The sequence below is a fragment of the Cnuella takakiae genome (assembly GCF_001953305.1).
Taxonomy (GTDB): domain Bacteria; phylum Bacteroidota; class Bacteroidia; order Chitinophagales; family Chitinophagaceae; genus Flavisolibacter; species Flavisolibacter takakiae.
The window spans coordinates 724,359-770,381 of record NZ_MTFE01000010.1; the positions used below are offsets into that span (position 1 = coordinate 724,359).

The following is a 46,023-nucleotide window of genomic DNA, read 5'->3' on the forward strand; positions in this document are numbered from 1 at the left end:
GTTTTCCAAAACCATGCAACTGCAAACCGATGCCCATTACTGCCCGCTTCATATAAAATCATACAAATCATTTCCAATCCTACAAATCTGCGGTTCTTGTGCAACTTTCCGCATCCTTCCTTGTTGTTTGCTTCACCAACCTCTGTGTATGCGTTTGATCCTTAACCTGATTTTGCTTTTTCCCTTTTGTGTTTTTGCCCAAAACAATGGCGTGCTGCGTGGTACGGTGATCAACAGGAATACGTTGCGACCCGTTGCTGCGGCATCCGTGGAGGTGGGCGGCACCGGTGCGGTTACGGATAGTGCCGGCGCCTTTCTGGTGTCGCTGCCGGTGGGTAGCTATGGGCTGAAAGTAACAGCGGTTGGCTATAAGGATCAGCAGCTCTTCAACCTGGTACTTACTTCGGGCAACGAAACCAGCATCAATATTGAACTGGAACCAACTGCCACCGAGCTGGCGGGCGTAACGGTGCGCAGCAACCGCCGCACGGCACGTGCCGCTACCCTCGAAAGCCCGCTGAGTGTGCAACGCCTCACCACCGAGGAGATCCGCAGCAACCCCGGCGGCAACTTCGACATCAGCCGGGTGATCCAAACCTTGCCGGGTGTGGGCGGTACTTCGGGATCGGTAGGAGCTTTTCGCAATGATATCATCATCCGCGGCGGAGCGCCCAACGAAAACGTATTTTACCTCGACGGCATCGAAATTCCCACCATCAACCATTTTGCTACCCAGGGCAGTGGCGGCGGACCTACCGGCATCCTCAACGTATCCTTTATCGAAGATGTGAAACTGAGCTCCTCGGCTTTTGATGCCCGCTACGACAATGCGCTTTCTTCCGTGTTCCAGTTTCGGCAAAAGAACGGCAATCCCCGCCAGGTGCAGGGCAACTTGCGGCTGAGCGCCACCGAGTTTGCTGCCACCTTCGAAGGACCCATTCAAAAAGACCGCACAACCTTCCTGGCATCGGTTCGGCGCAGCTATTTGCAGTTTTTGTTCAAGGCCATCGACCTGCCCATCCGGCCCAACTACTGGGATTTCCAGTTTAAGATAACGCACCGCATCAATCCCAAACTGACGCTTACGGCTTTGGGTGTGGGTGCCATCGACGAATTTTCGTTTGCCCAACCCCGCGAAGCCACACCTGAAAAGCTGTACATCATCAACAGCAACCCGCTGATTGAACAAAACAGCTATACCCTGGGTGTATCGCTGCGCAAACAAATTGCAAACGGGTACTGGAACCTGGCCCTCAGCCGTAATAGCCTGGATAATTCGCTCGACCAGTTTGAAGACAACGAGCAGCCCACGGAAGCGGAACGCAACCTGCGGGTGCGGTCTACTGAAGCAGAGAACAAGTTGCGTTTTGATGTCAATAAAAGTATAGGCGCATGGAGGTATGCCTGGGGTGGGGTGGCCCAGGTAGCCGATTTTTCCAACACCACGTTTAACCGGATCCGAAAGGCGTTGTTTGACGAAAGCGGCAACCTGCTGCAACCTTCCGTAACCGTGAATTTTACCTCGCCTATCAAGCCTTTTCTTCGGTATGGCTTTTTTGCACAGGCGGGCCGCCGCTTTTGGGACAACCGCTTAGGGCTCAACTTTGGTATCCGCGCCGATGGCAACACGTTTACTGAGGGCGGCGCCAATTTGGGCCGCACCCTGTCGCTGCGTATTTCCGCCAGCTATGTGCTTGCCGACAAATGGACCTGGAACGGTTCCATCGGCCGCTACTACCGCCTGCCCTCTTATCCCATACTGGGTTTTGCCAACAACGAAGGCGTGCTGGTAAATAAAGACGCCCGCTATACCCGCAGTGATCATTATGTGACCGGTATCGAGTTCCTGCCTTCGGATGCTACCCGTTTTACGCTGGAAGGATTTTACAAGCGCTACGCAAATGTGGCGGTATCGGAAAGGGATGGCATTTCGCTGGCCAACCTGGGTGGCGACTTCGGCGTGCTGGGCAACGAACCCGTTACTACCGATGGCAAAGGCAATAGCTATGGCATCGAGTTCTTTGCGCAGCAAAAACTGACCAGGCAGTTCTTTGGCGTGTTCAGCTATACCTGGTTTCACAGCCGCTTTAGCGGCCGCGATGGCAGGCTGGTGGCCAGCGCCTGGGACAACCGGCACCTGCTGAGCGCCACGCTGGGTTATAAGCTGCCCCGCAACTGGGAATTAGGTTTGCGTTTCCGCTACCAGGGCGGCGCACCCTTTACGCCCTTTGATGCAGCGGCTTCCCGGCTCAATTACCTGTCGCGTGGTACCGGTGTGCTCGACTATGCCCGCATCAATACCCTGCGGTTGCGAAACTTCAACGCTGCCGATATCCGTGTTGACAAGAAGTTCAACTACCGCAAATGGACCCTTGACCTCTTTATTGATATCAGCAATTTTTATGGTGCTACGCAACCAGCTTATCCCCAGTATACCTTCAGGCGCAACGAGGACAATACCGCTTTTTTATCCACAAACGGCCAGCCGGTAAAAGCCGATGGCAGCAATGCCATACCGTTGATATTGGATAATGAAGACGGAACCCTGACGCCAACCTTTGGGTTTATTGTAGAGTTTTAAAGAAAAAGTTGGGGTATAAATTGCGCTTTCACTGAAGAGCTTTTAAAAACTGCCGTGTTAGCCTATTGAAATATAAGTGGTTAGTTTTTGGCACATCCTTTTTCTAAGCTATTTACAACCTGCTCTGCTATGACCAAGAGTACTATTGTTTACGCCGATGATGATTTGGATGACCTGTTTATTGTTGAGCAGGCCTTTGCTCCTTTTGCCGACCAGATCAACCTGGTACATGTACCGGATGGTCATGTTGCATTGAAAACCCTCAAAAAGCTTTGTGCCGATGGCGATGAGCCCTGCCTGGTGCTTTTGGATATGAACATGCCTGTAATGGATGGCCGCCAAACCCTGATGGAAATGCGCCGCTTGGAACAGTTGTGCAACATACCCGTGGCCATTTTTACCACCTCATCCAGTATTTCAGATCAAAGATTTGCGCAGGAGTGGAATGCCCGCTACTTCACTAAACCCCTGGCATATGAAGAGTTGCAGCAACTGGCCCGCACCTTTGTACGTATTTGTGCCGACGAGGTAGAGAAGTGAGCATCAGGGATAAGTGATCAGGAATCAGTGATTGGGTATCAGGTTTGCAGGCTTTCTTCCCAAACCGAACACCTTTTAACCAATACCCTTTTAATTTCGCCCATGCTCATCCACATACATCCCCAGAACCCGCAGCCCCGTTTGATTCGCCAGGTAGCCGATGTGCTGCGCAAGGGTGGGGTGATCATTTATCCTACTGATACTATTTATGGCCTGGGTTGCGATATTCAGCATCAGAAAGCCGTGGAGCAAATCTGCCGCATCAAGGGTGTTGATCCGCAGAAGGCGCAGCTTTCCTTTGTGTGCCACGACCTGAGCCAACTGAGTGAATACGCCAAACAGCTGGCAACACCCGTGTACCGCACTTTGAAACAGTACCTGCCCGGGCCTTATACCTTTATTTTGGGTGCCAGCAAAAATGTACCTCGCCTGCTCAAAACCAAAAAAGACACCGTAGGTATCCGCGTACCCGATAATGCCATTGCCCGCTGTATTGTTGAGGAGTTGGGTAATCCCATTCTAAGTGCATCACTGCCGGGCGAATTTGTAGAAGAGTACACCGATCCGGAAACCATCCACGACCGCTTTCATAAGCTGGTGGATATGGTGATTGATGGTGGCAATGGGGGCACCGTTCCATCCACCATTATTGATTTTACCGACGATGAGCCGGTACTGGTAAGGCAGGGGCTGGGTGAGTGGGACCAGTAACCGCAGATTTGTGTGAGTACAAATGATTTGTATGAACGTACCTACAACACTTCCTTTTTGATCATAGAAAGCGAAGTTTTTGTTTGCTGAAAAATATTGTATCTGAATTGGTAAATGTTGAGGATGTGCGCTTAGTGAGGTACAATTGATAGATAAATAGCGAATGCCCTGCAGCACTGCAGGGCATTCGCTATTTAGAAAGTAGTCTTACAAATCGTTTTCAATCACACAAATCTGCGGTTCATAGAAACGCCACCCGGAAACGAGCGGCGTTTGTTAACCTTCAACCATTCTTTTACGGCAGATCATTTTCGAAATGCAGCTATAGGTTAGACAATCAGGAAGCTTCATTTCGCTGCTTGTTTTTCAAAATAGTTATCACAGCTGGTTATAAACTCTGCCGTTTAGCGATAATCAAGCCGGAAGGAAGTACGGTGGTATGCCGATGGGCCGTGCTGGTTCAGCGCCTGCTGGTGGTCTTTGGTGGCGTAGCCTTTGTTTTTTGCCCAGTTGTATTGCGGCAGTTCTACATGCAGGGTATGCATGTAATCGTCGCGGTAGGTTTTTGCCAAAATAGAAGCCGCTGCAATGGATGCGTATTTACCGTCGCCCTGTACAATGCACTGGTGCGGGATAAAAGGATAAGGCGTAAAACGGTTGCCGTCGATAAGCAGCAAACCCGGTTTGGTGCTGAGCTTTTCTATCGCCAGGTGCATGGATTGGAAAGAAGCCTTCAGGATATTGATGCGATCAATTTCCTGGTTGCATAATGAGGCAACCGCCCAAGCCACCGCTTCTTTTTCGATGATGGGCCGCAGCAGTTCCCGGTCGCGCTCCGACAGCTTTTTGGAATCGTTAAGCAGGGGGTGGTAAAAGTCTTGCGGCAGGATCACCGCGGCAGCAAACACCGGCCCGGCCAAACATCCGCGGCCAGCCTCGTCGCAGCCGGCTTCCAGTAGCTCGGCTTGAAAATAGGGTTGGAGCATGGGGCAAAGGTAACAGAAGCCTTGAGCTATTAGCTGCTGGCTTTTGGCTAATAACCAATAGCCAGCAGCCTTTAATGGCATTTGAAATAATCAAAAGCTTCCCTGCAATCTGTACAGCGGTAAAGTGCCTTGCAGGCTGTGGAGCCAAACTGCGAAATAAGCTCGGTATGCCAGCTGTTGCAGTGCGGGCACTGGATGGCTTCTGTAGCAAAAAGTTCCTGGTGGCAAACCTGCTGTTTGGGATTGGGTGGTGCAATGCCGTATGCCCGGAGCTTTTTCTTGCCCCCTTCCGTCATCCAGTCGGTAGTCCAGGCGGGCGATAATTGTTGTATGATCTGTACCTCACGAATGCCGTATTCCATCAGTTTCAAACGAATATCCATGCTGATGGTGTCCATTGCCGGGCAGCCGGAATAGGTGGGGGTGATGGTAATGGTGAGTTTGCCACTTGCATCAAGTTGTACCCCACGCAGCACACCCAAGTCGATGATGGACAGTACCGGCACTTCGGGGTCTTTTACCTTTTCCAGTATGGACCAAACTTCCTGTTCGGTAATGCGGCTGGTATCTGTTGTTTTACTTACCACTGCTGGTTGGGATAGGTTCTTTGGAGGTACTGCATTTCGGCAAGCAGGTGGCCCATGTGTTCGGTATGGATGCCTGCTTTTCCACCCTTCTGAAAAGGTTTATTGGTGGGCACTGTTAAGCCAGCTTCGCCAAACACCCGGTGGATGTGGTTTTGCCAGCTTACCTGCACCTCCTCCAAGCGGATGGGGATGCCGGAAGCGGCTGCATCCAATTCTATTTGGCTTGGTTCAAATAATTCTGCGGTATAAGGCCATAGTTCCGTAAGCGCCTTGTTGATGCGGCGGTTGCTCTCCTCCGTACCATCGCCCAGTCTGATCACCCATTCGGCACTCCAGCGCAGGTGATAGGTAACTTCCTTGATACCCTTTGCTGCAATGGCAGCCAGCTGTTGGTCGCTGCCCTGTGCCAACTGCTGAAACAGCGGCAATTGGTAAGCACTGAACAGGTACTGCCGTAAAATGGTAAAAGCCCAATCGCCCTTTGGTAGTTCACAAAGCAGCAGGTTCAGGTACTGCCTTTCGTCGCGTAAAAATGCAAGGTCGTCTTCCTGCAACTCGCGGTTGAAGGCTATCCAGGGCCGGGGCAATAAATTATTAAAGGATGCTTTGCCTGCATCTTTGCTTTCGTTGTAAGCCTGTGCAGCATAAGCAAAAAAGTTGCGTGCCTGCCCAATCAGGTCCAGTGCGATATTGGTGATGGCAATGTCCTGTTCCAGTACCGGTCCATGGGCGGTCCATTCGGCATTGCGCTGACCAAGGACAAGGGCACTATCGGCCAGATGAAGGATAAAACCCCCTGTCCCCCTAAAGGGGGAACTTAGGCCGGAGTTCCCTGTATCCTTTGTAATTGTTTGCAGCATGAAGTGTTATTGCTCTTGAAAATGAATGTTTATATCTGAACTGGCAGGTTAGTCGACCTAAGTTCCCCCTTCAGGGGGACAGGGGGTATCACATGTGTCCCACTTCGTCCGGCAGATCGTAAAATGTAGGATGGCGGTACACCTTGTCGTTGGCAGGTTCGTAAAAGCTTTCAGCATCATCGGGGTTGGAAGCATGTATGTATTTGCTTTCCACCACCCAGATGCTCACGCCTTCCTGCCGGCGTGTATATACGTCGCGGGCATTTTCAATGGCCATCTGTGCATCGGCGGCATGGAGCGAGCCTACGTGTTTGTGGTCGAGTCCTTGTTTGGAGCGGATGAAAACTTCCCATAAAGGCCAGGCAGCCCCTCCCCGGCCCTCCCCGGTGGGAAGGGAGTTGGGAGTGCCGTTCGATTCAGTTTGGCCGCCACCTTTGATGGCGTCGTAATCGCCGTAGTATTGTTTGTACGAAGGAAAGGTCATCGTTGATGTTTGATAAAGGTGATAACCGGAAAGATGCGTTTACAAAAGTTCTTTGTGCAACTTCCTGTCTTTGTGTCTTAGTGGTTCAAAAAAGCTATGCAGCAACAGCCGCTTTTCGCGCAGCCCTTTTCTCCGCATGCGCCACTGCAGCTTCCCTTACCCAGGCACCATCTTCCCAGGCTTTTTTACGGGCATCGAGACGTTCTTTATTGCAGGGGCCGTTGCCGCCTACCACCTGCCAGAACTCTTCCCAGTTGATCTTGCCGAAATCGTAATGGCCTCGTTCCTCGTTCCATTTGAGGTCGGGGTCGGGGAGGGTGAGACCCAGCACTTTTGCCTGCTCGGCGATCATGTCTACAAAGCGCTGGCGCAGCTCGTCGTTCGAAAAGCGCTTGATCTTCCATTGCATGCTGGCCTCGCTGTTGGTGCTGTCGCTATCATGGGGACCAAACATCATCAGGCTGGGCCACCACCAGCGGTTGAGGGCATCCTGTGCCATGGCCTTTTGCTCGGCACTGCCCTGGCAGAGCACGAGCAGGCTTTCAAAACCCTGCCGCTGGTGAAAGCTTTCTTCCTTGCACACCCGTATCATGGCGCGGCTGTATGGGCCGTAGCTGGTACGGCATAACGGCACCTGGTTCATGATGGCGGCGCCATCCACCAGCCAGCCGATGGCACCCATGTCGGCCCAGGTGAGCGTGGGATAGTTGAAGATGGAAGAATATTTAGCCTTGCCGCTATGCAGCTGGGCAATCATTTCATCGCGACTAATGCCTAAAGTTTCGGCAGCGCTGTACAGGTACAGGCCATGGCCGGCTTCGTCCTGAACTTTGGCCAGCAGAATTTGTTTGCGTTTGAGCGAGGGGGCGCGGCTGATCCAGGCGCCTTCGGGCAGCATGCCTACTATTTCGCTATGGGCATGCTGCGAAATCTGGCGGATCAGGGTTTGCCGGTATTTGTCGGGCATCCAGTCCTTGGGCTCAATGCGGGTTTCCGCATCGATCTTTTGCTGGAATGTGTTTTCCAAATAGTGAACAAGCATGTGCAATCGTTTAAAACTAAAGGTACAAAAACGGTACCCACCCGGTTGATAAGAAAGCGCCAAGATTTGGGTACGGCACTTGCTGCTGCAAAACAAGCTTTTGGCCGTTGGCTGTTAGCTTTTAGCCACTGGCTGCTTGCTGTTATTGCTTCTTTTAAACACTGCATCATTCAACTGTATCTTTCAAGCCACCTTTTTGCCATGAACGCCAAGAATTACCTGTCTTTTTTTGCTGCCCTGTTGCTGCTGGCCTGCTCCAAACAGATCACCCCGGTGCGCACGCCTACCACCTCGGCCGAGGCATACGTCAATCAATACCTTACCCGGCCCGACCGCAGTGCGCTGTTTGCCCGGCAGCCTGCACTTTCTTTTTCGCAAAATGGGTTGGGCGTATTGCCCCTCATTGATATCCGGCAAGACAGCGTTTACCAAACCATAGATGGTTTTGGGTATACCCTTTCCGGAGGCAGTGCCGGCCACCTGTTGCAGATGACGCCTGCGGCACGTGCCACGCTCTTGCGCGAGTTGTTTGACACCACGGGCAATAGCATCGGTATTTCTTACCTGCGCCTGAGCATCGGTGCTTCCGACCTCAATGCAAAAGTATTTTCCTACAACGACCTGCCGGCAGGCGAAACCGACCCGCAGATGCAGCGCTTTGACCTGGGCCCCGACCGGCAGGATATGATCCCTGTACTGAAGGAAATACTGGCCATCAATCCGGGTATCAAGCTGATGGCATCGCCCTGGTCGCCACCGGCCTGGATGAAAACCAATGGCGATACGCGTGGCGGCAGCCTCAAACCCGAGTGGTACGATGCCTATGCCCGCTACCTGGTGCGTTATGTACAGGAAATGCAGAAGGAAGGCATCCGCATCGATGCCATTACGGTACAAAATGAGCCGCTTCACCCGGGTAACAATCCCAGCCTGCTGATGCCGGCTTCCGAGCAGGCCGCATTCATCAAGCAAAGCCTGGGGCCACAGTTCCGGGCAGCGGGTTTGAATACCAGGATCATCATCTACGATCACAATGCCGACCGGCCCGATTATCCTATTTCCATCCTTAACGATCCGGCGGCAAAACAGTATATCGACGGGTCGGCTTTTCACCTGTATGCGGGCCCTATCAGCGCACTGAGTGAAGTAAAGGCCGCGCACCCCGACAAGCACCTCTATTTCACCGAACAGTGGACCGGTGCGCCGGGTAAGTTTGCCGAAGACCTGCAGTGGCATGTGGCTACCCTTACCATCGGCGCCACCCGCAACTGGGCCCGCTGTGTGCTGGAGTGGAACCTCACTTCCAACCCGCAGCTCACGCCTTTTACGGATAGGGGCGGCTGCAGTTCCTGCCTGGGTGGCATCACCATCGATGGCGACCGCGTAATGCGCAATTCAGGATATTACGTGGTGGCGCATGCCTCGCGCTATGTGCGTCCGGGCTCGGTGCGGGTAGGAAGCAATACCATACAGGATGTACCCAACGTGGCATTCCGCACACCTGCGGGCAAGCTGGTTTTGATAGCCGTTAATACCGGTGCCGCTGCCAAACAGTTTGCGGTAAGAAGCGGAAGCAAAAGTTTTGTGGCCAGCCTCGATCCTGGTAGCGTAGGCACTTTTGTGTGGGAGTAATTTTTGAACCACAAAGACAGGAAGGACACAAAGGTTCACGAAGGTTTGTTTTGTCTGTTTTCCATTTGCAGCAGATCGTTGCAAATCTTAAGGCAATCCCTTTGTGCTTCTTTGTCCCTTTGTGTCTTTGTGGTTCAAATACTGGCTCGGCGCAAAGGTCTTTTCTGTCTTTCCCGTCTCCTCCTACTTCCCATCAAAATCCACCACCACCGTTTCCGAAACAGGATGGCTTTGACAGGTAAGGATAAAACCTGCATCAATCTCTTCCTGCTCCAGTCCCCAGTGAGCATCCATTTGCACCTGGCCTTCCACGAGGAGGGCCTTGCAGGTGCAGCACACTCCGCCCTTGCAGGCAAAGGGCAGGTCGGCGCCCTGTGCAAGGGCGGCATCCAGTATGCTTTGTCCGCTATGTGCTAAGGAAAACCGGAAACTGCGGCCATCGAGTTTAACCTGTATCTGCGACTGGGCACTGTTGGTGATTTCGGATGTGGGATTTTGGATTTCGGAAGGCTTGCGCTGGCCGGGTGTGGTGAAAAGCTCGAAGTGGATCTGTTTGGGTGCAACGCCTTTTTCCAGCAGCGCATCCCGCACGGTAAAAATCATTTCCTCAGGGCCGCACAAAAAAAACTCGTGGCTGCTGGTTACGTCAATCAGTTTTTCTAGTAAAAACAAAGTCTTTTCCCGGTTGATGCGGCCATTGTTCAAAGGGCTGTCCATCGCCTCGCGGCTGAGGATATGGTAGATACGGAAGCGGTGCAGGTAGCGGTCCTTGATGGCTTCCAGCTCCTCGCGGAAGATGATGCTGGTAATGCTGCGGTTGCCATAAACTAAGGTGAAGGTGCTTTGGGGCTCCGTGTCAAGGGTGGATTTAATCAGGGAAAGAACAGGGGTGATACCACTGCCTGCGGCAAAGGCTACATAGTTCTTTGCCTGTGCAGGATTTAGCGGGGTGTTGAACTTACCAACCGGTGGCATCACTTCCAGCACATCGCCGGGCTTTAATGCTTCATTTACCCAGGTGGAAAACAGTCCGCCCGCAACCTTTTTTACAGCCACCCTGAGTACGCCTTCCTGCGGGCTGCTGCAAATAGAATAGTTGCGGCGCAGCTCCTGCCCATTCAGTGTCGTTCTGATGGTGAGGCTTTGGCCGGGTGTAAAAGCAAATACTTCCTTTAAGTGTTCCGGGATGGAAAAAGCGATGGATACGCAATCGTCGGTTTCGCGGCGTACGGAGGCTACGGTGAGCGGGTGAAAATGGATCATAAGGCAATCGTTGGTGCTAATTTAGGCCAGTTGCTGTAAGGCTGGAGCAAAGCTGCAAGTGGTTAGCTACAAGCCATGAGCTGCAAGCTGCAAGTAAGCCTGGGCAAAGCTTTAAAATGATGTTTGAAACATACCTTTTGTTAAGGATAAAGTAGCGAATCTGATAAAGCCTATAGGGCTTCAAGCTGAATAGCCGCCGGTGCAGCCGGCGGATGGGCGTATCGTAGCATTTTCTTGCCCAACCCTGTAAGGGTTGAACCTTGCACCGGCTTATTGTTCAACCCTTACAGGGTTGGTTGTTTTACACATGTAGCCTGTTTGTTACCGCCGGTTGCACCGGCGGCTATTCCTATTTGAGCCCTACGGGCTCAATCTGCACCGCGCTTTTCACAGCTTGTATGCACCACATAAGTTGGGTAAATGAAAAGGATTGATAAAAAACCTGTTATCAATATTCTTACAAAGAGAAATACCTGCCCGGAAACAGGCAGGTATCAAAGTGGGGTTATATGCTATCAACAAAGTAATGTAACTAGCTGCCAGAAAACCGGCTTGCAGCTTGTAGCTAAAAGCTTGCAGCTATTCCTTCGTGATATTGAAATTATACTTCCGCTGCAGTTTGCGGGCAACACCAGCACTGTTGACAACAGGCGTCAGCTTTGGAGCTTCCGCGTCGATGCGTTCCTTAATCTGCTTTTTCAATACATCGTTTTCGGGCGTCAGCAAAATATCGGTCACTGTTACGCCGCCATCAGTTTCAATGGTATACGACAAGGTACCGTAGTACGTGCCTTTCTTGATCTTCTTATTGGTCAGCCCTTCGCCTTTAACGGTAGCCAGCACCGAAGCCATATAGTCCTTCATCAGGGCATTGTTGTCCTTAGGCTTTTCAGGGGCCGGAGCTGGTGCAGGTGCAGCAGCTGTTTCCGTTGTGGTGTTTTCGGTAGCGGTTGTTTCCGTAGTTTGCGCGGTTTCGCCGGCTGTGGTGCCGGTAGCAGCGGTGCCCGTGTTATTGGCGGCTGCTGCAGGCCTTGTGGTAGTGCCAGCAGTGGCCGAAGTAGTGGTTGTTGCCGGTACACCGGGAGCGGTAGGCGCTACGGCCACTGCCGGGGCGGGTGCCTTGGCGCTGGTATCGATAAACTTGGAGAGGTCGTCGCCCTTGCGGATCACCACACCGGGCATGCTTTTGAGCTTGCCGCTGTACAGTAGGTCTTTGAGCGACTGTGCCTGGGCCATGCCCGAAACGGCGAGCAGTAGAAACAATATGCTTTTTTTCATCTGTGCTTGCTTCATTGGGTGAAAGGTAAATGCTTATCCTGTTAGCTATGTGCTAAATAACGTGCCTGGTCCCGTTGCATTGTGCAAGAGGGCTACTACAAGTTAGGTATTCAGTTCTTAATATTTGCCCCATTGGCTAAGGGTAAGTGCTGATAGGCCCGCCAGTAACGGTTCCTGGTTTGGGCGCACCCCTAAAATGCACTAGGTTTGCACCCCGTAAACAGAGTGCGGAGTGATTCGTACGCAGTACGGAGTCTATACTTCGCACCCGGCGTACTTTCTTCGTACTTCCACCTTCGTACTTCTAACTTATCCTTATGTCTTTGATTGTAGTGGGTACCATGGCTTTCGACGCTATCGAAACCCCCTTTGGCAAGAGCGACCGTATCATCGGCGGCTCCGCAACTTATGTGGCTTATGCAGCTGCCAACTTTGTGCAGCCCGTGCAGCAGATCTCCATTGTAGGGAACGATTTCCCCGAAGCCGAGATGGCCGAACTCCGCAGCCGCGGTGTCCAGCTGGACGGCGTGGAAGTAGTGGCCGACAAGCCTTCTTTCTTTTGGTCGGGGCGTTACCACATGGACATGAACACCCGCGACACCCTGGTGACCGACCTCAACGTACTGGCTGATTTCAACCCCCAGGTGCCGGATGCCTTCCAGGGCGCCGAGTTCCTGATGCTGGGCAACCTCATGCCCAAGCTCCAGAAACAGGTGATTGAACAGCTGAAAGAGCGTCCCCGCCTGATTGTGATGGACACCATGAACTTTTGGATGGACATTGCCATGGACGACCTGAAAGAGGTGCTGGGTATGGTGGATGTGCTGCTGGTAAACGACGGCGAAGCCCGCCAGCTGAGCGGCGAGTTTTCGCTGGTAAAGGCTGCCCGCAAAATTATGGCCATGGGCCCGCAGTACCTGATCATCAAAAAAGGCGAACACGGCGCGCTGCTTTTCCACAAAGACCAGGTGTTCTTTGCACCCGCCCTGCCCCTGGAAGATGTATTTGACCCCACCGGCGCTGGCGACACTTTTGCCGGAGGCTTTATCGGTCATATTGCCCGCACCAAGGACATCTCTTTCGACAACATGAAGACCGCCATCATCGTAGGTTCGGCAATGGCTTCTTACTGCGTGGAGAAATTTGGTCCCGAGCGCCTGAAGGAAATCACCAAGGAAGATATCGAGCGCCGCCTCCAGCAGTTCCAGGAGCTGGTGAACTTTGATATTGAACTGGTGTAAGTACCATTTTACCTGATTGTACCAAGAGCAGCCAATGGCTGCTCTTTTTTTATGGCTGCCCTGATGAAACCCTTTGTCAAAAGCTGTTTGACAGATTTTGGCACAACCATTTTGTTTATTCGCAATGCAACCAAAACTAACTTTATCAAAACAAAATCCGCACAACGGCAAAGCCTTGCCGCAATCCTGTTGACATTCCAGTTCACCCGATTGTTTATTATTTAACTCTTATTCACCCGATGAAACCTGAGCTTCAACACGCTTCCAGCCCTTCGTATACCCCTGCCGAACCCGCTCCCTACGCCCGCTTTGTTTTATTCTTTCCTTTTCAGGAACAAAATCTTTGTGCTGAAGTGGCAGCTATTGCCATGGACAACTGGGTGTTGTACGAATGCTTTTTGCAGCCTTCCAATATGATGTATTATATCAGTTGGGACAATGGCGCCCCGGCACCTGAATGGGTGGAAATGGAACTGGGCAAGGTGCCCGCATTTGCCAATGAACTCCTGAAGGCCCTGGAACGGTACCAAAATACCGATGCCATTCTATAGGTCACCAGCTTTTAATGTGGACGGTTTATAGTGCCGGAGCCGCGCTGCGGCTTCGGCTTTTTTAATACATTTTGTTGGCCTCCTGTTCATCAATGGGCAGGTCCTGTTCGTGCAGGTCTACCATTCTTTGTGCTTTTTCCACCAGCATGTCTTTCAACAACTGCGGCCGGTGCACCTTGATCTTGTCCAGGCCATAACCAAGGAAGCCCACCAGCTCGCGGCCGATGCTGCATTGCAGGTGCAACATATAATTCCCGTTCTCCAGCTGGCGCCATTGCTGCGAGTGATGCCAGAAATAGCGCATCCACGACTCGCCGTAAGCCTTGGTGTATTCTATTTCGATGTCATAAACCTGGTCGTCAATGGGGTCGGAAATGCCAAAGAGCAAGCCCATTTTTTCATGAAAGCTATCCGTGAGGTTCTTCCGGTTGAACTTGGTATTGGTAAGGTGAAAGCGGGTGTTTCTGTCAATGGGAAAGATGATCAGTTTTTCCATGTTGTTGAAGCCCGCCATATAGGTGCGGCCCCGGTGAAATACCAGTTGCATGGGTTGCAGCGCCAGTGGAAAATCGGACTCGGTAACATGCATATTTGCCGAGTTGATACCCACCGATTCAATAACGATCATCCGGTTGTTGTGCAGCGCCCAGATGTAATCTTCAATCAACTGGTGTTCGGCCTCGTCGTATAGCTGCGCAAAAAAGTTGGTGCGGTGCAGGTATAGCTCGTTGGCCTGTATGAACTGCTGGTACTTGCTTTTGGAAAAGGCTTTGTAGATGATCTGTTCAAACTTGTTGATAGAAGCCCGGCGTTGCTGTACAATGGTGGCCGGTGCAAAGTTCTTCAGCAGGAAGAAGGAATTGATATCATACTGCGAAATGTTTTCCAGCCCGTCTTCGTATTCCAGCTTCCAGGTTTTGCGGTTCTTTTCATCCACAAACTCTACTACGTTTTCGCCTTCGGCAATTTGCAGGCTTTGCAAGGTGATGAGATCGCGGTACAACTGGCGGCTGCTTACCTCGATGCCTACGCTGTCGGTCCAGTGCTTGATGATTTCAATGGTGACCGGCCCCCTGCGCAGGCGGTTGTATATGCGGATAAGGCGCTCCATTCGTGCAGACATAGTAAGGGTGTGCTTCGAAAGCTTTGGTGTTTCGTTGGTCAATAAGGTGTCGAATTTCCGGAAAATACAGCTATCTGCACCTGCTATTTTCGGACCAGCGCTATGGCTTGCTTGAACTGCTGCTTTTTTCCCTGCAGATTGAAGAGCTCCACCAGCAGGATATAACTGCCTTGGGGCAAAAGGCTGTTGTTGTCGCCCAGCCCATCCCAGCGCCAGTTGCCGCTTTGTGCCAGGGTCTGGTTTTGTACCAGGTAGCGCACCCTGCGGCCGCCGATGTCAAAAAGGGTCACATTGGCTACATAGTTGGGCGCATCCAAAGCGTAATTGATGGTACAGAAATCATCAAAGCCATCGCCGTCAGGCGAAACCAATTTGGGTGCAATGCTGATGGCAGCATTACTGATTCCTGTTTGTTGGTACTGCGTGTTGCGATAAGTGGGTGTGCCAAAACCTGCACTTGCAGCCGCTGATGTCCAGTTGTATTGCGCCTGTGTGGGTTTTTCCGGATCGATGCGCTCCAATGCCACGCCGGCATCATCGCTGAGGAGGGCAAAATGCCAGTTTTTATTGTAAGCTAGTTCATCTATGGTACCACTTTGTGCAGTCAATAAGGCGGTACTTCCTTTGTCGTCGGGCAGGGAGGGGAGTTCATTTATTTGCAACAGCGCACCAGGCTCTTTTACTAAATACTGCCGCAGTATGGCATTGCGGTCTTCTGTCAACACCAGGTAATTGCCGGGAAAAAGATAGCGCGGTGTGGTACTGATTTGCTGCAAATTGCTGAAGCCGCTACCGTTGCGGTTGGCCAGCCATAAGCCGGAACAGTCGATGATCTTTTTGCTCCGGTTGTACAACTCCACGTAATCGCTGCCATCATCTTTTGGATTGAACAAAATTTCGTTGACAATGATATCGCCTTTTTCTGCTGCAAGGGGCAAACCTGCAGGTGCAGTATTGTCACTTGTGATTCTATTGCCTGCACAATCGGTAAGGTTGGAAACAGCCACGGTGTACTGCTGTCCCCGTTGCAGCGGGCTGTTTAACTGTAGTAAAATCGAATGGAATAATGGCGCTTGTGGTATTGCCTGGCGGATGGCAATTGCAGGTGTAAGCTGGTAGGTAGCACGAACAACAGCAAGGCTATCCAGGCTTTCACTAAACCGAAGCAACAGCTTTGTGGAATCGGGTGCAGTGATTTCGGTAAGTGCTGGCGGGGTATGATCGGGATTGAGCGCTTTTACCGAATTGGCGCTGCCGGGTGTGCCGCCAGTTGCATCTACAGCTGCTTTCCAGTTGGTACTGCCACCACAAGCGTTGGCAGCATCCATCATTTCAAGACTCCAGCCCCCTTCGGCTTTTACCGGGTTTTGGTACCAGCTTTTATCGTATTCCAGCACATGAATGGTATGTCCTGCAGCATTGCGCAACAGCAGGGTGGTGCCTTCGTTGGGTAATGCCGGAAAGGAGGTGAGGCCAATGGTATTGGAGGCAAACAGGGCTGCATTGGTGCGGCTGGTAACAATTACCAGGCTATCGGGCTGAAGGAGGTAGGAAGGGAAGGCGCTGCTGGTGGTTGAAGCGGTTTGCAGGCGCCAGCCCTGCAGGTTGATGGCGCTGCTGCTGGTATTGCGCAATTCAATGTATTCCGCATCGGGCAGGCCAACGGCAGGAGTGGGATCGGCAAAGATTTCGTGTATTAAAACGATATGCCGTTGAGCAGGAACAAGTAAAAATGCGGCAAGTAAAAAAAGCAGGCAGCAAGTTTTGGCAAACATGCAACTTAAGTTAGCACAGAGATTCCATCTCTTCAAGAGATGGAATCTCTAACTCTTTTAACCCCTGCAAACCTGCATTCATCTAAATTTTACCCTCTTTTCTTGCATTTTTTGGAACAGGAACCATTTTGCAATACATTCGCTACCGCAATGACGATCCAGAAACACATTAAGCGTACTAAGAAACACAACTCCACTGGGGAAGGTGCCTAACGCTGCATGTGTACAAACATAGTAACGAGCCTTCCCCCAACAGGGAAGGCTTTTTTTATCGCCAAACAAAAAAGAACCAAACAAAAATGAAAGTTGCTGTTGTGGGCGCAACCGGCCTGGTGGGCACCAAAATGCTTCAGGTACTGGAAGAGCGCAATTTCCCGGTAAGCGAACTGCTGCCCGTAGCCTCAGAACGCTCGGTAGGTAAAGAAGTATTGTACAAAGGCAAGCCTTACAAGGTGGTGAGCATGGAAGATGCCATTGCTGCCAAGCCCGCACTGGCGCTGTTTTCGGCCGGCGGCTCCACTTCGCTGGAGTGGGCGCCCAAGTTTGCCGAAGCCGGTATCACCGTAGTAGACAACTCCTCGGCATGGCGTATGGACCCCACCAAACCCCTGGTGGTACCCGAAGTGAATGCCGACGCACTCACTGCCACCGATAAGATCATTGCCAACCCCAACTGCTCTACCATCCAGATGGTGGTGGCCCTCAACCCCCTGCATAAAAAATACGGCATCAAGCGCATCGTGGTAAGCACCTACCAGAGCGTTACCGGTACCGGTAAAAAAGCGGTTGACCAGCTGATGGGCGAACGTGCCAAGGCAGTTGCCGGCGCACAGGACGAGTATCCCATGGCCTACAAATATCCCATCGACCTGAATGTAATTCCCCAGATCGACGTGTTCCTCGACAACGGCTACACCAAGGAGGAAATGAAGATGGTGAACGAGACCAAGAAAATTATGCGCGACGAGTCCATTCGCGTTACTTCTACCACCGTTCGTATCCCTGTAATGGGTGGCCACAGCGAAAGCATCAATATTGAGTTTGAAAAGGACTTCGACCTCGCTGAAGTAAAAGAACTGCTGCGCACCTCGCCCGGTGTAACCCTGGTGGATGATCCTGCCAACGGAGGTTACCCTATGCCCATGGATGCCCACGAAAAAGACGATGTATTCGTAGGCCGCCTGCGCCGCGACGAAAGCAATCCCAATACCCTCAACCTGTGGTGTGTGAGCGACAACCTGCGCAAGGGCGCCGCTACCAATGCCGTGCAGATAGCGGAGTACCTGGCAGCGCAGGGATTGTTGGGATAGAGAGCGTTGGAAGTCCGGAAAGACAGTAAAGTCCGGAAAGACGGAAAAGACAGAAAAGACGAGAGAGACAGAAAAGAGTAAATACAAAAATGCCGGAGTGTTTTACTCCGGCATTTTGATTTTGCAATTTATTGCTGCGTTGCTGTTTAGAAGGAAAAGTTCAAATAAAAACCTCGTCTTTCCGGACTTTACTGACTTTTCCGTCTTTACTCTCTCTCCCGTCTTTCCTGTCTTCCAACTACTGGTACATCACACTCAACGCCACCTGCTCATTGGCATCCAAATCGGCCTGTACGGCACGCAGCTTGGCTTTGATGGCATCGAGGGAATGTTTGCCCAGGGGCAAGCGCAGGGTTTTGCCTTCGCCGTGTACAAAATCAACGATGGCATGGGCACCTTTTACCGGGTCGCCTTCCTGGCGGCCGTCGATGCGGCTGATATAGTGGTACATCTGCGCTACAGGCGTGGTCTTGTATTCGTCCATGCGGGTTCCTGCCAGCTTCACCGAGCTGCCTGCAAACTGGGTGCGGAAGGGACCAGGCTGCACAATGGTAACTTTAATGCCGAAGGGACTTACTTCCTGCGCCAGGGCTTCATTAAATCCTTCGAGGGCAAACTTACTGGCATTGTATATACCAAAACCACCGGTTGCTTTAAACCCAGCAGCGGAAGAAATAGCCAGGATATGCCCGGACTTCTGCTCCCGCATCAGGGGCAGCACCGCCTTGGTAAGGGCTACGGCGCCAAAGAAATTGGTTTCAAACTGGTCGCGGACTTCCTGCATCGAAAACTCTTCCACAGCCCCGATGGTGCCATAACCTGCATTGTTCACCAGCACGTCGATGCGGCCAAACTGCTGCAGGGCACGCTGCACGGCGGCTTCGATTTGTGCGGGCTGGGTTACATCCAGCAGTACGCCGAGGCCTTTACCCTGGTGGGCTATGGTAAAATCGCTAGCCTGTGCCGCCTTGCGGAAGGTGGCAACTACCTGGTCGCCACGATCAATGGCTGCTTTTGCCAACTCGGCACCAAAGCCACTGGAGGCCCCGGTGATAAACCAAACTTTATTCATGTATGCTTGAAGTTTTTGGATGAGTAATGTTCGGTGTTGAAACAAACAAGTGGGAGCATGGTTGGCTGATCTTAAACCTATAAGGTCTTGAAGACCTTATAGGTTTTTTAAATACACTTGACAGGTTTTAAAACCTGTCGGGTGTAACTGGCTTAACCCAAATCATCCACCACGCGGTTCAAAAAGCAAAGCAGCGGGTGCAAAGCCTTGAATGCGGCTACCGTTTTCTTGTGCAGGCCTGCTGTGGTCAGCTCTTCATCTTTCACCGGTGTTTCAGCAATAAAGCTTTTGAACTTGAGGTAGCTGATGGCTGGATGGTCTTTTTCATACCCCTTGGGCGTGGTAATCAATTCCGTTTCGGGGCTGCGGTACAGGTCGCCAAACATCTTTTTGAAATCGTCGGCTGCCAGCAATCCCTGGAACTCCTCCCAGCAGTAATCAATTTCCTGTCGGGTAGCCTTCAACTGCGCTGCTTCGGGCATCCACAAACCGCCGCCCACAAAGCATTTGCCTGGCTCCAAGTGAAAATAATAGCCAGCAAAAGGCGACTTTTTGCCACCCCTCTTAATGCTGGCACCCATTGCTGTTTTGTAAGGCGATTTATCTTTTGAAAAACGCACATCGCGGTTGATGCGGAACAGGCAGTCGCGGGCCTGTGTGCCGGCAATGCTGGCATCGGTGCGTTGCAGGTCGTCGATAGCCAGTTGTATAAAATTCTGGAAGTCGATGCGGGCTGCTTCGTAATCCTTGCGGTGTGCGTCAAACCAGGGTTTATGATTGTTTTGCTCCAGCTGCTGGAGAAAGCGGAGGGTTTGGGGTTCTAACATGGGGGCAAATTAGGAAATGTGCCCATTAGCTAATTAGCCAATGTGCTAATGATTACAGTGCAGCCAAAGCAATGCTTTCGCGCAACAAAAAAGTCAAGACTAAACTGCAAACCAGCCTAACCTTGACTTTATATTATTTAAATGCTAAAATGTTGATGCACCTTTCTTGTTAGCACATTAGCACATTTTTCAATTAGCTAATTACCTACACGCTTCCCCAGTTTTCCCCGCTTTTGATGCGGTAAAGGGTCATTTCGCTTACGGAGTACTTGTCGGCGATCTGCTTGATGGTGAGTTTGCGCTTATCGCTGCTAAGCATATCCTTGATGCGGCGCACCTGGGCAGCCGTAAGTTTGAGCCCCACAGTTCTATTGGCCTGTCGCTCTTTGTAAGCAATTTTCGCCGGGCTTTTTTGCTGGTGGGCAATCATCTCCTCAAGGGTGGCCCATTTGAGGTTCTTGATATGATTATCCAGCTTGTTGTGATTTTTATGAATCACGTATTTGTGCTTGGGCGAGGGCTTCGGCAAAAACAGCTTGGCAATTTCACGGTGGATGTACAGGGTGCCTTTATTGTCGGGGCGGTGCAGGTTGAGGGTACGGTAGCCGGTGGTAATGGAGCCATTCAGCAGTTTGCCATCCTCCAGCACCTCTTCACGGAAAGAGGCAATGCGGCCCTGGCTGCTTACGGCATACCGGTTGCGCAGGCTGGTGCTGCCGCTAAACTTCATCGTTTTCCAAACCTCGCCATTTATTTTCCTGATCATAATTTAGTTTTTGACCTGAACAGAAAAACAGTTTTCAGGCCTTAGAAACGGTATAAATTTCATGCCTAAAAAGGGTAGGAGCAGGGTGACGGCAGGGGTGCGGAAAACAGTTGCGGACATACTGGCCGCAGTACTGCCAATTTAAGCCAGCACAGCGATTAAAAAAAAGCAGCGGCCTTCCTTTTTCGCCGGAAGGCCGCTGCTGTAGCGTTTTCTATCCATTTTCACTTGTGCCTGCCTGTTAAGGCTGTACCATTTTGAGGAACTCGTCCTCCGAAATGATGCGCACCGAATTGATCTTTTTTGCTTTCTCCAGTTTGCTGCCCGCATCTTCGCCCACCACCAGGTAGGAAAGCTTGCTGCTCACCCCCGAAACGATGGCACCACCATTGGCTTCTACCATCGCTTCCGCATCGCTGCGTTTCAGTTTGGCAAGGGTGCCGGTAAACAAAAACGTGAGCCCTTCGAGGTTGCCGCCGGTAGCATGTGTTTTCTGTTCGTTTTGCAACTGCAATCCCAGGCCTTCCAGCTCTTTGATCAGCGCAATATTGTCGTCGTTGCTGAAAAACTGGAACACGCTGGAGGCTACTTTGGGACCGATATCTTCCAGTGTCATCAGTTGCTCCTGCGAAAAGTGCTGCAACTCCAGCAAGTGGCTCACCGCATGCGCCAGGGTTTTGGCCGTGGTTTCGCCCACAAAGCGGATACCCAGGGCAAAGAGCAGGCGGTGCAGGGGTTGTGCTTTTGATTTTTCTATGGCAGATTGCAAATTGTCGATCGATTTTTTACCAAACCCTTCCAGCTTGCCGATCTCTTCAAAAGGCAGGCGGTACACATCGGCCAGGCTTTTCAACCAGCCCAGTTCGTAAAACTTCTTGATATTGGCATCGCCCAGGCCGCGGATGTCCATGGCATCTTTGGAGGCAAAATGCATCAGCCTTTCCAGTACTTGCGCCGAGCAGTTTAGGTTGGTGCAACGCCAGGCGGCTTCTTCCTCGGCGCGGTACAGCTCGTCGCCACAGGCAGGGCAGTGCGAAGGAAAAATGATCGGTTGTTCACTCCCGTTACGTACCTCGTGGAGCGATTTTACAATGTAGGGAATCACATCACCTGCCCTTTCCACCAGTACGGTATCGCCAATACGCAGGTCTTTTTCCCGGATCACGTCTTCGTTGAACAAGGATACGGAACCCACTGTTACACCACCAATGCTCACGGGTTCTATTTTGGCCACCGGCCCGATATTGCCGGTGCGACCCACCTGGTACTCTACACGCAGCAGTTTGCTGGTAGCCTGCCGGGCTTTGAACTTGTAGGCAATGGCCCAACGCGGGTGGTGGGTGGTCATGCCCAGCCGGTCGTGGAGGGCAAACTCGTTTACCTTGATCACCATGCCGTCGATCTCGTAGGGCAGGTCGTCGCGGTGGGCTTCAAAATCGTTGCAGTAATCAATCACCGCCTGTATGCCCTTGAGCACTTTCAGTTCGCGCATGGGGCTGCGGAAACCCTGGTCCCACAGCATTTGTAGGGCCTCCGAATGGGTGCGGGGTTCCTGTGCCCCGGCACCGGTGGTGGTATAATAGGAAATCTGGTAGGTAAATGCCTCCAGCCTGCGGCGGCGTACTTCCAGCGGGTCTTTAATTCGGAGCGAACCGGCAGCCGCATTGCGCGGGTTGGCCAGCGGTGGCGTGCCCTGCTCGGCAAGGGCTTCGTTGAACAGGCGGAAGTTCTGCTTGGTGATCAGCACCTCGCCGCGGATTTCCACGGTCTGCAATCCGTATTTGGAAAAATTGGCCGTGAGCGGAATGGTGCGGATCTGGCGCACATTGGGGGTGATGTCGTCGCCCTGCACGCCATCGCCACGGGTGGCGCCACGTACCAGCCGGTCGCCTTCGTATACCAGCGAAAGGGAAGCGCCGTCGAACTTGGGCTCCACGCAGTATTCTATTTCCGAAAGGCCGGTGCCTTCACGCACTTTCCGGTCAAAGTCGAGCAGGTCCTCGCTGTTATACGAGTTGTCGAGCGAAAGCATGGGCACCAGATGGGCCACCGTCGGGAAATCCTTGGTAAGGCCCTTGGCTACCCGCTGGGTAGGCGAATTCGGGATGATCAGGTCGGGGTTCTCGGTCTCCAGCTTTTCCAGCGATTTGTATAAAGTATCGTATTCAAAATCGGAAACCAGCGGGTCGGCCATTACGTAATAACGGTACTCGTGAAAACGCAACACCTCGCGGAGGGTATTGATATCATCCGTGGTGATGCCGCCCTGCTGGGCTGCTTTCAATAGGGCCGTGGTATGTTCCTGGATCTGGAGTAGTTGGCTGGTCATGCGGCGAAATTAGGGCCGCTGCTTTAAAGCAGATCAGAGAAATCTGCACGCCGGTTACGGGTAGCCATACCTTGGTTCAGTCGGATTGTGTCATCACTGGAAAACTGTAAAGATCAAGGCGCCAAAAACAAAAGACAGGGCATAAAAGCCCAGCAACACCATGGTAAGTACGCCCACGAATTTAAACAGGGACTTCAGGTTGGCAAAAGCCTGCGTCAGGGTTTCCTGGTCGTTAACCACCAGCGCGGTTTTGGTTTTATTGGCGAAACGGTAGAGGTTGCGACAGGGAAAGAAGTACAAAGCAGCCAGTAGGGCGTACACCATAGGAAACACCACCGGCAATATTGACCCTGTAAACGTTGCATTGGTAAAAGGTGCAAGTTGAGTGGCCATCACCAACCCAATGATGATGGCGGCCAGCACGCCCAGTCCAAGCATTACAAAACCAACAATGGCCAGGAACCTGCCCCAGCGGGCTGTTTCGAGGAGATAACTACGGCTTTCATCGTTGAGGTAAATCGGCTGCTGCGGTTTAAGGGGTTCCATGTTGTTTTGGTTTGTTGACCAAATATATTGGAAATGAGGCTGTAATCGGGGCACAAACCATTGGGCAAAAGCCTGGGTAACCTTCCTGGTATATTTGTTCGGCGGCTTTCCTAGTAGCCAAAATCATCAGGCTTTATTGGCGGTTTAATATTTTCTCCTAATTTGTGTCCTTAATACACGTTATAAACGTGTGCTTTGTACACAAAAAATGAAGATTCGGTTCATGAAGCGTCTCGCCCTGCTTGCTTGCCTCTGGCTGTTTACCCTGGTGGTTTCGGCCCAGCAACTCTTTTCCCCCGACAAAAACTTCCAACTTTCTTTCAGTCTTGCCGAGGGCGGTGTGCCCTCCTACACCCTGAGCTATAAGGGCAAGGCTGTGGTGCTGCCCAGCAAACTGGGTTTGGAATTAAAAGATGGAAAACATCTTACTTCGAGCTTCACCCTTGGCCCTACGCAAACAACCACTTTCGATGAAACCTGGGCGCCGGTATGGGGCGAGGTGAAAACCATCCGCAACCATTATAATGAACTGGCCGTAACCCTCAACCAGGCTGCCACCGGCCGTAAAATGGTGGTGCGCTTCCGCCTGTTTGATGATGGCCTTGGTTTCCGCTACGAGTTTCCGCAGCAAGACAAGCTGGTGTATTTCGTAGTAAAAGAAGAAAAGACCCAGTTTGCCATGGCCGGCGACCATACCGCTTTCTGGATTCCCGGCGACTACGACACGCAGGAGTACGATTACACTACTTCCAAACTGTCGGAGATCCGCGGCCTGATGCAAAAGGCGATCACGCCCAATGCTTCGCAAACACCTTTTTCGCCCACCGGTGTGCAAACTTCCCTGATGCTGAAGTCGGCGAACGGGTTGTATATCAACCTCCACGAGGCGGCCCTGGTCAACTACCCGGCCATGCACCTCAACCTGGATGATAAGCATATGGTGTTTGAGTCCTGGCTTACCCCCGATGCCAAGGGCGACAAAGGCTACCTGCAGGCGCCCTGCACCACGCCCTGGCGCACCGTGCTGGTGAGTAATGATGCCCGCGCCATTGCCGCTTCCAAAACCATTTACAACCTCAACGAGCCCAGCAAGATCAAGGATGTGAGCTGGATCAAACCGGTAAAATATGTAGGCGTTTGGTGGGAGATGATTACCGGCAAAAGCACCTGGGCCTATACCGACCAGTACCCTTCGGTGCAGCTGGGGGTAACGGATTTTAAAAACGCCAAACCCAACGGTAAGCACGGTGCCAATACCGCCAACGTAAAGAAGTACATCGACTTCGCTGCCAAACATGGCTTTGATGCCGTACTGGTAGAAGGCTGGAACGTGGGCTGGGAAGACTGGTTTGGCAACAGCAAGGATTATGTGTTCGACTTCGTTACTCCTTATCCCGACTTCGACGTGGCCGGCTTGCGCGACTATGCCCGGAGCAAGGGCGTAAAACTGATCATGCACCACGAAACCTCCGGCTCGGCACGCAATTACGAGCGCCACATGGACACCGCTTACAAGTTCATGAAGCAGTACGGCTACGATGCGGTGAAGAGTGGTTATGTGGGCAATATGCTGCCCCGCGGCGAGTACCACTACAGCCAGTGGATCAACAACCATTACCAATACGCCATCGAGAAGGCGGCCCAGTACCAGATCATGGTCAATGCCCACGAGGCTGTGCGCCCTACCGGTATTGCCCGCACCTGGCCCAACCTCATTGGCAACGAGGCCGCCCGCGGTACCGAGTACCAGAGCTTTGGCGGCTCCAAGCCCAACCACGTGGCCATCCTGCCCTTTACCCGTTTGCTGGGTGGCCCTATGGATTATACGCCCGGTATTTTTGAAATGGATTTGCGCAAGCTCAATCCCTCCAACGGCTCTTGGGTAAACAGCACTTTAGCCAACCAGTTGGCGCTGTATGTAACCCTGTACAGCCCCCTGCAAATGGCTGCCGACCTGCCCGAGCATTACGACCGCTTCCCCGATGCCTTCCAGTTTATTAAGGATGTGGCGGTGGATTGGGACGACAGCAAGTACCTGGAAGCCGAACCCGGCGCCTACCTCACTGTTGCACGCAAGGCAAAAGGTAAAAGCGACTGGTTTGTGGGCAGCGTAGGCGGCAATGATAGCCGTACTTCCACCATCGGGTTCGATTTCCTGGATGCAGGCAAAACCTATGTAGCCACCATCTATGCCGATGCGCCCACTGCGCATTTCAAAAACAACCCCCAAGCCTATACCATCCGGAAAGTGCTGGTAACCAATAAGTCGAAGCTTTCGCAGTTTGTCGCACCTGGTGGCGGTTATGCCATCAGTATCGTGGAAAGCGACAAAGCTGCCGTAAAAGGCCTGAAAAAACTTTAAACTCCTTTGTGTCTTAGCGCCTTTGCGAGCAATTTTCACGCAAAGGCGCAGCGGCGCAAAGCTTAACCTGGATAAACACCTCATAAAACCTTTATCGTGAATAAGAAGATTGCCCTTGCCTTCATTGCTTTCTCCGCCTTTGCGGGCTGCTCCAAAAAAAGCAGCACCGGCGGCGGAACACCCGAACCTGTTACCCCGCCTCCTGCCATTGAAGCAGCGGTGCCTGACCCCGCGGTGATGTTCCAGCCTTTTTACTGGGATGTGCCTGCGGGCGGTACCTGGTGGGACCACCTCAACGGCAAACTGGATTCCTGGAAGACTGCAGGCTTTACTGCACTTTGGATTCCGCCTATTTCAAAGGGGCAGAGTGGCCAGTACTCGATGGGCTATGATCCTTATGATTATTTCGATTTTGGCAAATACAACCAAATGGGCTCTGTTGAAACCCGCTTTGGGTCGGATGCTGAATTGCGCAGCCTTTTGAGCAATGCCAAAGCCAAGGGTTTCAAGTTGATTGCCGACATTGTGCTCAACCACAACTCGGGTGGCGAGTCGGAATTCAACCCAATTGCCAACAGTAATAACTGGACGAAGTTCAGGCCGTTGTCGGGTAAGTTCAACCGCAGTTACGAGCATTTCCACCCTAATGCCATTCATGCAAACGACGAGGATAAATTTGGCGGTTTTCCCGATCTCTGTCACCACTCCGACTATGTGAAAAACTGGTTCTGGGGCAGCCCCGAAAGTGTGGGCCGCTACTACCGGGACAGCCTGGGCTTTGACGGCTGGCGTTTTGATTTTGTAAAAGGCTTCAGCCCCGATGTGGTGAAGCAGTGGAATTCGGCCCTAGGCGGTTTCTCCATAGCTGAATACTGGGACGGCAACCTAGATTTGGTAAAAGCCTATGTGAATGCATCGGGCAGCGGCGCCTTCGATTTTCCGCTGATGTATGCCTTACGGGATGCCCTCAACGGCAGTGATCTTACTAAACTCGACGGCGCAGGGCTGATTGGTGTTAATCCCAGTAAGGCTTATACCTTCCTGGCCAACCACGATGTGGACGAGATCTTCCCGCAAAACAAGCTGAAAGCTTACGCCTTTATCCTGACCGCTGAGGGTACGCCTTTCGTGTTTTACAAAGACTTTGAAACTGTTGTGGACCAGTCTAAGTTGAACGAGTTGATCCAGATCCGTAAAAAGTTTGCTGCAGGCACCACCACCAAGCTGTACAGCAGTCGCACCGAGTTCATCTTCCGTAGAAACGGTACCCCCGGCCTGGTTACCTATATCAACAACGATGTGGTAGACGTGCAGCGCAAGGTGCAAACCACCTGGGCCAGCAAGGTGCTGAAAGATTATACCGGTGCCAACCCCGACATAACCACCGATGCCAGCGGTTTTGTAACGGTTGCCTGCAAGGCCAATAGCTATGCGGTATATGCGCCGAAATAGGTTTTTGGTTTCTTGTTTGGGGTTTGGGGTAAACTTTATAAAGTAAGAAGGAAAGACGAAACCTATTTTGATGTCATGTTTAAACAAGTTCGGCATGACATAGCCCCAACCCCCTTTCCTAAACACCAGCAGTTTTCTTAGCCGGCAACCCACATCCCCATAACAGCCCGGTTGGCAAAATGTGCTATCTTAAGCGCGGATTCATAAATAGAACCAAAACAGGAACGTTTTTTACGCAACTTCTATGCATCATAAGCTTGCTCAAATGAAAAATGCGGCGCTCGAAAAAAGCAGCCACCTTGAATATTTCAATATAGCCATCTCGGTAGACTGTGTGATTTTTGGTTACGAGGACAAACAGTTGAAGGTGCTGCTCATCAAGTCGGACCTGGAGGAGTTTGAAGGCATGTGGTCCCTGCTGGGCGACCTGGTGCGCCCCGACGAAGACCTGGAGGCGGCCTCCTACCGTGTGCTGCAGGAACGCACCGGCCTCGACGACGTGTACCTGGAACAGGTATACACTTTTGGCGCCACCGGCCGGCACCCTTCGGGCCGTGTAATTACCACGGCTTACTATGCACTGGTCAATATTCACACCTATAAACTGGCCAATACCGACAACGAACTGCACTGGCACCCGGTAAGTGAACTTGGCACCATGGCCTTCGATCATAAAAATATTGTCGACACCTGCCTCAAGCGCCTGCAGGAAGCGGTGTTGGAGCATCCCATTGTATTCAACCTGCTGCCCAAAAAGTTTTCGCTGCGCGAGCTACAGGATGTGTACGAAGCCATCCTGGGCGTTGAGCTCGACCGGCGTAATTTCCGCAAACGCATCACGCTTAAAGGCTGGCTCGACGACCTCAACGAAATGGAGGAAGATGTGCCCCACCGCCCGGGTAAGGTTTATTGCTTAAAGGAAGTTTTTGGGCGTCATGGTAAAAAAGCCCTCAAACCCGCACCAGTACTGCATTCCTGATACTTTAATATAGTTTGGATAAAAAAAATAGGCCGGATTTGTTCGGCCTATTTTGTTTTCACCTTAAATTGTGTCCTTAATACACAAAAATAACGTGTTTTAAAGACACATTATTGATTGTTTTTCAAGCATTTAAACAACAAAGCTTGCTTTATGGACGAGAGAAGATTGTTCCGAGCACTTGTTCTGCCTGCAATTGGATTGCTGCTTTCCTTACAAGTTTTCGCCCAAACCCGTACCATCACGGGTCGTGTAACCGACGCCACCGGTAAAGGTGTTGCCGGTGTTACTGTTTCGGTAAACGGCACTTCGGCTGCCACCACCGACGAGAATGGCGCCTATACCATATCGGCCGCCAATGGTGCCTCCCTGGTATTTTCATCTGTAGGTTTTGAGCGCCGTGAACTCACGGTTGGCGAACAAACCAATGTTTCTGTTACCCTCCAGACCGCAACTGCCAACCTCGGCGAGGTGGTAGTGGTGGGTTATGGTACCCAGCGCCGCCGTGACCTGACGGGTTCCATCACCACGGTTACTTCCAAAGATTTCCAGAAAGGCGTGATTCCCACTCCCGAGCAACTGATTGCCGGTAAGGTGGCCGGTGTGCAAATCACCAGCAATGGGGGTGCTCCCGGTGCAGGTTCTACCATCCGCATCCGCGGCGGTGCTTCCCTGAACGCCTCCAACGATCCGCTGATCGTGGTAGACGGTGTGCCCCTCACCGCAGGTGGCATCAACGGCGCTGCCAACCCACTGGCGCTGATCAACCCCAACGACATTGAAAGCATGAACGTACTGAAGGACGCTTCGGCCACTGCCATTTATGGTAGCCGCGCTTCCAACGGTGTGATCATCATTACTACTAAAAAAGGTACTTCGGGTAAGCCCCAGGTATCGTTCAACACCCAGCTGTCGGCTTCCGAAAACACCCGCCGTGTGGAAGTGCTGAACGCCGACCAGTTTCGTGAACTGGTAAATGCCCGTGGCAATGCCGACCAGAAGGCCCTGCTGGGTACCGCCAACACCAACTGGCAGGACCAGATTTACCGCACCGCATTCTCACAGGACAATAACCTGAGCGTTCGTGGTTCGCTGGGCCGTATGCCTTACCGTGCTTCGGTAGGCTTTCTCAACCAGGACGGTGTGCTGAAAACCGGCAACATGAAGCGTACCTCCGGTTCGCTGAGCCTGAGCCCCAGGTTTTTTGACGAACACCTGCGTGTGGACATCAACCTGAAGGGTGCTGTTACCAACAACCAGTTTGCCGACCAGGCTGCCATTGGCAACGCCGTGACCTTTGACCCTACCCAGCCTGTTACCAATGGTGGCAAGCGTTATGGTGGTTACTTTGAGTGGCTGCTGCCCGGAAGCGGTTTGCCCAACCTCAATGCACCCCGCAACCCCGTGGGCCTGCTGAACCAGCGCGATGATAAGAGCACGGTACAGCGTAGCATCGGTAATGCCCAGTTCGACTATAAGTTTCACTTCCTGCCCGAGCTGCGTGCCAACGTAAACCTGGGTTATGATATTTCGGAAGGCCGCGGTACCGTATTCGTACCCGACAGCGCTGCTGCGCAGTACAACCGCAAGGGTCAGAATACCGAGTACAAGCGTGGTTATGTAAATACCCTGTTTGAAGCCTACCTGAACTATGTAAAGGACCTGAAGAACATCGATAGCCGAATTGATGTAATGGCGGGTTATTCTTACCAGGACTTCCTGACCAAGTATTACAACTACGCCGACTTCAATGCCCGTGGTGAAAAAATCCCCGGCTCGGATCCCATCTTTGCTACCGACGAGCCCCGCTACACCCTGCTGTCTTACTATGGTCGTTTGAACTATGGTTATAAAGGCCGCTACCTGTTGACTGCAACCGTTCGCCGTGATGGGTCTTCCCGTTTTGCCGAAGCCAACCGCTGGGGTGTGTTCCCTTCGCTGGCCCTGGCCTGGAACGTAAAGGATGAAGCTTTCCTCCGTAATGTAGCTGCCCTGAGCAACCTGAAATTCCGGGTGTCTTATGGTGTTACCGGCCAGCAGGAAGGCATCAACTACTACGATTACATTTCATATTACAACCTGAGCGGCAACACTGCCCGTTACCAGCTGGGTAATACCTTTTATAATATGTACCGCCCCGGTGGCTACTATGCTAACCGCAAGTGGGAAGAAACCACTACCTGGAACGCCGGACTGGATTACGGCTTCCTGGGCAATCGCATCAGCGGTACCCTGGATGTGTACTACCGCGAAACCAACGACCTGTTGAACGAGATCAGCCAGTCGGCCGGTACCAACTTCTCCAACCGCATTGTTGCCAACGTGGGCAGCATGATCAACAAGGGTATTGAGTTTACCCTGAATACCACCCCCGTACGCACCAAGGAGTGGAGCTGGGACCTGAACTACAACATCACGCTCAACAAAAACGAGATCTCGCAGCTGACCATGGCGCCCAGCCCCAGCTATGTAGGTAACGAGTATGGCGGTGTGGCCGGTGGTACCGGTAATACCATCCAGATCAACTCGGTGAACTATCCCCGTGGTGCGTTTTACACCTACCAGCAGGTATACAACGAAGCCGGCAAGCCCATCGAGAATCTCTTTGTTGACCGCAACAAAGACGGTGTGATCAACAACAGCGACCGCTACCAGTACAAGCAGGCCGATCCCCAGGTGTTTATGGGCTTGAGCTCCAATGTGGGCTACCGCAAGTGGAACGCAGGCTTTATTGCCCGCGCCAACTTTGGCAACTATGTATATAATAATTTATACAGCAACCTGGGCCGGTTCAGCACCGTGGGTGGACTGCCCAATATCCTGAACAACGCTTCGGTGAATATTCTGGAATCTGGTTTTACCGGCGGCAATGTAAACCAGCTGCTGAGCGACTATTATATCCAGAACGCTTCCTTCCTGCGGATGGACAATATCAACCTGGGTTACAATGTGGGTAAGGTGCTGCGTACCGCCAACCTGCGCCTGAGCGCTACGGTGATGAACGCATTTGTGATCACCAAGTACAAAGGGCTGGATCCTGAGATCAGCGGTGGTATCGACAACAATTTCTACCCCCGTCCCCGCACTTATGTACTGGGTGTAAACCTCGACTTCTAACTATTAACTGATTGTGATTATATGAAACATACGTTTTTCAAAATAGCTATGGTGAGTGCGGTGTTGGCTTCGGCCTTCACCTCCTGCACCAAGGATCTGGACCGCCTGCCCAAAAACGAGATCACTTCGGAGCAGGTTTATGCCAACACCGCCGGATACAAGCAGGCTTTTGCCAAAGTATATGGCGCTTTTGCCCTCACCGGCAACCAGGGGCCTGCCGGCAACGGTGATATCCAGGGTATCGATGAAGGTTTCTCCGACTTCCTGCGCCTGTACTGGAAAGCGCAGGAGCTGCCTACCGAAGAAGCTGTAATTGGCTGGGGTGATGCAGGCCTGCCCGATTTTCACAACATGAACTGGGGTGCCAACAACCCCTTCCTGCAGGGCTTGTACTACCGTTGTTTTTACCAGATCACGCTGGCAAATGATTTCATCCGCCAGTCGTCGGATGCCAACCTGAGCAGCCGTGGCATTTCGGGTGCCGATGCCGACGAGATCCGCAGGTATCGCAACGAAGCCCGCTTCCTGCGTGCCTACCAGTACTCGGTGCTGATGGACCTGTTTGGCAATGTGCCTTTTGTTACCGAGGCTGACGCCTTGGGTAGCGTACTGCCTAAGCAGGCAACCCGTGCCGAGCTGTTTACCTACGTGGAAACAGAACTGAAAGAGCTGGAAACCCTGCTGGCGGATCCTAAAACAAACGAATACGGCCGTGCCGATAAGGCTGCCGCATGGGCACTGCTGGCTCGCAACTACCTCAACGCCGAGGTGTTTACCGGTACCCAGCGCAATACCGACGCCGTTACCTATTCCAAAAAGGTGATTGATGCCGGTTTTACACTGGAGCCCAACTACCGCAACCTTATGCTGGCTGATAACCAGTTGAACCGCAATGAGTTTATCCTCACCATCAACTACGATGGCCTGAGCACCCAAAGCTATGGTGGTACCACCTTCCTGGTGCATGCTGCCGTGGTGGATAATATGGATGCCAAGAACGATTTCGGTATTCCCAGTGGTGGCTGGTTTGGCCTGCGCACCACCAAGAGCCTGGTGAACCTCTTTCCTGATGCCGATGGCAATGCCGACAAACGTGCCCAGTTCCAGAAGAACACTTTGGAAATCAATGATATCAGCAAATCATCGGAAGGTTATGGCGTGCGTAAGTTCCGCAACGTTACCCGCACCGGCGCCATTGCACCCAGCATCGATGCAGGCGGCACTTTTGTAAGCGTGGATTTCCCCATCTTCCGTTTGGCCGAGCAGCACCTGATTTATGCCGAAGCTACCCTGCGTGGCGGCACCGGCGGCAACCAGGCCACTGCCCTTCAGTACATCAATGCCCTGCGCACCCGTGCAGGCGCTCCAACCGTAAGCACCATCAACACGGACTTTATTCTGGATGAGCGTGCCCGCGAACTGTACTGGGAAGGCTTCCGCCGTACCGACCTGATCCGTTACAACCGCTTCACCGAAGGTAGCTACCTATGGCCCTTTAAAGGGGGCGTAAAAGAAGGCCGTGGCGTGGAAAGCTTCCGCAAGCTCTATCCCATTCCCACATCCGATCTTACAGCCAACCCCAACCTGAAGCAGAACACCGGTTATTAATTCCTGATTGCTTAAAAAATGCAGAACATGAAATCCTTATTTTCCAAAATACTGATCCTCGCCGCCGCCAGCGTGCTGCTGTGGTCGTGCGAGAAAGATGAAACAAGGGCAGTGCTGAAAAGCGGTGCGGCGCCCACGCTGGCTGCCAACCGCACTACACCACTGGTGCTGGCGCAGGCCAATGCCTCACAGCCTGCGCTGGAGTTTACCTGGGGTGCCGTTGACTATGGTTATAGCGACGCTATCCAGTACGTGCTCCAGATCGCCCGTTCCGGTACCAATTTCGCAGGCGCTTCTACAACCGAAGTGGGTGTAACCAAAAGTGCCCTGAAAAAAGGCTTTACCGTAGCTGAGCTGAATGTCGAGCTGAACAAGATCGTGGCTTCCGGAGTAGCTTCCGATGTGGATGTGCGTTTGAAGGCCGATGCTTCCGGCATCGTGTCCAACACACTGAAGCTGAACATTACGCCTTACCGCGTACTGGTGCAGTATGGCTTTCCTGCTGCTATCAACCTGGCAGGTAATTTCCAGGGCTGGGCGCCTGCAACGGGTCCCCAGATTGTATCACTGGCCAACGATGGCAACTACGCAGGTTTTGTTGACTTCAGCACCGGTACACCTGCCCCCGAATTCAAGTTTGTAAAGGGCAACGACTGGAGCGCTGGTGATTTTGGTAGTGCCGGTGCCGGCCTGCTCACCAATGGCGGCAACAACCTGCAGCTGCCTGCTCCTGGTATCTACCTGATCCGAGCCAACACCACGGCCCGCACCTGGACCAGCGACCGCATCAACGGTTGGGGGATCATCGGTTCGGCAACGGCTGGTGGCTGGAACTCGGACCAGGACCTGACCTGGAACGCAGCTTCCAAAACCTACACCATCACCACCAACCTGAACGCCGGCGAACTGAAGTTTCGTGCCAACGACGATTGGGTAGTGAACCTGGGTGATAACAAAAACCCTGGCGTAGACGGCAAGCCCGAACTGGGTGGCGACAATATCGCCATTGCCGCTGCCGGCAACTATACCATCACCCTCGACATCATGATTGGTGGCAACTGGGTGTACGTAATTAAGAAGAACTAATTTTCATTGGCAATCAATCGTAAGTCGCCGCCCCTTTTCAGGGGCGGCTTTCGTTTGATGAGTGATGAGTGATGAATAATGAGTGGTACACATGATAGTACTGAAATATTTTTAGGGTAATGAATTGGTGCTGTACCAGTTGGTACCTACTCATCACTCATCATTCATCACTCATTCCTTGCCTCACCTTTATCTTGCACCCATGAAAGGACTCCTGTGCTGGGCGGCCCTGCTCTTTGCCGCTGTTGGTTTTGCCCAAAAAAATACGAACCCCGTTTATGTAGACCCTTCCGGCGTGCTGCGCTGGACCGGAACAAAAAAAGAAGCCGCCTTTTTTGGCGTTAACTACACCGTTCCCTTTGCCTATGGATATCGCTCGCACAAAGCTTTGGGTGTTGATCCCGAAAAAGCCATTGATGCCGATGTGGCGCATATGTCCCGCCTGGGCTTTGATGCATTCCGGGTACATGTGTGGGATACCGAGATCACGGATAGCGCCGGCAACCTGTTGCAAAACGAACACCTCCGCCTTTTTGATTACCTGCTGATGCGGCTGAAAGAGCGGGGCATCAAGATCCTGATCACGCCACTGGCATTCTGGGGCAACGGCTACCCCGAGCCGGACCAGAACACCGGTTCTTTTTCCAGCAAATACAACAAACGCCAGGTGCTGGTAACGCCACAGGCCATTGCTGCCCAGGAAACTTACTTGAAACAGTTCTTCCGCCACGTAAACTCCTATACCAAAACCACCTATGGCAACGACCCCGATGTGATTGCCATGGAAATCAATAACGAACCCCACCACAGCGGACCCAAGCCCGCGGTGACGGATTATATCAACCGGATGGCTGCCGCCGTACGTAGCACCGGATGGACCAAGCCTGTTTTTTACAATATCTCCGAATCGCCGGCTTATGCCGATGCCGTTGCCGCTGCTAAAGTGGATGGGCACAGTTTCCAGTGGTATCCAACAGGGCTGGTGGCCAACCATACCCTGCAAGGCAACTTCCTGCCCAATGTGGACCGTTACCATATTCCCTTTATCGATACCATTCCTGCCTTCCGCAACCGTGCCTGCATGGTGTACGAGTTTGATGCCGGCGATGTGATTGGCAGCTATATGTACCCTGCTATGGCCCGGTCATTCCGCACGGCAGGTTTCCAGTGGGCTACCCAGTTTGCCTACGACCCGCTGTATACCGCACATGCCAATACGGAGTACCAAACGCATTACCTCAACCTGGCCTATACACCCGGAAAAGCCATTGGGCTGATGATTGCCGGCAAGGCTTTTCACCTGCTTCCCCGTGGTAAGAGCTATGGTACCTATCCCGCAGATTCTGTTTTTGGTGGTTTCCGGGTTTCCTACAGCCAGGACCTGAGCGAGTGGAATACCGATACCGCATTTTTTTATACCAACAATACCGCCTCCCAACCCGTTCAGCCTGCTGCCCTGAAGCATATTGCCGGTGTAGGCGCTTCACCGGTGGTGCGGTACGATGGTACAGGCGCCTATTTCCTGGATAAAGTGGGGGAGGGGCGCTGGCGTATAGAAATCCTGCCCGACGTGTTGCAGGTGGCCGATCCCTTTGGCAAAGCTGCACCTGCACGCACGGTACGCAGGCTGCTGGCAAATAGCCGTAGCCTGCAACTGCTGCTGCCGGGCGTTGGTACCCAAGGCAGGCTGTTTGGAGCAGATGGCAGCGAAGTGCCTGCACAGGGCGGTGCTGCCTGGCATGTAAAGCCTGGTGTGTACTACTTGGGCGGTGAAGTTGGTGTTGTGGGTGCGCAAAAACTGGAATACCCGGTGTTGCCCCTGGGTGCCGATTCGGTATTGTTGCTGCACCAGTCGCTACAAAGGGCAGGTGCAAAAGGCTTTAAGCTACACCTGGAAGCCGCGGGTACAGACAGCCTTTGGGCCGAACTGAACCACAGCACTGCCGGTTGGCGTACTGTGTCTGCAAGGAAATCAGGCGGTTTTGGATTTGAAATTGCGTTTCCTGCCGAGTTGCAGGTGGCTGGCGTGTTGCGCTACCGCATCATGGCCCGGGATGGCAGGGGGCAGGTGCATGTTTTTCCCGGCGATGCCAAAGGTGATCCTTTCCGTTGGGACGCACCTGCATCGGAAAGCTGGCAAACGGCTTTGTTACCTGCTGCCAGCCAGTGGGTGCTTTTTGATGCGGGCGCCGAAACCCAGCCAAGCATTTTTACCACCAACTGGCAAAAGCATAAAGTGGGTACCGAAGTGCGGGAGCAATATCCTTACCTATGGCAAAGCCTGGCCAGCACGGCACCGGAAAAGGGGCCATACCTGGGTTGGCAGATGGAAACAGGCGATGCTTTCGGCAGCGCTTACACCCATATGCTGGTAAATGCAACCGGTACACCCGGAACAAAACTGAACCTTGCCCTGGTAACCCGGCAGGGACTTGCTCATACTTATACCCTCAGCCTGGGGACTGATGCCCATTATAAAATTCCTCTAGCAGCATTCAAAGCAGGTTCCAGGTTGCTGTTGCCCCGCCCTTATCCCGGCTTCCAGCCTTTACGCTTTACGGCACAGCCTGGTTTGGAACTCAACACTACTCAGTTCGACTTCCTACAGGTATGGCTGGAAGGCAGTACTTCTGCCAATCCTGGTGCGCTGCTTTTGCAAACTATAATTTTAGAGTAATGAGATCTAACCCCGGTAACTAACCGGGGTTTTGATTTTTTTAAAACAATCAGCTAAAGGCATGTCAAGCTCCTTATTTCGCTTATTGTTGATAAATTCCTGAAATAGACTCCAAACCTTGCAGCAGTAAGGATGTTGTACTTGTCTGAAATGAAGGCTTCAGGTTGAATAAGGATAAAACTTTATTAAATTTTTTTGTTTTCTCTGAATCCATGTATTTTGTACACGATTTAAAAACGGTTGAGCTAAATCGTTATTAGATCAACTAACGTAAACCTCTGCAATATGAACTTCAAACGATTGCTCGCAGCCGTAGGGCTGTTTGTGCTTACCCTTGTGTATGCACTCCCCGCAAACGCCCAAACCCGCACGGTAACCGGAAGGATTACTGATAGCCGCGGTCAGGGTATTGCCGGTGTATCAGTAGTGGCTAAAGGTACCGCAGTAGGTACCCAAACGGATGCCAATGGCAATTACAGCCTGTCAGTTCCCGAAAATGCAAAATCTCTTTCCATCACTGCCGTAGGTTACGGCGAACAGGACCTGCCAATCTCCGGCAGCGCTGTAAACGTAACCCTGGAAACTGCCGCAGCCAACCTCAACGAGGTAGTGGTAGTGGGTTATGGCACCCAGCGTCGTAAAGACGTTACCGGTTCCATTGCCACGGTTACTTCCAAGGATTTCAATAAGGGTGTGCAAGTGTCGCCCGACCAGTTGATCCAGGGTAAGGTAGCCGGTGTGCAGATCCTCAACAACAGCGGCCAGCCCGGTGCTGCCGTTAGTGTTCGTATCCGTGGCGCCTCTTCGGTACGTACCGGCAACCAGCCCCTCTTTGTAGTAGATGGTGTGCCCCTTTCAGGTAACTCGGCCCGCCCCGGCTTTGATGCTCCCGGCGGCCTGGGTGGAACCCCCGAAGGCAACCCCCTCAACTTTATCAACCCCAACGACATCGCCAGCATCGACGTACTGAAGGATGCCTCCGCGGCTGCCATCTATGGTTCGCGTGCTGCCAACGGTGTGGTGCTCATCACCACCAAGCGTGGCCAGAGCGGTGCGCCCAAAATTGATTTTAGTGTGTCGGCTGGTGTAAGCAATATGCTTCGCCAAATCGATGTACTGGATGGCAACGAATACCGTGCTGCCCTGCAGACTTATGGTATTTCCAATGCCAACAACTATGGAGCTAATGTAGACGCCATGGATGAAATCACCCGCTCTGCTGGTGTACAGAACTACAACGTAGCCGTTGGTGGTGGCAACGAAAGCGGCCGCTACCGCCTGTCGCTGGGTTACCTCGATCAAAAAGGTATCGTAATTGGTTCAGGCCTCAAGCGCATGGTGAGCAATTTCAATGGTGGCTTCAAATTCCTGGAAAGCAAGCGCCTGGGTTTGGACTTCAACATTATTGCCTCGCAGCAGCGCGAAGACCTGGCGCCGGTAACTTCCAGCGCTGGTTTTGAAGGCAGCTTGATTGGCCAGGCCCTCCAGTGGAACCCCACCCGCCCTTTGCGTAAGGCCGATGGTTCGCTCAACCTGAACTATACGGCTACCGATGGTTTCCCTGCCACAGCCTATAACCCGCTGGCTACTTCCGAGTTTTACAGCGACAAGGCCAAAGTGACTTCCATCCTGGCTTCGGTAACGCCTTATTTCAAGATCACCAACGACCTGGAATACCGCATGATCCTGGGTCTGAACTATGGTACCGGTATCCGCCGCTCGCAGGTTTCCAACCAGTCGGAAGTAAATGCCGTTCGCACCAATGGTGGCCAGGCATACTACTCCAACAACGAAACCATGAGCAGCCAGCTCACCCACACGCTGAATTATACAAAGGAGATCAGCGATAAGCTGAACCTGACTGCCCTGGTAGGTTACGAGTTCCAGCGTTTTGATGCCCAGGGTGTAAACCTCAATGGTATTGGTTTTACTTCCAACGCCCGTCCTTACACCAATGTGTTCCAGGGCTCTTCGCGTACCCAGCGCAACTTTGGATCTTTTGCCGATCCTACCGTTGAACTGCAGTCTTATTTTGCCCGTGCCAACGTAAACATCAACGACCGCTTTATCCTTACCGGTACTTTCCGTGCCGATGGATCGAACAAGTTTGGTGGTAATAATAAATACGGCTACTTCCCTGCCTTTGCCGGCGCCTGGAATATTGGCAATGAAGATTTTGTAAAAGGTTCCTTCTTCAACAACCTGAAGCTGCGTGCCGGCTGGGGCCGTACGGGCAACCAGGAGTTCCCTGCAGGTGCTGCCCTCGACGTGTTTGAATACACCGGCGAAGGTAATGGCGCTATCCGCCAGGCCAACGTAGGCAACCCCGACCTGAAATGGGAAACCACTACCACTACCAACGTGGCTGTTGACTTTGGTATCCTCCGCAACCGCCTCAGCGGTAGCCTGGAATACTTCTTCCGCCGCACCGACGACCTGCTGTTCAACTTTGAAGCCATTCCGCCGGCGCCTGCCGCCCGCTACTGGTCTAACCTGCCCTTTGGTTATGTACAGAACTCGGGAATAGAATTTTCCCTGAACGGTTCTGTAGTGAACAAAAGCGATTTCAATGTTGACCTGGGTGTAAACGTAAGCTTCCTGCAGAACCGCCTGAAGGACTTTGCCAACGCCACCGGTGGCAACCGCCTCCTGATCCAAACCGGTGCCATCAGCGGCCAGGGTTTGACCGGTGCTTTTGCACAGCAGTTCCTCAACGACCGTCCCCTGTACTCGTACAGCCTGGCCCACTACCTGGGTCTGGACCGCGACGGCAATGCGCAGTTTGAAGGTGGCGATGCCAACGATCCTGCCAACCGCCGTTATGCCGGCAGCCCCAACCCTACCACCCTGCTGGGCTTCACTGCCAACGTTGGTTACAAGAAGTTTTCTTTTACCGCCAACATGAACGGTGCACTGGGTCACTACATTTATAACAACACCACGCAGGCAGCCCTGGCCATTGGTAATATCGGTGGCAACCGTAACGTTGCAAATTCCGTATATAATCCTGCGCAGCTGGAAAACCGCGCCAACTCGCAGCCTGTGTCTGACCGCTACCTCGAGAAAGGCGACTACTTTAAAATGGCCAATGCCACACTGGGCTACAATGTGGGTAATATTGGTAAACTTTTCCGTGGCGTAAATGTTTTCGTAACAGGCCAGAACCTTTTTGTGATCACCAACTACAGTGGTTTCGACCCCGAAGTGAACAGCCCCCGTCCCATCAACGACGTGCCTTCCTTTGGTATCGAGTACACGCCGTATCCTTCGGCCCGTACATTCACTATTGGTGCTAACTTTTCTTTGTAAACAAAAAACGATTGTTGATATGAAACCTATTATAAAAACAATGGTAGTTGGTGCCGTGCTCGCCGGTATGGCAAGTTGTACCAAGCTTGACCCAAAGATCAACGCAACCATTCCTGAAGAAGACTTCCGCCGCAATGCCGATATTCCCGGTTTGTTGCGCGGTGCCTATAACTCTTTCCGCGGACCTTTCCAGGACCAGACCGGTGTGTTCTCCCTGCAGGACATGACCTCGGACGACGCCATCGGGCCAACACGTGGCGGCGACTGGGACGATAACGGTGTATGGCGTGTGCTGCACACCCACAACTGGACAGCCTCCAACCAGCGTATTGTAGACAACTTCAACAACCTGTTGCAGATTGTTTTCAACGCTACCAACGTGCTCGACTTTAACCCCAGCGCCAGCGTAGCCGCCGAAGCCCGTATGCTGCGTGCCTATGCCATGTTCTATGTGCTGGACCTGTACGACCAGGTGCCAGTGCGCGAGCCAGGCGAGAACCTGCTGCTGCCCGCACAGGTGCTGCAGGGTACTGCTGCCCTCGACCGCATCATCGCCGACCTGCAGGCGGCCCTGCCCAACCTGCCCGAAGCGCCGGTGTACCGCGCCAATAAGGCTGCAGCCCGTGCCCTGCTGATGAAGTGCTACCTCAACCGTGGCGTATATGCCAACCGCCAGCAGCCCACTTTTGCTGCTGCCGATATGGACCAAGTAATTGCGTTGGGCAATGAGATTATCAATAGCGGGCGTTTCCAGCTGGATGATAATTTCTTCACGCAGTTTACGCCTGAGAACTCCGAAACTTCGAAGGAAATCATCTTCGCCAACCAGAATACGGAAACTGATGCTGGTAACGTGCGTTTCCACTATTTCGCATCTACCCACTACAACCAGAACCCCAGTGGCTGGAACGGCTTTACCACTTTGGCTACTTTCTACGACAAGTTTGAAGCTACCGACCAGCGTCGCGGTATTGCCTTCCCGCGCTTTACCGACAGCACGGGTATGCGTGTTGGCCTGCTGGTGGGCCAGCAGTTTGGCAAAGGTGGCGTGCCCCTGAAAGATCGTGCCGGCAACCCGCTGGTGTTTACCCGGGAAATTACCCCCATTGTTACCGGCAACGTAGAGCTGCCTGGTATCCGGGTGGTGAAATACGTTCCCGACATGAAGCCCGACTACTCGGCGCCTAAAGATGTGGCCAGCAACGACTATGTGCTGCTGCGCTACGCCGACGTGATGCTGATGGTAGCCGAAGCCCAGCTGCGTAAAGGAAATGCCGGTGCTGCCCTTGCCATCGTTAACCAGATCAGGGCCAAGCGGGGTGCTTCGCAGCTGGCTGCGGTAACCACCGACAACCTGCTCGATGAGCGTGGCCGCGAACTGTACTGGGAAAGCTGGCGCAGGAACGACCTGGTGCGCTTTGGTAAATTCCTGGACCCCTACGGACCTACCAAGCCCAACAAGTCGGATGTGAAATACCTGGTATTCCCCATCCCTGGTAATGCCTTGGCGGTTAACCCCAACCTGAAGCAAAACCCTGGATACGCGCAATAACTCTCTTGTCTATTTATTTTAAGAAAAAAGGTCATTGTGAAATGGCCTTTTTTCTTATCCCTTATCATAGCTTTCCGGTGCGTATGAAAAACTATTTGTGGCTTCTGTGTTTGCTGCTGGCTTGTGGGAAAAAACCGGAGCTTCCTGCCAACGGGTTGTTCCAGTTGCAGGAAAACAGTGGTATCAATTTTACCAACAAGGTGGAACACGATGCCAAATTCAATGTGTTCAGCTACCGCAACTTCTACAACGGCGGTGGTGTGGCCATCGGCGATATCAATAACGATGGCCTCGCTGATGTGTTCTTTACCGCCAACAGGAGCGATAACAAACTGTACCTGAACAAGGGCAACTGGAAGTTTGAAGATATCACCACTAAGGCAGGATTCAAGGCCAGCGGTAAATGGGGCACCGGCGTGGTGATGGTGGACATCAACAGCGATGGATGGCTCGACATTTACGTGTGCAATGCCGGTTACCAGAAAGGTATTTCCAACGAAAACGAACTGTACATCAACAACCGCAACGGCACGTTTACTGAAGAAGCCGCCAAATGGGGCCTCGCCGAAAGCGGCTATACTACCCATGCCGCCTTTTTTGATTACGACCTCGACGGGGACCTGGACTGTTATATTCTCAAGAACTCATTTCTGCCGGTAAATACCCTCAACTACGCCAACAAACGCGAGTTGCGTGCCGAAAACTGGCCCGTGCCCGATGTGGTGAAAGGTGGTGGCGACAAGCTGCTGCGCAACGACGGCGGCCATTTCACCGATGTAAGCGAAGCCGCCAATATCTATGGCAGCCTCATTGGCTTTGGCCTGGGGGTAACCGTTGGTGATGTGAACGGCGACCAGTATCCCGATATCTATATTTCCAACGACTTCTTTGAACGCGACTACCTCTACATCAACAAAAAGGACGGCACCTTTTCGGAAGAACTGGAGCAGTGGACACAGCACATTTCGCACTCCTCGATGGGTGCGGATATTGCCGATATCAACAACGACGGGCACCCCGATATTTTTACCACCGATATGCTGCCCGGCGACGACCTGCGCCTGCGCACCACCACCTCTTTTGAAAACTGGGATGTCAACCAGCTGAAGGTGCGTTCGGGCTTCTACAACCAGTTTCAGCAAAATACCCTGCAGGTAAACAATGGCGGGGGCAAGTTTCTGGAAACGGCATTTTACAGTGGGGTGGCTGCCACCGACTGGAGCTGGGGCGGCCTCATCTTCGATGCCGACAACGACGGCCTTTCCGACCTTTTTGTGTGCAATGGCATTTACCACGACGTTACCGACCAGGATTTCATCGACTTTTTTGCCAACGAAGTGATCCAGAACATGGTACTCACGGGTAAGAAAGACGAAGTGGACGGCGTGATCGGCAAGATGCCTTCGAGGCCCATTCCCAACCAGATGTTCCGCAACCGGGGCAACCTGCGCTTCAGCGATGAAACCACGGCCTGGGGCCTCGCAACCCCTTCCTTCAGCAATGGTGCCGCCTATGGCGACCTCGACAACGACGGCGACCTGGACCTGGTGGTGAACAATGTGAACATGCCTTCCTTTGTGTACCGCAACCAGAGCCGCGAGCAGCTCAAGGATCATTATATCGGCATCCGCCTGCAGGGGGCTGCGCCCAACAGCTTTGCCATCGGCAGCACCATCAGGGTGTACAGCGGCGGCGTGATGCAAACCCGTGAGCTGGTACCCAGCCGGGGCTTCCAGTCATCAATTGATTATAAGCAGTTGGTAGGCTTAGGCAAAAATGCGGTTGTGGATTCGGTGGTGGTTACCTGGCCCGACCGCTCGGTGAGCGTGGTGCAAAAGCCTGCGGTTGATACGGTGCTCCTGCTGGCGCAAAAGGATGCAAAGTCGCGTGGGGCTATCATTGCCAAACCTGCCGTACAGCCACTGTTTGATTCGCTGGAGTCGGGTTTCGACAAGCATGTCGAGGACAGTTATGTAGATTTTTATTACGAACGCAATATTCCAGTCCTGCTCAGCCGCGAAGGGCCCAAGGCCGCCGCTGCCGACGTCAATGGTGATGGGCTGGAAGATGTGTATATCAGCGGTGCTGCCGGCCAGTCGGGACAACTGTACCTGCAAAATGCGGGTGGTGGTTTTGTAAAAAGACCCAACCCTGAGTTTGAACGCTTTGCACCACTTGAAGATGTAAGTGCGCTATTTTTTGATGCCGACAAGGACGGCGATGCCGACCTTTTTGTAGGCGCCTGCATGAGCCAGAAAGCCGACTTCGTGGGTGCCGGCCAAAACAGGTTGTTTAAAAATGACGGCAAGGGCAATTTCACGCTGGCGCAAAATGCGCTCCCCGGCGCCACCATGAACACCACCGCAGCCGTAGCTATGGATGCCGATGGGGACGGTGATACCGACCTGTTTATTGGCGGCCGCAATATGCCGGAGGATTATGGCATCGATCCTGCCAGCGCATTGTTTATCAACAATGGGCAGGGCAACTTTACCAACCTGCTGCGCGGCCCTGCTGCACAGATGGGTATGATCACGGGTGCTGCCGGTATCCGCCTGGCTAAAAACAGCGCCCCGGCACTGGTGGTGGCCGGCGAATGGATGGCGCCCCGCATCCTGCAATGGCAGGGCGGTACCCTCAAGGCTTTGCGCACCTCACTCGATACCTTGCAGGGATGGTGGCAGGCCCTCGAAACTGCCGACCTCGACGGCGACGGCGACGACGACCTGGTGCTGGGCAATATCGGCGAGAACTTCTACCTGCGTCCGGGCAAGACCAGTCCTGTAAAGCTGTGGGTCAATGATTTTGATGGCAATGGTGTAACCGATAAGCTCCTGTCGCGCACCGTGGCGGGCAGGGATATGCCGGTCTTCCTGAAGCGCGAGATCACCGAGCAGATCGTAAGCCTGCGCAAGGAAAACCTTAAACATGAAGCCTTTGCTGCCCGCTCCGTACAGGACCTGTTCAGCGGAAAGCAGGTGGAAGCCAGCAAAGTCAAAACTTTTGATTATCCCTCGACGGTAATTGCCTGGAATGAAGGCGGCGGCAAGTTCCGCATCGAGAAACTACCCTTGCCGGTACAGTTGTCATCGGTACATGCCATCCTTGCCCGCGACATCAACGGCGATGGTGCTACCGACCTGATGCTGGGCGGCAACCTCTTTGGCCTGCTGCCCCAGTTTGGCAGGCTCGATGCTTCCTTTGGCCATGTGCTGATCAATACCGGTAATGGCAGGTTCCGCTACCTCCAGCCCCACGAATCGGGCGTGGAGCTGCGCGGCCAGGTGCGCGATATCTTGGCGGTACAGGGTAAGGGCAGGATGCAGTACCTGTTTTTGCAAAACGACGAAAAGCCGGTATTGTTTCGTCCCCGGCTGCAAGCCGTAGCAAAGCGTAAGTGATGTTGTTGCAGAAAACCTTAATCGATTGATCGTGTTCACCTCAATATTTTCTCGCCACAAAGACACAAAGGCACTAAGCAGCACAAAGGTTTTCTTCGTGCTTCCTTTCTGTCTTTGTGTCTTAGTGGCCCAAATCCTCGCAGGTTGCACCACCAAAAAGCAACCGGCCCTGTTCACCGTTCGCGACCACAACCAGACGGGGCTTCACTTTACCAATACCCTCAAGGCCACACCCGAGTTCAACATGTTCAAATACATGTATTTCTACAACGGGGCGGGCGTGGGTGCCGGCGATTTCAACGGCGATGGCAAAACCGACCTGTTCTTTTCGGCCAACCAGGGTCAGAACAAACTCTACCTGAACAAGGGTGCACTTAAGTTTGAAGACGTGACCCAAGCTGCGGGCATCCCCCAGGACGGCGGCTGGAGTACCGGTGTATCGGTAGTGGATATCAATGCCGACGGGCTGCTGGATATCTACGTGTGCCGGGTAGGCAATTTCGAAACCCTCAAAGGCAAGAACCAACTCCTGATCAACAAGGGCCTGCGCAATGGCATACCTCATTTTCAAGATGAAGCCGCAGCTTACGGCCTTGATTTTTCCGGCTTCAGCACCCAGGCAGCTTTTTTTGATTACGACCTGGATGGCGACCTCGACTGCTACCTCCTCAACCACTCGGTGCACCAGAACGGCACTTTTGCGGAGCGCAAAGTGTTTATGGGCACCACCCACCCGCTGACGGGCGACCGGATTTATGAGAACAGGAGCCCCTCCCCGGCCCTCCCCGGTGGGGAGGGAGAAGGAAAGACCCTGCGAAACAAATCAAGTCAATCCCTCAATAGCGGAGGCTCCAACTCCCTCCCCACCGGGGAGGGCCGGGGAGGGGCTGCTTTTGTCGATGTTACCCCCTCCACCGGCATCAACTCCTCTGCCATTGGTTACGGCTTTGGCATTGCCATCGGCGATATCAACCTT

General features: G+C 52.7%; 32 protein-coding genes. 18 read left to right on the forward strand and 14 right to left on the reverse strand.

Annotation, left to right across the window (positions count from 1 at the left end; translation table 11 throughout):
• Window positions 1-148 precede the first annotated feature (148 nt).
• The 3 genes from BUE76_RS03480 to BUE76_RS03490 all read left to right on the forward strand — a co-directional run bounded on the left by BUE76_RS03480 (window position 149) and on the right by BUE76_RS03490 (window position 3,832).
• Window positions 149-2,581 (forward strand): TonB-dependent receptor, encoded by a 2,433-nt coding sequence (locus BUE76_RS03480; RefSeq protein ID WP_073046994.1) that lies wholly within the window; start codon window positions 149-151, stop codon window positions 2,579-2,581.
• 129 nt (window positions 2,582-2,710) lie between these two features.
• Window positions 2,711-3,121, forward strand: a complete 411-nt coding sequence (locus tag BUE76_RS03485) for a response regulator (protein WP_073046991.1) — start codon at window positions 2,711-2,713, stop codon at window positions 3,119-3,121.
• A 102-nt stretch (window positions 3,122-3,223) separates the two neighbouring features.
• Window positions 3,224-3,832: an L-threonylcarbamoyladenylate synthase gene (locus BUE76_RS03490; protein ID WP_073047049.1), complete on the forward strand. Its 609-nt coding sequence runs from the start codon at window positions 3,224-3,226 to the stop codon at window positions 3,830-3,832.
• A gap of 404 nt (window positions 3,833-4,236) precedes the next feature.
• Here BUE76_RS03490 and BUE76_RS03495 read toward each other — a convergent pair whose 3' ends face one another.
• From BUE76_RS03495 to paaA, 5 genes are all read right to left on the reverse strand, one after another.
• Window positions 4,237-4,818, reverse strand: a complete 582-nt coding sequence (locus BUE76_RS03495) for a ribonuclease HII (RefSeq protein ID WP_073046988.1) — start codon at window positions 4,816-4,818, stop codon at window positions 4,237-4,239.
• A 71-nt stretch (window positions 4,819-4,889) separates the two neighbouring features.
• Window positions 4,890-5,405: a 1,2-phenylacetyl-CoA epoxidase subunit PaaD gene (paaD, locus tag BUE76_RS03500; RefSeq protein ID WP_245798415.1), complete on the reverse strand. Its 516-nt coding sequence runs from the start codon at window positions 5,403-5,405 to the stop codon at window positions 4,890-4,892.
• Window positions 5,399-6,265: a 1,2-phenylacetyl-CoA epoxidase subunit PaaC gene (gene paaC / locus BUE76_RS03505; RefSeq protein WP_083596670.1), complete on the reverse strand. Its 867-nt coding sequence runs from the start codon at window positions 6,263-6,265 to the stop codon at window positions 5,399-5,401. Before paaC ends, paaD begins: the two co-directional genes overlap by 7 nt.
• A gap of 88 nt (window positions 6,266-6,353) precedes the next feature.
• Complete coding sequence (gene paaB, locus BUE76_RS03510; protein WP_073046986.1) at window positions 6,354-6,749, reverse strand: 1,2-phenylacetyl-CoA epoxidase subunit PaaB; 396 nt, start codon at window positions 6,747-6,749, stop codon at window positions 6,354-6,356.
• 94 nt (window positions 6,750-6,843) lie between these two features.
• Window positions 6,844-7,791 (reverse strand): 1,2-phenylacetyl-CoA epoxidase subunit PaaA, encoded by a 948-nt coding sequence (gene paaA / locus BUE76_RS03515; RefSeq protein WP_073046983.1) that lies wholly within the window; start codon window positions 7,789-7,791, stop codon window positions 6,844-6,846.
• Between the two features lie 201 nt (window positions 7,792-7,992).
• Here paaA and BUE76_RS03520 point away from each other — a divergent pair, with 201 nt between their 5' ends.
• The gene (locus tag BUE76_RS03520) at window positions 7,993-9,423 is read left to right on the forward strand and encodes a glycoside hydrolase family 30 protein (RefSeq protein WP_073047040.1); all 1,431 of its coding nucleotides are present in this window, start codon (window positions 7,993-7,995) and stop codon (window positions 9,421-9,423) included.
• A 183-nt stretch (window positions 9,424-9,606) separates the two neighbouring features.
• Here the strand turns inward: BUE76_RS03520 and paaE are convergent, their stop codons facing one another.
• Together paaE and BUE76_RS03530 are read right to left on the reverse strand one after the other, a co-directional pair.
• Window positions 9,607-10,686, reverse strand: coding sequence for a 1,2-phenylacetyl-CoA epoxidase subunit PaaE (paaE, locus tag BUE76_RS03525; protein WP_073046980.1), 1,080 nt, complete (start codon window positions 10,684-10,686; stop codon window positions 9,607-9,609).
• A 579-nt stretch (window positions 10,687-11,265) separates the two neighbouring features.
• Window positions 11,266-11,979: a hypothetical protein gene (locus tag BUE76_RS03530; RefSeq protein ID WP_073046976.1), complete on the reverse strand. Its 714-nt coding sequence runs from the start codon at window positions 11,977-11,979 to the stop codon at window positions 11,266-11,268.
• 302 nt (window positions 11,980-12,281) lie between these two features.
• Here BUE76_RS03530 and BUE76_RS03535 point away from each other — a divergent pair, with 302 nt between their 5' ends.
• Both BUE76_RS03535 and BUE76_RS03540 read left to right on the forward strand, forming a co-directional pair.
• Window positions 12,282-13,205, forward strand: coding sequence for a PfkB family carbohydrate kinase (locus BUE76_RS03535; protein WP_073046973.1), 924 nt, complete (start codon window positions 12,282-12,284; stop codon window positions 13,203-13,205).
• A gap of 239 nt (window positions 13,206-13,444) precedes the next feature.
• A complete protein-coding gene (locus tag BUE76_RS03540) occupies window positions 13,445-13,756 on the forward strand; it encodes a hypothetical protein (RefSeq protein ID WP_073046971.1) in 312 nt (103 codons plus the stop codon).
• Between the two features lie 61 nt (window positions 13,757-13,817).
• Here BUE76_RS03540 and BUE76_RS03545 read toward each other — a convergent pair whose 3' ends face one another.
• Both BUE76_RS03545 and BUE76_RS03550 read right to left on the reverse strand, forming a co-directional pair.
• Window positions 13,818-14,879 carry a helix-turn-helix transcriptional regulator gene (locus BUE76_RS03545; protein ID WP_083596669.1) on the reverse strand — a complete coding sequence of 354 codons (1,062 nt, stop codon included), beginning with the start codon at window positions 14,877-14,879 and terminating at the stop codon, window positions 13,818-13,820.
• Between the two features lie 83 nt (window positions 14,880-14,962).
• A complete protein-coding gene (locus BUE76_RS03550; RefSeq protein ID WP_073046964.1) occupies window positions 14,963-16,654 on the reverse strand; it encodes a lamin tail domain-containing protein in 1,692 nt (563 codons plus the stop codon).
• A gap of 299 nt (window positions 16,655-16,953) precedes the next feature.
• Here BUE76_RS03550 and BUE76_RS03555 point away from each other — a divergent pair, with 299 nt between their 5' ends.
• Entirely contained in the window at window positions 16,954-17,964 is a 1,011-nt protein-coding gene (locus BUE76_RS03555; RefSeq protein ID WP_073047037.1) for an aspartate-semialdehyde dehydrogenase, read from the forward strand.
• 238 nt (window positions 17,965-18,202) lie between these two features.
• Here BUE76_RS03555 and BUE76_RS03560 read toward each other — a convergent pair whose 3' ends face one another.
• From BUE76_RS03560 to BUE76_RS03580, 5 genes are all read right to left on the reverse strand, one after another.
• Window positions 18,203-19,036, reverse strand: coding sequence for an oxidoreductase (locus BUE76_RS03560; RefSeq protein WP_073046961.1), 834 nt, complete (start codon window positions 19,034-19,036; stop codon window positions 18,203-18,205).
• A 152-nt stretch (window positions 19,037-19,188) separates the two neighbouring features.
• Window positions 19,189-19,863, reverse strand: coding sequence for a DUF2461 domain-containing protein (locus BUE76_RS03565; protein ID WP_073046958.1), 675 nt, complete (start codon window positions 19,861-19,863; stop codon window positions 19,189-19,191).
• Window positions 19,864-20,068: 205 nt separating this feature from the next.
• On the reverse strand, window positions 20,069-20,629 hold the full coding sequence (locus tag BUE76_RS03570) for an NUMOD4 domain-containing protein (protein ID WP_073046955.1): 561 nt from the start codon (window positions 20,627-20,629) through the stop codon (window positions 20,069-20,071).
• 241 nt (window positions 20,630-20,870) lie between these two features.
• Complete coding sequence (gene ligA / locus BUE76_RS03575) at window positions 20,871-22,958, reverse strand: NAD-dependent DNA ligase LigA (protein WP_073046952.1); 2,088 nt, start codon at window positions 22,956-22,958, stop codon at window positions 20,871-20,873.
• A gap of 93 nt (window positions 22,959-23,051) precedes the next feature.
• On the reverse strand, window positions 23,052-23,504 hold the full coding sequence (locus tag BUE76_RS03580) for a DUF5362 family protein (protein ID WP_073046950.1): 453 nt from the start codon (window positions 23,502-23,504) through the stop codon (window positions 23,052-23,054).
• A gap of 223 nt (window positions 23,505-23,727) precedes the next feature.
• Here BUE76_RS03580 and BUE76_RS03585 point away from each other — a divergent pair, with 223 nt between their 5' ends.
• From BUE76_RS03585 to BUE76_RS23915, 11 genes are all read left to right on the forward strand, one after another.
• Window positions 23,728-25,866: a glycoside hydrolase family 97 protein gene (locus BUE76_RS03585; protein ID WP_143157436.1), complete on the forward strand. Its 2,139-nt coding sequence runs from the start codon at window positions 23,728-23,730 to the stop codon at window positions 25,864-25,866.
• 96 nt (window positions 25,867-25,962) lie between these two features.
• Entirely contained in the window at window positions 25,963-27,318 is a 1,356-nt protein-coding gene (locus BUE76_RS03590) for an alpha-amylase domain-containing protein (protein ID WP_073046944.1), read from the forward strand.
• 265 nt (window positions 27,319-27,583) lie between these two features.
• Window positions 27,584-28,297 (forward strand): NUDIX hydrolase, encoded by a 714-nt coding sequence (locus BUE76_RS03595; RefSeq protein WP_073046942.1) that lies wholly within the window; start codon window positions 27,584-27,586, stop codon window positions 28,295-28,297.
• 153 nt (window positions 28,298-28,450) lie between these two features.
• On the forward strand, window positions 28,451-31,414 hold the full coding sequence (locus BUE76_RS03600; RefSeq protein ID WP_073047034.1) for a SusC/RagA family TonB-linked outer membrane protein: 2,964 nt from the start codon (window positions 28,451-28,453) through the stop codon (window positions 31,412-31,414).
• A 21-nt stretch (window positions 31,415-31,435) separates the two neighbouring features.
• Window positions 31,436-33,022: a RagB/SusD family nutrient uptake outer membrane protein gene (locus BUE76_RS03605; RefSeq protein ID WP_073046938.1), complete on the forward strand. Its 1,587-nt coding sequence runs from the start codon at window positions 31,436-31,438 to the stop codon at window positions 33,020-33,022.
• 27 nt (window positions 33,023-33,049) lie between these two features.
• Window positions 33,050-34,108 carry a SusE domain-containing protein gene (locus BUE76_RS03610; RefSeq protein ID WP_073046935.1) on the forward strand — a complete coding sequence of 353 codons (1,059 nt, stop codon included), beginning with the start codon at window positions 33,050-33,052 and terminating at the stop codon, window positions 34,106-34,108.
• A 202-nt stretch (window positions 34,109-34,310) separates the two neighbouring features.
• Entirely contained in the window at window positions 34,311-36,785 is a 2,475-nt protein-coding gene (locus tag BUE76_RS03615; RefSeq protein WP_073046931.1) for a cellulase family glycosylhydrolase, read from the forward strand.
• Window positions 36,786-37,070: 285 nt separating this feature from the next.
• Window positions 37,071-40,094: a SusC/RagA family TonB-linked outer membrane protein gene (locus BUE76_RS03620; RefSeq protein ID WP_073046929.1), complete on the forward strand. Its 3,024-nt coding sequence runs from the start codon at window positions 37,071-37,073 to the stop codon at window positions 40,092-40,094.
• Between the two features lie 19 nt (window positions 40,095-40,113).
• Complete coding sequence (locus BUE76_RS03625; RefSeq protein WP_073046926.1) at window positions 40,114-41,646, forward strand: RagB/SusD family nutrient uptake outer membrane protein; 1,533 nt, start codon at window positions 40,114-40,116, stop codon at window positions 41,644-41,646.
• 83 nt (window positions 41,647-41,729) lie between these two features.
• Window positions 41,730-45,047 (forward strand): VCBS repeat-containing protein, encoded by a 3,318-nt coding sequence (locus tag BUE76_RS03630; RefSeq protein WP_073047032.1) that lies wholly within the window; start codon window positions 41,730-41,732, stop codon window positions 45,045-45,047.
• A gap of 124 nt (window positions 45,048-45,171) precedes the next feature.
• A partial coding sequence (locus BUE76_RS23915) for an FG-GAP repeat domain-containing protein (protein WP_254049519.1) occupies window positions 45,172-46,023 on the forward strand: 852 nt, incomplete at its 3' end.

Excerpts from the sequence above, each read along its gene's own strand:
- BUE76_RS03610 (WP_073046935.1), top strand. The coding sequence starts at position 33,050 with ATGAAATCCTTATTTTCCAAAATACTGATCCTCGCCGCCGCCAGCGTG.
- BUE76_RS03535 (WP_073046973.1), top strand. The coding sequence starts at position 12,282 with ATGTCTTTGATTGTAGTGGGTACCATGGCTTTCGACGCTATCGAAACC.
- BUE76_RS03565 (WP_073046958.1), bottom strand. The coding sequence starts at position 19,863 with ATGTTAGAACCCCAAACCCTCCGCTTTCTCCAGCAGCTGGAGCAAAAC.
- BUE76_RS03530 (WP_073046976.1), bottom strand. The coding sequence starts at position 11,979 with ATGAAGCAAGCACAGATGAAAAAAAGCATATTGTTTCTACTGCTCGCC.
- paaE (WP_073046980.1), bottom strand. The coding sequence starts at position 10,686 with ATGATCCATTTTCACCCGCTCACCGTAGCCTCCGTACGCCGCGAAACC.
- BUE76_RS03580 (WP_073046950.1), bottom strand. The coding sequence starts at position 23,504 with ATGGAACCCCTTAAACCGCAGCAGCCGATTTACCTCAACGATGAAAGC.
- BUE76_RS03600 (WP_073047034.1), top strand. The coding sequence starts at position 28,451 with ATGGACGAGAGAAGATTGTTCCGAGCACTTGTTCTGCCTGCAATTGGA.
- BUE76_RS03485 (WP_073046991.1), top strand. The coding sequence starts at position 2,711 with ATGACCAAGAGTACTATTGTTTACGCCGATGATGATTTGGATGACCTG.
- BUE76_RS03630 (WP_073047032.1), top strand. The coding sequence starts at position 41,730 with ATGAAAAACTATTTGTGGCTTCTGTGTTTGCTGCTGGCTTGTGGGAAA.
- BUE76_RS03620 (WP_073046929.1), top strand. The coding sequence starts at position 37,071 with ATGAACTTCAAACGATTGCTCGCAGCCGTAGGGCTGTTTGTGCTTACC.
- ligA (WP_073046952.1), bottom strand. The coding sequence starts at position 22,958 with ATGACCAGCCAACTACTCCAGATCCAGGAACATACCACGGCCCTATTG.
- BUE76_RS03495 (WP_073046988.1), bottom strand. The coding sequence starts at position 4,818 with ATGCTCCAACCCTATTTTCAAGCCGAGCTACTGGAAGCCGGCTGCGAC.
- BUE76_RS03550 (WP_073046964.1), bottom strand. The coding sequence starts at position 16,654 with ATGTTTGCCAAAACTTGCTGCCTGCTTTTTTTACTTGCCGCATTTTTA.
- BUE76_RS03625 (WP_073046926.1), top strand. The coding sequence starts at position 40,114 with ATGAAACCTATTATAAAAACAATGGTAGTTGGTGCCGTGCTCGCCGGT.
- BUE76_RS03480 (WP_073046994.1), top strand. The coding sequence starts at position 149 with ATGCGTTTGATCCTTAACCTGATTTTGCTTTTTCCCTTTTGTGTTTTT.
- BUE76_RS03570 (WP_073046955.1), bottom strand. The coding sequence starts at position 20,629 with ATGATCAGGAAAATAAATGGCGAGGTTTGGAAAACGATGAAGTTTAGC.
- paaC (WP_083596670.1), bottom strand. The coding sequence starts at position 6,265 with ATGCTGCAAACAATTACAAAGGATACAGGGAACTCCGGCCTAAGTTCC.
- BUE76_RS03520 (WP_073047040.1), top strand. The coding sequence starts at position 7,993 with ATGAACGCCAAGAATTACCTGTCTTTTTTTGCTGCCCTGTTGCTGCTG.
- paaB (WP_073046986.1), bottom strand. The coding sequence starts at position 6,749 with ATGACCTTTCCTTCGTACAAACAATACTACGGCGATTACGACGCCATC.
- BUE76_RS03615 (WP_073046931.1), top strand. The coding sequence starts at position 34,311 with ATGAAAGGACTCCTGTGCTGGGCGGCCCTGCTCTTTGCCGCTGTTGGT.
- BUE76_RS03595 (WP_073046942.1), top strand. The coding sequence starts at position 27,584 with ATGAAAAATGCGGCGCTCGAAAAAAGCAGCCACCTTGAATATTTCAAT.
- BUE76_RS03545 (WP_083596669.1), bottom strand. The coding sequence starts at position 14,879 with ATGTCTGCACGAATGGAGCGCCTTATCCGCATATACAACCGCCTGCGC.
- BUE76_RS03605 (WP_073046938.1), top strand. The coding sequence starts at position 31,436 with ATGAAACATACGTTTTTCAAAATAGCTATGGTGAGTGCGGTGTTGGCT.
- paaA (WP_073046983.1), bottom strand. The coding sequence starts at position 7,791 with ATGCTTGTTCACTATTTGGAAAACACATTCCAGCAAAAGATCGATGCG.
- BUE76_RS03540 (WP_073046971.1), top strand. The coding sequence starts at position 13,445 with ATGAAACCTGAGCTTCAACACGCTTCCAGCCCTTCGTATACCCCTGCC.
- BUE76_RS03560 (WP_073046961.1), bottom strand. The coding sequence starts at position 19,036 with ATGAATAAAGTTTGGTTTATCACCGGGGCCTCCAGTGGCTTTGGTGCC.
- BUE76_RS03555 (WP_073047037.1), top strand. The coding sequence starts at position 16,954 with ATGAAAGTTGCTGTTGTGGGCGCAACCGGCCTGGTGGGCACCAAAATG.
- BUE76_RS03490 (WP_073047049.1), top strand. The coding sequence starts at position 3,224 with ATGCTCATCCACATACATCCCCAGAACCCGCAGCCCCGTTTGATTCGC.
- BUE76_RS03585 (WP_143157436.1), top strand. The coding sequence starts at position 23,728 with ATGAAGCGTCTCGCCCTGCTTGCTTGCCTCTGGCTGTTTACCCTGGTG.